Source organism: Halorhabdus utahensis DSM 12940, assembly GCF_000023945.1.
GTDB classification, from domain to species: domain Archaea; phylum Halobacteriota; class Halobacteria; order Halobacteriales; family Haloarculaceae; genus Halorhabdus; species Halorhabdus utahensis.
The window spans coordinates 2092822-2150492 of record NC_013158.1; the positions used below are offsets into that span (position 1 = coordinate 2092822).

The 57671-nt window shown below is 62.5% G+C and carries 51 protein-coding genes, 1 other RNA gene and 1 pseudogene (2 of these 53 only partly in view); 22 read left to right on the forward strand and 31 right to left on the reverse strand.

Annotated elements, in window-relative coordinates:
- Window positions 1-379: the 3' portion of a hypothetical protein gene (locus HUTA_RS10100; RefSeq protein WP_015789800.1), read on the forward strand. The gene continues 350 nt to the left of window position 1, outside the view; only the last 379 of its 729 coding nucleotides appear in the window; the start codon falls outside the window, past its left edge; the stop codon is at window positions 377-379.
- A gap of 363 nt (window positions 380-742) precedes the next feature.
- Here the strand turns inward: HUTA_RS10100 and HUTA_RS10105 are convergent, their stop codons facing one another.
- On the reverse strand, window positions 743-1129 hold the full coding sequence (locus HUTA_RS10105; protein WP_015789802.1) for a hypothetical protein: 387 nt from the start codon (window positions 1127-1129) through the stop codon (window positions 743-745).
- Between the two features lie 228 nt (window positions 1130-1357).
- Between HUTA_RS10105 and HUTA_RS15920 the strand changes: the two genes are divergently transcribed.
- Window positions 1358-2098: a hypothetical protein gene (locus HUTA_RS15920; protein ID WP_015789803.1), complete on the forward strand. Its 741-nt coding sequence runs from the start codon at window positions 1358-1360 to the stop codon at window positions 2096-2098.
- Window positions 2099-2137: 39 nt separating this feature from the next.
- Here the strand turns inward: HUTA_RS15920 and HUTA_RS10115 are convergent, their stop codons facing one another.
- The 4 genes from HUTA_RS10115 to HUTA_RS10135 form a co-directional block, all read right to left on the reverse strand.
- Window positions 2138-3145: a hypothetical protein gene (locus tag HUTA_RS10115; RefSeq protein WP_015789804.1), complete on the reverse strand. Its 1008-nt coding sequence runs from the start codon at window positions 3143-3145 to the stop codon at window positions 2138-2140.
- Window positions 3146-3423: 278 nt separating this feature from the next.
- Window positions 3424-4578 (reverse strand): hypothetical protein, encoded by a 1155-nt coding sequence (locus tag HUTA_RS10125; RefSeq protein WP_015789805.1) that lies wholly within the window; start codon window positions 4576-4578, stop codon window positions 3424-3426.
- Between the two features lie 108 nt (window positions 4579-4686).
- Window positions 4687-5937 carry a MarR family winged helix-turn-helix transcriptional regulator gene (locus HUTA_RS10130; protein WP_015789806.1) on the reverse strand — a complete coding sequence of 417 codons (1251 nt, stop codon included), beginning with the start codon at window positions 5935-5937 and terminating at the stop codon, window positions 4687-4689.
- Between the two features lie 363 nt (window positions 5938-6300).
- The gene (locus HUTA_RS10135) at window positions 6301-6498 is read right to left on the reverse strand and encodes a ribbon-helix-helix domain-containing protein (protein ID WP_015789807.1); all 198 of its coding nucleotides are present in this window, start codon (window positions 6496-6498) and stop codon (window positions 6301-6303) included.
- 147 nt (window positions 6499-6645) lie between these two features.
- Between HUTA_RS10135 and HUTA_RS10140 the strand changes: the two genes are divergently transcribed.
- A complete protein-coding gene (locus tag HUTA_RS10140; protein WP_015789808.1) occupies window positions 6646-6840 on the forward strand; it encodes a hypothetical protein in 195 nt (64 codons plus the stop codon).
- A gap of 147 nt (window positions 6841-6987) precedes the next feature.
- On the forward strand, window positions 6988-8736 hold the full coding sequence (locus HUTA_RS10145; protein ID WP_015789809.1) for a glutamate--tRNA ligase: 1749 nt from the start codon (window positions 6988-6990) through the stop codon (window positions 8734-8736).
- Between the two features lie 186 nt (window positions 8737-8922).
- On the opposite strand, the gene HUTA_RS10150 is transcribed toward HUTA_RS10145, so the two are convergent.
- The 5 genes from HUTA_RS10150 to HUTA_RS10170 form a co-directional block, all read right to left on the reverse strand.
- A complete protein-coding gene (locus tag HUTA_RS10150; protein ID WP_015789810.1) occupies window positions 8923-9420 on the reverse strand; it encodes a hypothetical protein in 498 nt (165 codons plus the stop codon).
- A complete protein-coding gene (locus HUTA_RS10155) occupies window positions 9421-10362 on the reverse strand; it encodes a hypothetical protein (protein WP_015789811.1) in 942 nt (313 codons plus the stop codon). It lies immediately after the preceding gene.
- Window positions 10363-10614 (reverse strand): hypothetical protein, encoded by a 252-nt coding sequence (locus tag HUTA_RS10160; protein WP_015789812.1) that lies wholly within the window; start codon window positions 10612-10614, stop codon window positions 10363-10365.
- Between the two features lie 189 nt (window positions 10615-10803).
- Entirely contained in the window at window positions 10804-11331 is a 528-nt protein-coding gene (gene msrA, locus HUTA_RS10165) for a peptide-methionine (S)-S-oxide reductase MsrA (protein ID WP_015789813.1), read from the reverse strand.
- 103 nt (window positions 11332-11434) lie between these two features.
- Complete coding sequence (locus tag HUTA_RS10170) at window positions 11435-12487, reverse strand: NAD(P)/FAD-dependent oxidoreductase (RefSeq protein ID WP_015789814.1); 1053 nt, start codon at window positions 12485-12487, stop codon at window positions 11435-11437.
- A 222-nt stretch (window positions 12488-12709) separates the two neighbouring features.
- On the opposite strand from HUTA_RS10170, the gene HUTA_RS10175 reads away from it, so the two are divergent.
- A complete protein-coding gene (locus HUTA_RS10175) occupies window positions 12710-14428 on the forward strand; it encodes a BCCT family transporter (protein ID WP_015789815.1) in 1719 nt (572 codons plus the stop codon).
- Window positions 14429-14451: 23 nt separating this feature from the next.
- Here the strand turns inward: HUTA_RS10175 and HUTA_RS10180 are convergent, their stop codons facing one another.
- The gene (locus HUTA_RS10180) at window positions 14452-15987 is read right to left on the reverse strand and encodes a PAS domain-containing sensor histidine kinase (protein ID WP_015789816.1); all 1536 of its coding nucleotides are present in this window, start codon (window positions 15985-15987) and stop codon (window positions 14452-14454) included.
- 225 nt (window positions 15988-16212) lie between these two features.
- On the opposite strand from HUTA_RS10180, the gene HUTA_RS10185 reads away from it, so the two are divergent.
- The 3 genes and pseudogenes from HUTA_RS10185 to HUTA_RS10190 all read left to right on the forward strand — a co-directional run bounded on the left by HUTA_RS10185 (window position 16213) and on the right by HUTA_RS10190 (window position 28715).
- A complete protein-coding gene (locus tag HUTA_RS10185; protein WP_169304894.1) occupies window positions 16213-18174 on the forward strand; it encodes a helix-turn-helix domain-containing protein in 1962 nt (653 codons plus the stop codon).
- A 539-nt stretch (window positions 18175-18713) separates the two neighbouring features.
- A pseudogene (locus HUTA_RS16130) lies at window positions 18714-18791 on the forward strand (surface glycoprotein); the annotation flags it as partial.
- 2793 nt (window positions 18792-21584) lie between these two features.
- Entirely contained in the window at window positions 21585-28715 is a 7131-nt protein-coding gene (locus HUTA_RS10190; RefSeq protein ID WP_049941309.1) for a GLUG motif-containing protein, read from the forward strand.
- Window positions 28716-28873: 158 nt separating this feature from the next.
- Here HUTA_RS10190 and HUTA_RS10195 read toward each other — a convergent pair whose 3' ends face one another.
- The 4 genes from HUTA_RS10195 to HUTA_RS10210 are packed head-to-tail and all read right to left on the reverse strand — an operon-like array spanning window position 28874 to window position 31352.
- Entirely contained in the window at window positions 28874-29554 is a 681-nt protein-coding gene (locus tag HUTA_RS10195; protein WP_015789819.1) for a DUF1641 domain-containing protein, read from the reverse strand.
- 10 nt (window positions 29555-29564) lie between these two features.
- Entirely contained in the window at window positions 29565-30704 is a 1140-nt protein-coding gene (locus HUTA_RS10200) for an NAD(P)/FAD-dependent oxidoreductase (protein WP_015789820.1), read from the reverse strand.
- Window positions 30701-30940: a sulfurtransferase TusA family protein gene (locus tag HUTA_RS10205; protein WP_015789821.1), complete on the reverse strand. Its 240-nt coding sequence runs from the start codon at window positions 30938-30940 to the stop codon at window positions 30701-30703. Before HUTA_RS10205 ends, HUTA_RS10200 begins: the two co-directional genes overlap by 4 nt.
- A gap of 10 nt (window positions 30941-30950) precedes the next feature.
- Window positions 30951-31352 (reverse strand): hypothetical protein, encoded by a 402-nt coding sequence (locus tag HUTA_RS10210; protein WP_015789822.1) that lies wholly within the window; start codon window positions 31350-31352, stop codon window positions 30951-30953.
- 181 nt (window positions 31353-31533) lie between these two features.
- Here HUTA_RS10210 and HUTA_RS10215 point away from each other — a divergent pair, with 181 nt between their 5' ends.
- Both HUTA_RS10215 and HUTA_RS10220 read left to right on the forward strand, forming a co-directional pair.
- Window positions 31534-32109: a magnesium transporter gene (locus tag HUTA_RS10215; RefSeq protein ID WP_015789823.1), complete on the forward strand. Its 576-nt coding sequence runs from the start codon at window positions 31534-31536 to the stop codon at window positions 32107-32109.
- 44 nt (window positions 32110-32153) lie between these two features.
- Entirely contained in the window at window positions 32154-32672 is a 519-nt protein-coding gene (locus tag HUTA_RS10220) for a magnesium transporter (RefSeq protein ID WP_049941450.1), read from the forward strand.
- 13 nt (window positions 32673-32685) lie between these two features.
- Here the strand turns inward: HUTA_RS10220 and HUTA_RS10225 are convergent, their stop codons facing one another.
- Window positions 32686-33306, reverse strand: a complete 621-nt coding sequence (locus HUTA_RS10225; RefSeq protein ID WP_015789825.1) for an HAD family hydrolase — start codon at window positions 33304-33306, stop codon at window positions 32686-32688.
- Window positions 33307-33453: 147 nt separating this feature from the next.
- Here HUTA_RS10225 and HUTA_RS10230 point away from each other — a divergent pair, with 147 nt between their 5' ends.
- Both HUTA_RS10230 and HUTA_RS15620 read left to right on the forward strand, forming a co-directional pair.
- A complete protein-coding gene (locus tag HUTA_RS10230; protein WP_143920365.1) occupies window positions 33454-34065 on the forward strand; it encodes a hypothetical protein in 612 nt (203 codons plus the stop codon).
- A gap of 30 nt (window positions 34066-34095) precedes the next feature.
- Window positions 34096-34254, forward strand: a complete 159-nt coding sequence (locus tag HUTA_RS15620) for a hypothetical protein (RefSeq protein WP_015789827.1) — start codon at window positions 34096-34098, stop codon at window positions 34252-34254.
- 181 nt (window positions 34255-34435) lie between these two features.
- Here HUTA_RS15620 and HUTA_RS10235 read toward each other — a convergent pair whose 3' ends face one another.
- The 6 genes from HUTA_RS10235 to HUTA_RS10260 all read right to left on the reverse strand — a co-directional run bounded on the left by HUTA_RS10235 (window position 34436) and on the right by HUTA_RS10260 (window position 39882).
- Complete coding sequence (locus HUTA_RS10235) at window positions 34436-34861, reverse strand: RNA-binding domain-containing protein (protein WP_015789828.1); 426 nt, start codon at window positions 34859-34861, stop codon at window positions 34436-34438.
- Window positions 34858-35454: an AAA family ATPase gene (locus tag HUTA_RS10240; RefSeq protein WP_015789829.1), complete on the reverse strand. Its 597-nt coding sequence runs from the start codon at window positions 35452-35454 to the stop codon at window positions 34858-34860. The genes HUTA_RS10235 and HUTA_RS10240 overlap by 4 nt, the downstream gene beginning before the upstream one ends.
- A 599-nt stretch (window positions 35455-36053) precedes the next feature.
- Complete coding sequence (locus tag HUTA_RS10245; protein ID WP_015789830.1) at window positions 36054-36287, reverse strand: hypothetical protein; 234 nt, start codon at window positions 36285-36287, stop codon at window positions 36054-36056.
- Between the two features lie 83 nt (window positions 36288-36370).
- The gene (locus HUTA_RS10250; protein WP_015789831.1) at window positions 36371-37081 is read right to left on the reverse strand and encodes a DUF47 domain-containing protein; all 711 of its coding nucleotides are present in this window, start codon (window positions 37079-37081) and stop codon (window positions 36371-36373) included.
- 125 nt (window positions 37082-37206) lie between these two features.
- The gene (locus HUTA_RS10255) at window positions 37207-38439 is read right to left on the reverse strand and encodes a hypothetical protein (protein WP_015789832.1); all 1233 of its coding nucleotides are present in this window, start codon (window positions 38437-38439) and stop codon (window positions 37207-37209) included.
- Between the two features lie 579 nt (window positions 38440-39018).
- On the reverse strand, window positions 39019-39882 hold the full coding sequence (locus tag HUTA_RS10260) for a sulfurtransferase (protein ID WP_049941311.1): 864 nt from the start codon (window positions 39880-39882) through the stop codon (window positions 39019-39021).
- A gap of 265 nt (window positions 39883-40147) precedes the next feature.
- Here HUTA_RS10260 and HUTA_RS10265 point away from each other — a divergent pair, with 265 nt between their 5' ends.
- Window positions 40148-40924 carry a sulfurtransferase gene (locus HUTA_RS10265; RefSeq protein ID WP_015789834.1) on the forward strand — a complete coding sequence of 259 codons (777 nt, stop codon included), beginning with the start codon at window positions 40148-40150 and terminating at the stop codon, window positions 40922-40924.
- Between the two features lie 31 nt (window positions 40925-40955).
- Here the strand turns inward: HUTA_RS10265 and HUTA_RS10270 are convergent, their stop codons facing one another.
- Window positions 40956-41966, reverse strand: a complete 1011-nt coding sequence (locus HUTA_RS10270; protein WP_015789835.1) for an AI-2E family transporter — start codon at window positions 41964-41966, stop codon at window positions 40956-40958.
- Between the two features lie 264 nt (window positions 41967-42230).
- Here HUTA_RS10270 and HUTA_RS10275 point away from each other — a divergent pair, with 264 nt between their 5' ends.
- The 7 genes from HUTA_RS10275 (at window position 42231) to HUTA_RS10305 (ending at window position 49579) form a co-directional block, all read left to right on the forward strand.
- Entirely contained in the window at window positions 42231-42791 is a 561-nt protein-coding gene (locus HUTA_RS10275; protein ID WP_015789836.1) for an NADH-quinone oxidoreductase subunit NuoE family protein, read from the forward strand.
- 12 nt (window positions 42792-42803) lie between these two features.
- Complete coding sequence (locus HUTA_RS10280) at window positions 42804-44708, forward strand: NADH-quinone oxidoreductase subunit NuoF (RefSeq protein ID WP_015789837.1); 1905 nt, start codon at window positions 42804-42806, stop codon at window positions 44706-44708.
- Window positions 44709-44712: 4 nt separating this feature from the next.
- Window positions 44713-46542, forward strand: a complete 1830-nt coding sequence (locus HUTA_RS10285; RefSeq protein ID WP_015789838.1) for a 2Fe-2S iron-sulfur cluster-binding protein — start codon at window positions 44713-44715, stop codon at window positions 46540-46542.
- On the forward strand, window positions 46539-47114 hold the full coding sequence (locus tag HUTA_RS10290; RefSeq protein WP_015789839.1) for an NADH-quinone oxidoreductase subunit B family protein: 576 nt from the start codon (window positions 46539-46541) through the stop codon (window positions 47112-47114). Before HUTA_RS10285 ends, HUTA_RS10290 begins: the two co-directional genes overlap by 4 nt.
- Before the next feature lie 10 nt (window positions 47115-47124).
- Window positions 47125-48543, forward strand: coding sequence for a Ni/Fe hydrogenase subunit alpha (locus HUTA_RS10295; protein ID WP_015789840.1), 1419 nt, complete (start codon window positions 47125-47127; stop codon window positions 48541-48543).
- Between the two features lie 69 nt (window positions 48544-48612).
- On the forward strand, window positions 48613-49092 hold the full coding sequence (locus HUTA_RS10300) for a hydrogenase maturation protease (protein WP_015789841.1): 480 nt from the start codon (window positions 48613-48615) through the stop codon (window positions 49090-49092).
- 280 nt (window positions 49093-49372) lie between these two features.
- Window positions 49373-49579 carry a DUF2061 domain-containing protein gene (locus tag HUTA_RS10305; protein ID WP_015789842.1) on the forward strand — a complete coding sequence of 69 codons (207 nt, stop codon included), beginning with the start codon at window positions 49373-49375 and terminating at the stop codon, window positions 49577-49579.
- A gap of 93 nt (window positions 49580-49672) precedes the next feature.
- On the opposite strand, the gene HUTA_RS10310 is transcribed toward HUTA_RS10305, so the two are convergent.
- Both HUTA_RS10310 and HUTA_RS10315 read right to left on the reverse strand, forming a co-directional pair.
- Complete coding sequence (locus tag HUTA_RS10310; RefSeq protein ID WP_015789843.1) at window positions 49673-50209, reverse strand: Rrf2 family transcriptional regulator; 537 nt, start codon at window positions 50207-50209, stop codon at window positions 49673-49675.
- A gap of 92 nt (window positions 50210-50301) precedes the next feature.
- Complete coding sequence (locus tag HUTA_RS10315) at window positions 50302-51312, reverse strand: NAD-dependent epimerase/dehydratase family protein (protein WP_015789844.1); 1011 nt, start codon at window positions 51310-51312, stop codon at window positions 50302-50304.
- Between the two features lie 127 nt (window positions 51313-51439).
- Between HUTA_RS10315 and HUTA_RS10320 the strand changes: the two genes are divergently transcribed.
- Both HUTA_RS10320 and HUTA_RS10325 read left to right on the forward strand, forming a co-directional pair.
- Window positions 51440-51724, forward strand: a complete 285-nt coding sequence (locus tag HUTA_RS10320) for a glutathione S-transferase N-terminal domain-containing protein (protein WP_015789845.1) — start codon at window positions 51440-51442, stop codon at window positions 51722-51724.
- 1 nt (window position 51725) lies between these two features.
- Window positions 51726-52241: a redoxin domain-containing protein gene (locus HUTA_RS10325; RefSeq protein WP_015789846.1), complete on the forward strand. Its 516-nt coding sequence runs from the start codon at window positions 51726-51728 to the stop codon at window positions 52239-52241.
- 41 nt (window positions 52242-52282) lie between these two features.
- On the opposite strand, the gene HUTA_RS15625 is transcribed toward HUTA_RS10325, so the two are convergent.
- From HUTA_RS15625 to thsA, 6 genes are all read right to left on the reverse strand, one after another.
- Complete coding sequence (locus HUTA_RS15625) at window positions 52283-52441, reverse strand: DUF7559 family protein (protein WP_015789847.1); 159 nt, start codon at window positions 52439-52441, stop codon at window positions 52283-52285.
- A gap of 91 nt (window positions 52442-52532) precedes the next feature.
- An RNA gene (gene rnpB, locus HUTA_RS14845) (RNase P RNA component) lies at window positions 52533-52933 on the reverse strand.
- Between the two features lie 66 nt (window positions 52934-52999).
- Complete coding sequence (gene pdo / locus HUTA_RS10330) at window positions 53000-53641, reverse strand: protein disulfide oxidoreductase (protein WP_015789848.1); 642 nt, start codon at window positions 53639-53641, stop codon at window positions 53000-53002.
- 111 nt (window positions 53642-53752) lie between these two features.
- The gene (locus HUTA_RS10335) at window positions 53753-56116 is read right to left on the reverse strand and encodes a glycoside hydrolase family 2 TIM barrel-domain containing protein (RefSeq protein WP_015789849.1); all 2364 of its coding nucleotides are present in this window, start codon (window positions 56114-56116) and stop codon (window positions 53753-53755) included.
- 106 nt (window positions 56117-56222) lie between these two features.
- Window positions 56223-56540 (reverse strand): hypothetical protein, encoded by a 318-nt coding sequence (locus HUTA_RS10340; protein WP_015789850.1) that lies wholly within the window; start codon window positions 56538-56540, stop codon window positions 56223-56225.
- A 114-nt stretch (window positions 56541-56654) separates the two neighbouring features.
- A protein-coding gene (gene thsA / locus HUTA_RS10345) for a thermosome subunit alpha (protein WP_015789851.1) crosses the window boundary here: on the reverse strand, window positions 56655-57671 show its 3' portion. The gene runs 624 nt beyond the window's last position; the window shows 1017 of its 1641 coding nt (coding positions 625-1641); its start codon lies off the right edge, out of view; the stop codon is at window positions 56655-56657.

Here is a 57671-nt window from a genome sequence, read left to right on the forward strand (position 1 = left end):
TGCCATCGGACTTGGATTAGCTGGCCATGTCTTCGGAGGCGTATCGTTGTTACTCGTGAGTGGACTTCTTCCGCTGCTCCTCTTACGGATTCACGAATCCCGGAGAACAGATTCTGGCCGAGATATTCAGATCGCTCAGATGGTTGAGGAAGCCGCTCAAGATGGGGGCCGTATCGTCGTCATTGTTGGAAATGCACATGCAAAACGCCTCCCACAAATTGTTTCCGACGACTTACCCGAGTTGGATATCAGATCACCTGCGCATAAACTACTCTCATGGCCTTCGGCTAAGGAACTCTTCTACCCTTGGATCGTCTCTTTCAGTGCCCAGTATGGTGTCTTTGTGTCAATCTTAGCTTACGTAAGGTTTGCAATATAAGTCTACGTTGCGTTAGGATCTGATGCACATACTGGTATATTGAGACGGTGGCGTTGCCGCAACTATTCATCCGCGAACGAAGCGAGCGGTTCACCAGCGGTCCTTTTCATCGAAGTTTTCGCGCACGTTCGTCCGTTCCAGAAAGCCAGCGTCGGGAGTCGAACCCGGATTTTCGTCCAGGGAGCACGTTCTCGTTTCTTTCTCGTGCGCCGTATCCATACTCGGCACGCCGGCTCGTGGCGGAGCTGTATTCGGCCGCCCTGGTCGGCTTCTTTGGGTGCCGCCGAGTTATGATCGGACCCAGACGCTCATAAACCACGTGTTAGATTGTCCGAACCCGGCCGTTCGACGGGTTTCGAGCGCTCACCGGAGCCAACCTAGGACGAGTCCACAGACGAACCCCACGGCGACGAGCACCAGGGATCGCCGTCGATCGATTGGCCGGACGAACCGCGCTCCGCGGTCGGTCACTTCGAGGGCACCCGCCGGTCGTGCGGAGAGCCCGCCACCGAGTCCGCCGCCTTCGGTGTCATCGTCGTCGCCGCTGGTGCCGCCACCGCCGCCGACGCCGTCCGCACCGCCGCCACCGCCCCCGCCACCCCCACCGAGGCCGTACTCGACGCGCGTCATCGGCACGACTGTCCGATTGCCGCACTCGATGGGCGTACTGTAGACCGTCTCGGCGGTCGTACCCGCTTCGATGGCTTCGCTCAAGGACACAAACTCTTCGGGGAAATCCACGTCAGTCACCCGCGTTCGTGAGCGCTTTCGTGCGCTTCGGGGCTATACCCCGCTGTGATCTCTCCCCGGTCGATCCGTCGCCGTAGTCGCGACCCGCCTCTCGACGAGGCTGTTCTCCAGTCATCGACGTGACGTTCGACCGGCGGACGGAAAGCGACGGTCGGTCGTCGAAGCGCACGATGACGGTCTTCGAGGAGAACGCGGTTTATTGACGTCCGAACCTGACAGAGAAAGTATATGTCAGGCGCGACCGGGACCAGCAGTATCGGTCTCCTGTGCAAGCGAAACAAGCCAGTGTTCACGGAGGTCGCCGGACGTCTCCGCAATGCGGGCTACCGGGTCAGGTTCTTCCATCCACAGTCCGGACTCAGTCCACGCCAGGCTGCCGACCTCTCGTTGATCGTCAACAAGAAGACACTCCCGGTCGCCCTGCCGGCCCTCTGGCGTGCTCGACGAAGCGGGACGCCGCTGTGGAACAACCTCCAGGCGACGATCGTCCTCAGTTCACGGCTGGTCGGGCTTCGAGCAGCGTCGAAGATGGGACTACACACACCCGACATCAGTTTCGAGAAGCCCACGGGCGAGTACGTCGCGAAGGGGGCCTACGTCTGGGGCAGCGACCCCGCACTCAACGGTGTGGGGGACTTCTATCAGGAACTGATCCCGACGGAGCCGGTCGATTACAAGTATTACGCTGTCAACGATGGGGACCGAACGCACGTCGAGGGGCGACGCGTCACCTCGAAGCTGTACGGTCGGAAACGATTCCTCAGTCGAGTGCAGCCTGCGCCGACCATCACCGCCGCGCTTCGGACATTCATCGACCGGTTCGATCTCCGCGGTATCGGTGTCGATTTCGTCAAAGGCGAGGCTGGCCAGTACTGGGCCGTCGACGTCAACCTCGCCGCAGGATACCGGGATACGGACCTCGAAGCCGCTCTCACCGACTCGATCATCGGGAGTCTGCCGGGGGAATGAGGCGTCGGCTGTCCCCCCGAACGAACGCGTCCAGCGTTCTCAGGACTGGCGCGGGATCAGCGGATCGATCGCGAGCGTCCGCTTTGCGACCGTGAAGATACGGAAGATGTAGGAGATGAACACCATGAAAGGTAGGAGCGTCATCGTGAAGGAAATCCCGATCACGGGGATGATGTGCTCGATGCCGAACGTCCTGCCCGGGAAGGTGTTCCCGTCAAGGGAGACGAGCATCGTGCCCGCGAGGATGAGTGCCGGCACTGCCGCCGCGAGGATCACCTGCGAGAGGGCGATCAGCGACCACTGGAAGTAAAGCGTCTTGATGTACTCCCGTGCCGGTCCGTACAACATGAGTGCCTCCTTCAGTTCATCGAGCAACGCCACCTGCTCGGCCGTCAGATCGTCCTCGTAGTCGTCGACGATGCGCTCGACCTGGAACACCTTCCAGCTGTAATCGAAGTTCAGGGCGGCAAACACCACGTCGAACGTCCCGAATTCGGCGGTTTCCAGTTGCGTTCGGACGTCCTGTGCGTTCGTGACGATACCCTCCGAGAGGTCCGTGAGATCCCGCGCCAAGTCCTCGTTGCCGGCGTCGTCGATGTCCTGCACCAGTTCGGCCCGCTCGGAGGTGGCTTCCAGGATGTCGCTGAGGAATTTCGAGGGCTTCGTCGAACAGGGGGCCCCGATCAGCACCGAGGCGCGATCCCGAAACTCCATCGCCCCGTCCAGGCGCTCGAACTGGTCGCCGAGTGGCCCGTTCTCCTGGGTGAGGATGAGCTGTCCGAACGTGACGACGATGGTCGTCCCGGTCACGATGACGATGATCATCGTCGAGAACAGCCGCTCGGACAGGTCTCCTTCGGTGTCCATCTGGTACACTTCCGGACGGAGGATGAAGGTACTGATCGTGAAGACGAGGAAGAACATGGCAGCGAGGATCCCGGCGACGAGCAGTCGGTTGCCGGACAGCAACAGCCACGACACGATCCGGGTCGTCTGGGAGCGCTCGCGGACCGTGTCGTGCGTGTTGACGGTGTCCTCCGTCGGCATGGCGTTACCCACCCCCGTTCGATCGTCTGCTGGGCTTCGACGCGTCCAGTTCCACGCTCCCGGGCGCGAACGAGGGGCGCCGCGGGCGAATGGGTCCGTGCACGCTCGGTCGGTAGTTGCCACTCTGGATCGGTGGATGATCGGCACTCACCGTCAGTCGATGATCGTCACTCGCCGTCGGTCGACAGTCGGGGTGGCTCACGATCATCTCGGCTCACGTCGGCCAGATAGCGGTGGTTTCGGGACAGTACGGACGGACGCGACCGCCGAAGGGTTCATCACGACTGTTTCGGCCCCTCGTGAGCGTCCGCATCGCGGCCATCGTACTGGATGCTGACAGTCGCATCGCCATCGACGGAGAGTGCCTCGAGGTTTCCCCGGAACCAGTACGCCTCGACGGTGTCCTCGACGACGCCCTGGACGGCCGGGTGCACGCCATAGCCGTCGCTGATCCGTGCGTCGTGGTGGCCCGCCGTGACGACTGCGTCGGCCTCGAAGGCGTAGGCACTCGGCTCGCCGGACTCCCCGGCCGCGAACACGATGCTGTGAGGGAGGTCCACGTCTGTGTTCGCCCGCCAGCGGTTCGATGGGCGGCCGAACCCACCCGCCGCCGCCTTCGCCGAAGTCGGGACGCCGTCGGGGATCGAGAGGTCGGGGTCGTCGGACACCGCCGGACTCACGTCGACGGTGGACCCGCACGTCCGCTGGATGGGGCCCCGGTAGCCGCCGCTCTCGAAGCTGATCCGACCGGGGGCGTCGTTCGCGCCGGCGACGATGGCGTTGGGGTAGGGGCCGTCGGCGAAGTGTGAGTCCCTGATCGTCACGGTGCCGCCGTTCCAGACCCAGACCGGCCGGCCGTTTGTTTCGAGGTACTCGTCATCGTCGTGGCCGTAGTCCGTCCCGTCGGTGTAGGCGACGCAGTTCTCGATCAGATCCGCGCCACCCCCGCAGCGAAACGTCGCGACGCCGTTGTTCTTCCCGAAACAGCGATCGAAGTGCACGCTGCCCGCCCCGGCGGCGGTGTTCGAACAGTGAAACCCGTTGTTCGGGAACCCCTGGACGTTACACCGGTGCAAGCGGACGTCCGCCTCGTTGCCGTGGTGCAGAAAGACCCCGCCGGGGCCGTGGACGCACCCCGACCCCTCTCTGGTTGCGCCGTCGCCCATGTAGACGTTCTCGACGAGGACGTCACCGGGATCGCCGTCGATCCAGAGCAGGAACCGACCGCCCCGGTAGCACCCCTCGAACCCGACGTTTCGGATCACAGAGTTCGATCCGGTGACGCGGAGGCAGACGCTGTCACCGGTCGAGAGGTCGATCAGTTTGTTTGCGAACGTTTCCCCACGATCGACGTGGATCTCCTGGCCCCTGGCAGGGATGACGCCGTACTCCTCGCTGCCGTTGGTCTCCGATGCTGACGGTTCGATTGCCATGTTTCCACGAGCGTGTTCAGGATGATAAACGACCCAACCGAGAGAACAGGCGAATCCGTGAACGCCGTCGGATCGAGGGTTCTCGAATGGCAATACGGCTCCCCGACCCTACGTGGGCGGGACGTGTTCGTGAACCACCGATTTCGCGCGGTCGAGCGATACGTGTCCACCGCCGGAGAGGGTCTCGAAGACGCCCAGGTTCCGGAGCAGGGCCTCGGTCTCGTCGCGGGGGAGTGTGAGATCGCGCTGGACGTGGTAGATCGCCGTCGCCGCGTCAAGCGCTTCGATGACTGCCTCGCGGTCGAGGTCGTTGCGGTCGCAGAGTTCCGCGGCCATGGAGACATCGTCTGCGTCGGCTTCCTCTTCATCGGACCCGTCCTCGTCAGTATCTTCATCGCGCTCCTTTTCGTCTTCGTCGCGGTCGCTCGTCCGATCCCCGGAGACGCAGTCGGCACAGGGATCGAAGTCCGGCACGGTCTCCCCATCCACGACAGTGACGTCGGTCGCCGACGCGAGTCGGGGGCAGTCCGCCCGCCTGTGGTATGTCTCGGTCGGTGAGTTCGAGATCGCGACGAGTCCGTCCGCGAGGTCCGTCGAGACGCACGTCCCGCACGGGCGATGGTGGGGGACGACCGAGCGGTCCTTCTCGACGAAGTCCTTCGCTCGCCGCAACTGCGGACAGTCCGGGCGGACGTGAAACACCTGTGAGGGGCTGCCGCCACCGGTCGCAACGTACACCGTCCCCGCCACGTCGGTGGTCTCCTCTACCGTGTCGTCTTCGGATCGATCGACCGGATTGTCTTCGGATCGGTCGATCGTGTCGTCCTCGTCCGCCGATCCCTCGTCGGTGGCCGACTCCTCGGAGACGACCGGCGAGTACAGCTTCCGCCGGCCGTCCGTGGGGTCAGGGACGGTCTCGATGAGGCCGGCCCCGGCGAGTTTCGGCAGCCAGGACCGCACACTCTGGATCGTGGCGTCGACCTGGTCCGCGATGTCACCCGACGCCCTGGGGCCACCCAGCGTCCGGAGTGCGTCGAGCGTCTCACGCTCGCCGTCCGTGAGCTCTTGCCCGGCGACGCTGGGGTATCCGTCCTCCGATGGGTCGGGATCAGTTTCGTGATCCGACTCATTGGGTTCACTTTGCTTCTCGAGCTCCCTGATTCGGGCTTCGAGGGTCCCCGTGGGATCGGTGGCTTTCTGCCTGATCGGGTCGAAGTCCGACGGGAGTCCGAGCGTCAGGGTGAGACGGAGCGTGCCGTCGTCAGTGGTCCGATCATCCACTGTGGCGTCGATCCCCATCCGTTCGATCGGTTCGAGGATGTCGGCGATCTGCCGGTGTCGCTCGGCGAGATCACTCATGACTCGCCTCCGGTTCGTTCGACGTCCACACCCAGCGCTCCGTGGCCGGTCAGTCCCCGGAAGGGGTCTGTCCCGCTGCTCCTGTTCGTCGTCACATCTCTCGGTTGGTCCACCTGGCGCGTGTCCCCGCTGGCCGTGCCGGTCGCGCTCGCACTGCCCGCTCCCCCAGCCACGCGTCGAAACGAAACGCCCCTGCCGTCCCATGCCAGGGTCGGCCGGTCGCCGCTTTCCCGCCGGGGCTGCTGACTGTTCGTCGGACGATTCCTCGGGTCGGACGTGGAGTATTGCATCTTGGATGCCTCGTGTTCTCTCCGCCGCCGAGTTGACCACAGCCGCCCGGAACGGTCCACTCGGCCGACGGCGTCAGTCGGCCGGATCTCCGTCCGTCGAACCGGAGATTGTCCCGAACAGCACGCTATCGTCGATATCGTCGATATCCTGCAGCCCGAGTCTGACTAGCCGGTTGATCACTTCGGATTCGGGTAATCCGGTTCTGTCGGCGATCTCGTCGACATCGGCGGCAAGCGAATCTTGACACTGGAATGTGAGTCTGTCTGTCATACGTATTCAACATATTAGATAATGTACTGGTGCATGATAAACATGTTCTACTGTTCTACTGATGCAGTAAATAGATGTGTCTAAGTACCGCCTCTCTAATGCTCCGATGACCCAGAGTTTTTGTGCACCTGCAACCTTCCGTTGGGTATGGAGCGAACTGAAAAAATCAGCACAAGTGTCACGGAGGACGAGAAGAGCCGTTTTCGCGTCCTCGCTGCGGAACGGGACATGACCATGGCCGAGTTGCTCCGAGAACTCGTTTATGAGGAGATCAAGGGGGACGACGAGCGGACATTGGGGCCAGAGGAGAATCCGAATCCAGAGGCGAAAACGACCGATTGAGAAGGCTCCGCTCACTCCGCAATCGCCGTCCTTGGCGGGATTTCAGCGATCTCAGTCGGGGGCCTGCTGTACTCCTTGCCATCGCGTGAGCCTCGGCTAACATCGAACCCGACGACGTTTTGACGACCGCCCTGCAATCGTCTGCCAATGGACGAAGACCTTCGCGAGCGCGTCGAGGCGGCCGCCGAGGCCGACGCACTGTTCAACGCGCTCAAACACGACAGCGACGCCCAGGTCGGAGCGATCATGGGGCCGTTGATGGGCGAGAACCCCGAGTTCCGGGAGTACGGCGACGAGATCCCGGGCGTCCTCGCGCCGGTCGTCGAACGCGTCAACGGGCTTTCGACCGAGGAAAAACGCGAGCGACTCGCCGAACTCGCGCCCGAACGGGTCGAAGAACTCGACGCCGATGAGGACGAAGACGAGCAGGCACTGCCGGACCTGCCCAACGTCGAGGACTACGACGAGGTTCGGATGCGCGTCGCGCCGAATCCAAACGGTCCCTGGCACGTCGGCCACGCCCGGATGGCCGCAGTCGTGGGCTCGTACAAGGACCGCTACGACGGCTACTTCGTCTGCCGGTTCGACGACACCGATCCCGAGACCAAACGCCCGGATCTGGACGCTTACGACGAGATCCTCGACGCGATCGAGTACCTCGGGTTCACGCCGAATCGCGTGCTCAAGGCCAGCGACCGACTGGAGACCTACTACGCCTACGCGCGGGACCTCATCGATCTCGGCGGGGCCTACACCTGCTCGTGTCCAGGCGAGACGTTCTCCGAGTTGAAGAACAGCGGCGAGGCCTGCCCGCACCGCGAGAAGGACGCCGCGACCGTCCACGAGGAGTTCGACGCGATGGTCGACGGCGAGTACGATCCCGGCGAGATGGTGCTTCGGGTGAAGACCGACATCGAGCACAAGAACCCCGCGCTGCGGGACTGGGTCGCCTTCCGCCTCATCGACACCCCGCATCCACGGCCGGAAGCCGAGGACTATCGCTGTTGGCCCATGCTCGATTTCCAGAGCGGGATCGACGACCACCTCACCGGGATCACGCACATCATCCGCGGGATCGACCTCCAGGACTCCGCCAAGCGCCAGGGGTTTGTCTACGACTACTTCGACTGGGAGTACCCCGAGGTCATCCACTGGGGCCACGTCCAGGTCGAGGAATACGACGTCCCGATGAGCACCTCGACCATCAAGGAACTGATCGAGGCCGGCGACCTTGAGGGCTGGGACGACCCACGGGCCCCGACGATCGCCAGCCTCCGGCGACGGGGCATTCGCGGCGGGGCCATCGTCGACGCGATGACCGAACTCGGCACCTCGACCAGCAACGTCGACCTGGCGATGTCGTCGATCTACGCGGCCAACCGCGAACGCATCGACGACGACGCCGACCGGGCCTTCTTCGTCCGGGACGGCGTCGAGATGGACCTCTCGGGTGGGCCCGAGCGCGGCCAGCCGCCGATCCACCCCGACTACGAGGAGCGCGGCAAGCGAACCATCCCGGTCGGTGGGGCGGTCCTGGTCGAGGAAGAGGACCTGCCGCCGGAGGGCGATCGCGTCTGGCTGAAGGGATACGGTTGCGTCCGCCGGACGGGCGAGCGGGCGTTCGAATACACCGACGACGACATCGACGTGGTCCGGGAGGGGAATGTCGACGTGATCCACTGGGTGCCGGCGACGACGAGTGTCCCCGCCCGACTGCGGACGATGGAGGGGGATGTCACCGGACACGTCGAACCCGGCTTGCTCACCCACGGGGCCGACGAGATGGTCCAGTTCGTCCGGATCGGCTTTGCGCGTCTCGACGCGGTTCCCGAGGCGAGTGATCCGATGGATGTCGGCGAGGACGACGAACTTCTCGCGTACTTCGCGCATCCGTAAATCTCGGATTTGCGGGCGAGCCATGCCCAGGAGTTTAGGACCTAACTACAGATAAGACGAGCTGTCGTGGATCTTCGACGCAGATTTCAGCTATCGATTACTGTCAGTTGCTCGCGTTTGTCGGCCAAGATAGAATTTATGCTTCAAGCTCACACGGAATTATGTTGCTATCGATGGTAGAAAATGCTAGCTATTATAGCTCGAAATATATCGGTTCAGAATGATATCGGTCACGTATAGCGCAATGAAACCAACGGAAATGAAGAAGAGCACTTCCGGAAGTACCCTATTCTTAGAAAAGCGCTCGAACAGGAAGTGCATACTCACAAGCAGTAATGCGCCCCATACAAGAAGGAGTAGCATCGAGGCACTCTGTTGGCTAATCTGTCGGTCGCCACCTGACTGATTGTTCCCTCCGTCACGGGGATCTTCCCACTCCTCGGATGCATTTTCTCGCTCATCTGCCTCCGTATCATCGGTATTGGTGGATTCATCAGATGCTAGATGACGGAGATGGTTGAACAATGTAGCGCCAACTACTGAGGCGCCGAGTGCCAACCCAAAGAACAAGTTTGAGCCGTCCTCTGACGCAATGAGAAGGAAAACATAATTAACACCAGGAAGGAACGCCGCAATCTCGATATCTTCATTTAGCGCCTGTACCGCGTCACCTAGAACCGACATCTATAGCGTTTCGTACCAGACACGGAGGTTTGACTGTCCATTTTCGTGTTCTGGTTTGATTTTCACCGAATTATGGTGCTGATTAATGTACTCTGCAGCTTTTTCCACGGTTTCCTCCGCTTGCTGTCCCTTCCCACGGATATCGATATAGTTCAATGGGGCTATATATTCATCAATATCAAGCGACTTGCCTATCATCGCATGGTATGCTTCCTTGTACGACATCCCAGACTTCACGAACACGACAAAAGGCTTGTCAACGACAAGTTCTTCAAATGCGTTCGCATAATCCCCATCAGACCAACCGCCGAATTCAACTTGATCCTGATAGAGCCGCTGGAATAAACGGTCGGGATCAAAGTACCCAGACGAGCACAGACTCGCAGTATTGTATGCTTCTGGCCGGGAATAGCCACGTTTTTCGTGCGCTTTCGCTGCCTCTCGTTTTCGTTTCCTCACTTCCCACTGTTCCATCGGGTTGTTGTCCTCGGCGATGCGTAGCGCCATGCCTTGAATGAGCGGCTGACGAAAGCGGGGTGGGACTTTGCCCCTGTAGAAACTCACGATCTCGTCGACAAACTCTTTGCCCTCTTTTCCTTTGACAGCTTCAGCGATGCCAGATGCGGGAGCCAGCGGAAACCCCTGTGCCTCTTCCAGTACACTATCCATAGAGTCGCTCATCGCAACACGCTTTTCATAATCGATGCTTGCCGGATCAATAACCAACCGGACGACTCCTTTGACTTCTCTGATTTCTGCCTCGGCATCTCCTTCAACGGGTCCTGCATATGGAGATTCATATTCGTCACTGTGGATGAGTTCGGCCAACGAACCGCGACAAGGAAGCGAATCTGTTTGACTCCTGTTGAGTTTTGCAGCCCCGTCTTTGGCGGTGGCAAAAGAGTCTTTGAGTAGCTTCAGAAAGGGATCGTCTTCTTGCATCTACTCGCGAGGGTCTTCCCAGTCGGACGAGTCTGTAAGGTAGTTCACAATATCCGAAATATCGTCGCGAATTGGTTCAACGGAACCATGCGCCAGGTAACCCACCTCTTCAGCTTTGATTTTCTCACCCGAGGGAGAAGTTGCAATTTGACCCGTCTCAATGTCAACAATATATCCGTCCTCGATTTCTTTCCCCAGCATCGGCAGAAATTCTTCCAACCGATCCGGATCAATTGCGAATTCTGTAGTCATGGGTGGTGAGCAGCCTTCGTCAATCAGCGTGTTAGTTACACACACCAATACGTCAAGGGGTCATAAACATGTTGTTATGGATATCATCTGGTGGTACTCACTATATTGCGGATTATTCGATGGGGCCGATGCTTTACCGTCACCTGGCCGCCCCGCAGCCCCTACGTATCGCGGCCGCTGCTACTGTAACTACGATTCAGCTACCAGTTCCTCGAACCGTTCACGGATTTTTTCGACCTTCGGCGCGGCGTGCATCTGACAGTAGGCGTCAGTCGGGTTCTTCTCGAAGTAGTCCTGGTGTTTCTCCTCGGCGCGGTAGAACGTCTCCAACTCGGTGAGTTCCGTCACGACCTCGTCGTCGTACTCGGCGTCGAGCGCGTCGATGTAGGCGGCGGCCGTCTCGCGCTGGGCCTCGTCGTGATAGAGGACGATCGAGCGGTACTGCGTGCCTACGTCGGGACCCTGTCGATTCAACTGGGTCGGGTCGTGCGTGGCGAAGAACACCTCCAGCAACTCGTCGTAAGTGATCACGTCGGGATCGTATTCGACCTGCACCACCTCGGCGTGGCCGGTGTCGCCCGAACAGACCGCCCGGTAGCTGGGGTCCTCGGCGTGCCCGCCGGCGTACCCGGACGTCACCGAGGCGACGCCGTCGAGTTCCTTCATCGCGGCCTCGGTACACCAGAAACACCCGCCGCCGAACGTCGCAGATTCCATACCATCTGGTAGGGTCGCGAGGCGTATCAGGGTGACGAGCGCGGCGAAAGCCGCGGAGACCGAGCGCGGCGAAAGCCGTGGAAAATATCGACTCGGATCGGCTTCAGTCGTCGGTCTCGGCGACGCTTGTTTCGGTGGCTTCGGCCTCTGCCTGCTCTTCGAGATAGTCGTCGGCGTCCAGGGCGGCCTGACTCCCCATCCCCGCGGCTGTGACGGCCTGCTGGTAGTGGTAGTCGACGACGTCGCCTGCCCCGAAGATGCCGGGGACGTCCGTTTTCGTCTGACCGCCGCCGTGGCCGCCCACGGTCCGGATGTACCCCGTCTCGTCGAGTTCGACGTCGGTGTCCTCCAGATAGCCGGTGTTGGGCGTGTGGCCGATTGCGAGGAAGACCGCGCCGACGTCGTGCTCGAAGTGCTCGACTTCCTCTGCCTGTTCGGAGTCGAGTTTCTCCTTGGGGTGGCCATCGGGATGGCGGATCAACGAGACGCCTTCGATCCCATCTTCGCGGGAGCCGTGGATCTCGGTCGCCTCGGTGTTGCGCATGATCTCGACGTCGCCCGCGTCGACGTGTTCCATGATTCGGTCGACCCAGTAGTCCTCGGCGCGGAACGCCTCGCGGCGGTGGGCGATGTAGACCGTGTCGGCGAACTTCGTCAGGAAGGAAGCCTCCTCCATCGCGGCGTCGCCCCCGCCGATGACGAGCATGTCCTCGTCCCGGAAGAACGCGCCGTCGCAGGTCGCACACGTTGAGACGCCATAGCCCATGAGGTCGCCCTCGCCGGGGATGCCCAGGGTGCGCGCGCTCGCGCCACTGGCGGCGATGAAGGCGTCACAGGTGTAGACCGCCCCGTCGGCGAGTTCGACTCGAAACGGCCGAGAGGAATCGTCGATCGACTCGACGAATCCCGTCTCGACGTCGGCCCCGAATCGCTTGGCCTGTTCCTTCATGCGGTTGATGAGTTCAGTGCCGTTGATCCCCTCCGGGAAGCCGGGGAAGTTCGCGACGTCCGTTGTCAAGGTGAGCTGGCCGCCGGGTTCGTCGCCCTCCAGGACGAGCGGGTCGTTGTTCGCCCGCCCGGCGTAGACCGCGGCCGTCAGCCCGGCGGTGCCCGAGCCGGCGATGATGAGTCGACGGTGTTCGATCTCGTCAGTCATGGTCGTTCGTACCGGTGGCGAGCGTTTGTAGCTTGCGCCGCAGGTCAGTGTCGCGCGTTCGAAGTCACGCCTGTCTCGTTGATCACTGACGCGGCGCTTCGTGCTGGACGGTCACTGCAGTGAGGCATCGAAACGGGCACATCGCCATCTTGGCTCGGCCCGTGTCTGAACAGTATTGATTTATGTCGTAGCGTTGAACTCGCCTCCAGTGGGTGTCAGTCATTGACGGACGACGATGACGAGACGGGGTCGCCCCCCTCGCCTGAACAGCGTCGCTCGACGCACGAGGAGACTCGACATTCGCGGGAGACGACAGTACGGTGGTTCGGCACCGAGTTCGACCCTGTTGTCCTGGTCGGATCGCTTGCAATCATCGTCGTCGGCGTCGTGCTCACGGTCGGGTTCGGCGACCAGGCGTCGGTGGCCTATCGCGCGACGTTCGCCTTCGTGAACGAATCCTTCGGCTGGTTGTATGTCCTTGCGGTCAACGTGTTTCTTGTCGCACTCGTCGCGATCGGGTTGAGCGACTACGGGACGATCAGACTCGGTGGTCCCGACGCCGAGCCGGAGTTTTCCACGCTGGGATGGGTGGCGATGCTGTTCAGCTCCGGGATGGGCGTTGGCCTGCTGTTTTTCGGTGTCGCTGAACCGATCAGTCACTTCGTCTCCGGTGGCGGCTCGTTTTTCGACGTCCCACCGAACACCCCCGAGGCAGGCCGGGCCGCCACGGCCCTCACGATGTTTCACTGGGGGCTGCACCCCTGGGGAATCTACGGCATCGTCGGGCTTGCACTCGGGTATTTCTCCTACAATCGCGGCCTCCCGTTGAGCTTTCGCTCCATCTTCTATCCACTGGTCGGCGAGCGGATTCACGGCTGGGCGGGGCGACTCATCGACCTCGCGGCAGTCGTCGCGACCGTCGTCGGGCTCGCGACGGCCACCGGACTGGCGGCGCTCCAGATCACCGCCGGGGTCGACTTTCTCACGACGACCTATCTGGGGACGGCACTCGCGACCGATGTGTGGACCGCGGCGACCATCGCGACGGCACTCATCGGCGTGACAGTCGTCTCGACGTGGCTGGGTCTCGAGAACGGCATCAGGCGTCTCTCGAAGCTGAACGTCGTGCTGATGGTCGCGTTGCTCGTCGTGGTGTTGCTCGTCGGGGACACAGTCCACCTCTTCGACGTGTTTCTCGAAGGGGTCGGGACCTACCTCGGCAACTTCGTGGAATTGAGTCTCTATACCGAGGCCTTCGCGGGCGAGGCGGCGGGATGGCAACACGCGTATACGATATTCTACTGGGGATTCTGGACCGTCTGGTCGCCGTTCGTCGGCCTGTTCATCGCTCGCATTTCCAGGGGGCGGACGATCCGGGAGTTCGTCGGTGGCGTCTTGGTCGTGCCAGTCCTGTTTTCGCTGGGCTGGATGGCTGTCTTCAACGGTTCGGCGTTGTTCGTCGAGCTCTCAGTCGCCGAGGGGGCGATTAGCGGCCCCCTGCAGGAACACGGCCCCGCAGTCGCGCTGTTCGAGATGTTTTCCGTCTACCCGCTTGCGTTCCTGACGGCCGCGATCGCAACGTTCAACCTCATGACATTCCTGGTCACCTCGGCCGACTCCGGCTCACTGGTGGCGAGCTATCTGACGACGAGCGGGACACGGGAACCGACGACGGGTCAGCGTGTCCTGTGGCCGCTCGTCATCGGCGCGACCGCGATTGTGCTCCTGTTCGGCAACGGACTGCGTGCACTCAAGACAGCGGTCATCGCGGCTGGACTGCCGTTCAGCCTCGTGATCCTCCTCATGGTCTACTCGCTGACCGTCGGGTTGCGGCGTGACACACAGCACGACCGGCCTGGCGATGCCGACCGCCCCCAGCGAGGCGAGTCCGACGGACAGGACTCGTCGCGGACTGCCGAGGACCGATCAGGGGATGAGTAAGACCGCCGGCAGTTGGGACGCTCTCAGTGGTCGGACTCGTATAGCGGTAACGCCACCACAAAGACGGCCCCGGTGGGCTCGTTGTCCTCGGATTCCTGCCGATTGCTTACGGACGGCTCCTGACCCTCTCCATCGTCGGCGATCCGGACGTCCCCGCCGTAACTCTCGACGAGCGTTTCGACCAGATACAGGCCGATGCCAGTCCCGCCCGAGAGGCCTTTCGTCCCCTTGCCGAAGATTTCGTCCTTCAGGACATCCGCGATGCCGGGCCCATCGTCTGCCACTCGAACCGCGACGGTTTGGTCTCGGACCGTCACCGAAACAGTGACCGTCGGCGTCGCGGAATCGTTGTGTTCGACGGCGTTGACGAGCAGGTTCCGGAAGACCGACGAAAGCATGCCGTTCGCCCGGACGGTCACGGACGGCAACTCACCGCGGATCCGAAAGTCGGCCTCCGGATACGCACCGCGCTGTGTGTTCACCTCGTTCGAGAGGACCTCTCGCAGGTCGATTGGTTCCATGTCCAACTCGTCTCCGGCCCCCAGCGATTCGATGAATTCGCGAGCAACCTTCGTCAGCTCGATGATGTGGCGACTCGAAGAGAGGATCTGTTCGAGGGCCTCAGCGCCCGCCTCGTCGACGTGGCCCTCAAGCTCTGTTGCCCACATGTGAAGCACGTTCATGTCGTTGCGGATGTCGTGTCGGACGACGCGATTGAGCGCTTCGAGTTGCTCGGTGCGGCGGGCGAGTTTCAGCTGGTTGCGCTTCTGTTCGTCGATGTCGAGGTGGATCCCCACTGACCGAAGCGGTGTCCCGTCATCGTCCTCCTCGACCACCGTGCCCATGGTTCGCACCCACTTCCAGTCACCGGATTTCGTCTCCATCCGGTAATCACACTGATAGAAGTCCGTGTCCGTGTCGATATGTTCCGCGAGCGCCTCGTCGTGGCGCTGCTTGCCGTCCGGATGGACGAGCTGTTCCCAATCGTCCAACTGATCGCCCATCTCTGCCGGTGAATAGCCCAGCATGTTCGCCAGCAGTTCGTCGCGCAATACCTCGTCGGCCTCCATGTCCCAGTCCCAGATTCCGAGTTTTGCCCCTTTAACGGCCAACTTCATTCGCTCTTCCGTGGCACTGAAATCCGCGTCAGTGTCTCCACCAGTGTTTGAGACGGATCCTGCGCCGCTGGCCGTGTCGATTTCGGTGAACTGGCAGTGCGCGTTCTCGAATCTCCCATTATGGTCACGTTCGACGCGGATATCGAGCATCACCGTCACGGGATGGCCATCTGCATGTCGGATGTCCAATTCGATCGGGCTCGATCGCTCCCCAGCAACGAATCGATCGAACGCCGTCCGGAAGTTGTCCCTGTCGCCCGAGTGGACGTACTCTCCAAACTGCTCACCACAGACGTTCGCTGCCTCGTATCCCAAGACAGTGACCCATGCCTCGTTGACCGCGCTGATGTGTCCGTTCCGAGTCAGTCGCTGATACGGATACGGGAGAGCTGAGGGGTCGACACTCACCGGCTGTGCCGACTGTTGGGAGGGGTCACTCACGAATTCTCACCGTCTACTACACTCTGGAGCAGCCTGATACAAGAAGGTGCCCCACAGTGGGCCCGAACAGGTGTTGCTGTGTCTCACGACCGAGTCTGACCGGGATATTTACAACCTACTACCTTCATGCGAAGGTAAACGGATGACCTCCTCAGCACAGGACTGGGCCGCCCGTGGAAAGCGACAATGGCCAGCAGGGAGTGCTACAGCAGCGGCTGGTGCACAATGAGCGGGAATGATGCGCCCGTAGTGAGTGGGGACGCCATCCACACGCTGTTAGTCGACGATAGCGACCGATGGGCCTCGGTCGCTGCGAAGCGAATCGAACGCGAGACAGACGCGGTCAGTGTCTCGGTCGCGAACGATGCCAACGAGGCGCTCGTACATCTCGCGGAGGCCGACCGAGTCGACTGTCTGCTCGTGGACTACATGATGCCGGGCATCACCGGCCTGGAGTTGCTCGAACGCGTTCGCGAGGATCGTCCCGATATTCCGTTCATCCTCATCACCAGCGAGGGAAACGAGGACGTGGCTGCCCGGGCGATCGACGCCGGTGTGACCGATTACGTCGTCAAAGAGCCGGCAACCGATCAAACCCCACTCCTCGCCGAGAAAATCGAGTCAGTTGTGCGCCAGCATCGCTTACAATGCCAACTTGAAGAAAGCGAACGGCGCTATCGATCCGTCGTCGAGGAGAGCCGTGACGCGATCTGTCTGCTCGAAGACGGTCGCGTGCAGTTTTGTAACGAGCACTTTGCCGAACTCACGGGTAGCGACTGTGCGTCCTGGATCGGCGAGGAGCTCGTCGAAGACGCAATTCACCCGGACGACCGGACCGCAGTGCGTGAGGCATTCGCGAACTGGGACGACGGGAGCGCCGAGCCGGAACTGCAAGAAGCGCGCCTTCGTCGTTCCGACGGATCGGTTCGGGCCTGTGAGTTCACTGGCCGGCGGATCACCGACGAGGGTGAGCCGACACTGCTCGTCTCGATCCGGGACGTCAGCGAGCGACGACGCCACGAGCGTGAGCTACAGTGGGAGCGAGACCTCAATCGAACGGTCCAGGAAGCGCTGGTCGAATCGCGGACGCGAGACACATTGGAAGAAGACGTCGTTACCCATTTACACGAGTACGGGTATCCGGTCGCGTGGGTTGCCGAACGGGGGGCCGGTGGACTGTCCCCGCGAGCCGTCGCCGGGGATCAGGCATTCGTCGACGCCATCTCCTCGACGGCAGAAGCCGACGAGGTGCAGGGCGAACCCGCCACGTGGGCTGCCCAGTCGGGAGAGCCACAGTTCGTCCAAGATGTCGCTGAGTTGTTTCCCTCGGCGTGGCGAGAAGTCGTCACAGACGACGGGTATCGGTCCGGCGGGGCGGTTCCGCTCGAACACAACGACGTCCCCTACGGCGTATTGGCGGTCTATCATGACGAGCCGGACCATTTCGGCGAGACCGAGCGCCGGTTGCTCACGGAGCTCGGGGATACCGTCGCGTTCGGGATCCACAGCCTCGCGACGGAGAATAGCCTCGCTGCAGACCGGACTGTCACGGCCCGGTTTCGCGTCGGCGACGACGCGTACTATCTCGCGGCACTCGCGATAGACGGGGCCTTTCGGGACTGCAAGCGGGTCACCGTCCAGGGGACTGTCCCGGACGACGAGGACGGGATCGTCCAGTATCTCCGTATCGCAGGCGCGACGGACGCGATCCAGGACGTGCTGGCTGCTCACCCCGATGTGACAGCAGTCCACGGGATCGACATTGAGCCACGCAGACTCCAGGTGACGGTCAGCGGTCCCAGTCCGGAAGCCCATCTCGCGACGCGCGGCGTCGTCGTCGATACCACGACCCTCGACCCCAACGGGGCCGTCGTCGAGGCACAGCTCCAGTCCCGGGAGACCGTCACGCCGACACTCGAGCGGTTAGAAGCGGCGTTCGACGACGTCTCCATACTCGCGATCGGTAACGAGGACACGGTGAGTGACACCGGCGGCCAGCTGCGAGCGGCCCGACTCACCGACAAGCAACGCCAGGCTCTCCGCGCGGCGTACCATCACGGGTACTTCGAACAGCCTCGCGGGGCCACCGCGGCGGAGATCGCCGAGACCCTGGGCGTTGCCCACTCGACGTTCCTCCAGCACCTCCACCGCGCCCAGCAGAAAGTCTTCGAAGCGCGCTTCGAGTGAACCACCGTGGGTGCCATGGGCCACGCTCCACGGTCGAGAACGCCCATCCTCATTCTCACAAATGATTCTGTACTGTCGCGCCAGCACGAGGCAAGCTGCCAGGACTAATTTCGAAAAGATCGTCGCTATCGGGCCGACTAGATGCCTTCATGTGAAGGTAGTAAGTGCGAGATAGCATACCGGGCAGCGACCGCTTCTATCGGCAGATATTGCGTGTTTCGGGATGGCGCGATATTGTAGATACCCCCGTTTCCGGGTGTTTTGCGAATGTATCGATCGGGTCGCGCTCGCATCGTGGGCAGGATACCGTCACACGAAGATATTCTGCTTTTGTGTGTACAAACGAATATTTATGGTATGTTCAGACCTGCGCGGACACGAAGGACGACTCTCTTAACGTTCAATACTGATAACTCAGGCGATGCGAAACGACGATGGAAAGCCCCTCATTCAGGTGCGTCTGGCTCGAATGGAGCCGCGACGAACTGGCGTCGTGATCGCCCGGGGCCTGCCGGGGGTCGATCACGGGAGGTGGGTCGATGAAACTCCGCGCGCTCGCGCTGTCAGTCCTGATGGTCATGTCGGTGGTTGCGGTCGGCGTCTCGTTCGGGCCGGGCGTCGCTACGGCGGCAGGCAATCAGACCGATGTCGCCGTGAGCGACCTGCCGGGGTCGGGGACGAGCAACGATCCCTACCAGATCAGCAGCGCCTCGGAGTTGCAGGCGATAGAGGACGATCTGGGGGCACACTACACGCTTGTCGCCGACGTCAACGCGTCGGACACGAGCGAGTGGAACGACGGGGCTGGCTTCGCCCCGATCGGTGACTCCGGCACGCCGTTCACCGGAACGTTCGACGGCAATGGCTACACGATTGCAGACCTAACGATCAATCGGTCGAGCGAGAACAACGTCGGCCTGTTCGGCTACACTGGAAGCAGCGCGGTGATCGCAAACGTCAGTATCGAAGACATTGACGTCACTGGATACCAATACGTGGGTGGCCTCGTCGGATACAGCTCTGGCACGATGGATTCATCGTACGCGACAGGCAACGTCTCCGCCACCGGAAATACAGTAGGTGGCCTCGTCGGATATGGCGAGGGCACGGTGGGTTCATCGTACGCGACAGGCAACGTCTCCGCCACCGGAAATACAGTGGGTGGCCTTATCGGTACCAACTTCGGCACGGTGGATTCATCGTATGCGACGGGGACTGTCACCGGCCAAGATAGAGTGGGTGGCCTCATCGGGGCCAACCTCGGCACGGTGACCGACGCCTACTGGGACGTGAACACGACCGGCCAGTCCGACACGAACGATGGATATGATGACGCTGGCACCGGCCTCACGACGACCCAGCTCAAGGCCAACACCAGCCTCGATGGCTTCGACTTCACGAACACCTGGGCTGTCAAAACTGGCGGCGAGGTGTCCTACCCCTACCTGCTGAACAACACCCAATCGCCCGCGCCCGGGCTGGAGAGTCTGTTCGCCGGCGGGAACGGCACCGCAGCCAATCCCTACCAGATCGGGGACTGGAACGACCTCGACAGCGTGCGCAACGCGCTCGACGCCAACTTCACGCTCGTCGCCGACCTGAATTCCTCGACCGCAGGTTACGATTCGGTGGCGAGCCCGAGTGCAAACAACGACAAGGGCTTCGAGCCGATAGGATCATCTTCAACTCGCTTCAATGGCACATTTAACGGTAGTGGATACAAACTGGCCGACCTCGTGATCAATCGGCCAGACTCGAGGAATGTCAGTATCTTTGGAGTCGTTGGTTCATCAGGCACGGTTACACTCACAGGAGTCGAAAACGCAAGTGTGACAGGAGGCACTTCTGTGGGAGGACTCGTCGGCTATAATGCGGGAATGGTGAACTTATCCTATACTACTGGGTCAGTCAGGGCTGACGATAGTGGGAATCAGTCTGGCAGTTCTGTTGGGGGACTCGTCGGTAATCTAACAGGTGATATTCGAAATGCATATTCGATGAGTGATGTGACTGGTACTACCACTGTAGGTGGACTTGTAGGTAATATCTCGAAAAATTTTGGTACCAGGACGAAGTACACATATGCTACCGGAAAGGTTAGCAGTACTGTAAATGCGACTGTGCGTGGTCACGCTGGCGGTGTCTTAGAATATGGCCAACAGCAAATAGCCTACTTTGACCAAAAAACGACCGGAGTGACTGAGCGAGTGGGCAATCCGTATCCAAGGCATACTGGTCAGCTCAAAGGATACGAGGGTCATAAAGAATTTTTCCATAAAGAATATGAAACGCAGGATGTTTTTGACTCTCAGAATATTTGGACAATAAATAACTCCGACGGTGTCGTTTCGTATCCGTATCTACAGCAGAACCCCCAGACGGATATACCGGGGAAAGAGAAATTGTATTCGGCAGGAAATGGAACAAGTGGTCAGCCTTACGAAGTAGCTAACTGGACCCATCTCAACGATACACGTCAAAATCCTTCCGCGAACTTTACCCTAACAGCGAACCTATCCAGAGAATCTGGAGGATATCGTAAAGAGGTAACGAATCCATCAGGTGGTTTCACGCCCATCAATGGATTCGGGAGTGGCGCCGGGAGTGAATTTAAAGGTAGGTTCGATGGCGCAGGAAATACGATAACTGATTTAGTTATTAACCGAAACTCAGACTTTGTGGGGTTATTCGGTATATCGTCCGGTACAATCTCTAAAATTTCAATAAAGAACGTCTCTATTAGTGGTGATCGGGGCGTGGGAGGGGTCGTCGGTTTACAGGTTCATCCTGAATTAGGAGGGGCTAGGACAATCAAGAATGTTTCTGTTACAGGTGAGGTTAATGGAACATCGTTCGTAGGAGGAGTGGCAGGACAAATATATTTAGATACTGTCCGTGACACCAATGCATCGGTGAACGTCACAGGAGAAACAGCAGTCGGTGGACTTGTCGGTTCTTCGGCAGCAGGTAAAATAACTGACTCGAATGTGGATGGGAGAGTTACCGGTGGAACGTATGTCGGTGGACTTGTTGGTGCTGTCGGCACTAATGGAAGATTCTTCAATAATAGAGGATCTATCCAGGCCTCGACAACGGATGTTTCGGTAACCGGCAATTCAAGTGTTGGCGGTATGGTTGGAGCGAATGGAGGTACATCTATCCCTGCGGTGTATTATGAGGGGAAAATCAATCATTTACCTCTGAATGGAACTGAGATGCGCGCGTTAGAAGCAAGTGGATCCGTGCAGTCCCCGAGAAACGTAGGTGGTCATAAGATCGGCGGTCTCGTAGGGCAGCTCTATAGAGCTAATGTCACTCGCTCAAGTGCGACAGGAGAGGTCCAGGGTAGACTCAATTCTGGTGACGTGCAGGCGGGCAATGCCACTAAGATTGGTGGTCTCGTCGGTTACATGAGCGGGACGAATGCGGTCCTCAAACGCTCCGTTGCGGTGGGGAACGTCACTGGCTCGTCGAACGTCGGTGGCCTCGTCGGAGCTAACGGCAACGCCTCCGCCTTCAAAAAGGGCGGAACGATCGAAAACGCGACCGCCAGCGGCACGGTCACCCTCGCTGGTGACAGTACCGATCCCGAAAATCTGGGCGGCCTCGTCGGCCAGATCTTCCAGGGCACCGTCACGCAGTCGAATGCCACCGGTAACGTGAACGCTGGCGACGCGACGAACGTCGGTGGCCTCGTCGGCTACAATGACGCGACCGAGCCAAGTACGATCCGGGAGACGTACGCGACGGGCGCAGTGGACGGCGGCAACAACGTCGGCGGTCTCGTCGGCAAGAGCGTCAACGACCTCGTGACCGAAAGCTACGCGATTGGGTCGGTCAACGGGTCGGCATCAGTTGGCGGCCTCGTCGGCAACAACACCGGTTCGATCGCCAAAGTGAACAACTCCTATGCGGCCGGGTCGGTCACCGGGGATTCCGCTGGCGGTCTCGTCGGCACCATTGAGAACGGTGCGTCCGTGACTGACGCCTACTGGGACACCCAGACGACTAATCAGTCCTCTTCAGCCGGCAACGCGACGGGGCTCACGACCAGCCAGCTGAAGGCCAACACCAGCCTCGCGTTCGACTTCGAAACGACGTGGGCTGTCAAAACTGGCGTCGAGAAATCCTACCCCTACCTGCTGAAAAACACGCAATCGCCCGCGCCCGGACTGGAGAGTCTGTTCCCCGGCGGCGATGGCACCGAGGCCAGCCCCTACCAGATCGCAGACTGGAACGACCTCGACAACGTGCGCGACGCGCTCGACGCCAACTACACGCTCGTCGCCGACCTCGACGAGAACACGGCGGGCTACGATTCGGTGGCGAGCGCCTCGGCAAACAACGACAAAGGCTTTGACCCATTCGGTGACAGAGGGGCCAGTTTCAGTGGGACGTTCGACGGACAGGACCACACCATTGCGAACCTGACGATCAATCGGACGGATAGGGACTACGTCGCTCTCTTCGGCCGCACTGGCGGCGGGATGATTGTAAACGTCAGTCTGGAAGACGTCGAGGTCACCGGCAACAGGCAGGTGGGTAGCCTCGTCGGATCCCACGGAGGTGGTGTGGTAAGCGCGTCCTCCGCTACCGGCACTGTCGACGGTTCCACGTCGGTTGGGGGCCTCGTCGGAGACAGTTACGGACGAGTGAGCAACTCGACTGCCGCGGTATCCGTCACTGGTTCTGAGCAGGTGGGTGGCCTCGTCGGTCTGAGTTCAGGCTACTCCACATCCAAGGGAATCGTGAACACGTCGCACGCAACTGGGACTGTCGACGGTACCTCCTATGTAGGTGGGCTTGTCGGACGTAACTACGATGGTGGGGGAGTGCCGACTGTGAAGACATCCTCCGCCACGGGGTCGGTTAACGGCTCCGACTACGTTGGTGGCCTCATCGGAGGAAATAGTGGCGAAACGAAGACCTCGAACGCCAGCGGGACTGTCACCGGAAGCGAAAGCGTCGGCGGTCTCGTCGGTGCGAACGGCGTCGAATCGGATGGAACCTCCGGCGGCAGCATTGAAGCCTCGAATGCCAGCGGGGAGGTAGCCCTCAACGCTAACGTAAGGGCGGGAGACAAGATGGGCGGTCTCGTCGGCCAGCTCTACGGTGGTTCGGTCACTCGTTCCAACGCAACTGGCGACATTAGCGGTGGCTTCCAATTCCAGGGGAAGAATATTGGTGGTCTCGTTGGCTATGCGGATGGCACGACCAGTACCGCGACAATCACTGACTCCTATGCTGTTGGCGATGCCCTCGGAGACAAGCGCGTTGGCGGCCTCGTCGGGACGGCCATACAAACAGAAATCAACCGCACCTATGCGACTGGCGGAGCTACTGGGACGCAATCGAATATTGGCGGACTCGTCGGCAATGCGACTGGAACGAACACTCGCGTATCCAACTCGTACGCTGTTGGCTCGGTCACTGGCAACTCACCAGTCGGCGGTCTCATCGGCACCAGTGAGGACGGTGCGTCCGTGACCGACGCCTACTGGGACCTGAACACGACTGGCCAGGACACCTCGGCCGGCGGCACCGGTCTCACGACGAGCGAACTGAAGGGCAACGAGAGTCTGGCCGGCTTTACCTTCACGAACACGTGGGGTGTCCGAACTGGCGGCGAGGTGTCCTACCCCTACCTGCTGAACACCACCCAATCGCCCGCGCCCGGACTGGAGAGCCTGTTCGCCGGTGGGAGCGGAACCGAAGCCGACCCGTATGAACTCTCCTCACCGGACACGTTGGGGAGTGTCAGTTCGGCACCGAACGCCAGCTACGAACTCACGGCCGACCTGGACATGGCGGGCGTCAGCCACGACCCGATCGGAACGGCCGCGACGCCGTTCAACGGCTCGTTTGACGGCAACGGCTACACGATCGCGAACCTGACCATCGATCGGCCCGGCGAAGACAACGTCGGTCTCTTCGGCCACGTCGCGACCAACGGAACGGTGGCGAACGTCACGATCGAGAACGCGACTGTGACCGGCGACAGCAACGTCGGTGGCCTCGTCGGAGAAACCACCGGGACGATAACGGGCTCCTCGGTGACCGGCCGCATCACCGGCAACGAGAGCGTCGGCGGTCTCGCCGGGGCGAACGGCGTCGAATCGGACGACACCGCAGGTGGCACGATCGAATCCTCGACTGCCAGCGCCACCGTGACTGTCAACGCGAGCGCGACAGCCCCGACGCAGTTCGGCGGCCTCGTCGGCCAGAACTACCAGGGCACGGTCACTACCTCGAACGCCACGGGTGACGTGCAGGCGGGCGACGCCACCAGCGTCGGCGGCCTCGTCGGGTACACCAGCGGAACGGGCGCGAGTGCGGTCGTCAACGTTTCGTATGCGACCGGGAACGTCACCGGCAGCGAGCGCGTCGGCGGGATTGCCGGGACCACGATCAATGCCACGATCACCCAGACGTACGCGACAGGCGGCGTCAACGGCTCAACGGACCTTGGCGGCCTCGTCGGGAACGTCACCGGACGGAACAGTGAGGTAGTCTACGCCTACGCAGTCGGTCCCGTCACCGGGAACAGCAGCGTCGGCGGCCTCGTTGGGACGACGACGGACAATCCCAGGGTCGCGAACTCATACTGGGATGTCGAGACGACCGGCCAGGACAACTCGGCTGGCCTCCGGGAGTTCAGTGGCAGGACCACCGCAGAGATGACGGGACCCTCCGTTCGAGGGTCTCTCGGTCTCTTCGACTTCGATGCAACGTGGGATGTGTTGATATCGAACGGAACAGTCTCCTACCCCTCCCTGCGGGCAAACCCACAGGAACCCGCCCCAGGGAAACGAACACTATACGCCGATGGTAACGGGACAGCAGACAATCCTTACGAGATCGAAAACTGGTATCACCTGGATGCCACCCGGGAGAACCCCCGGGCGAACTACACGCTCGTGGCCGACCTCGACCCGGAGACGGCCGGCTACGACTCGGTGGCTGCTCCCTCGGCCAACGGCGGACACGGGTTCGACCCGATCGGAGCGGATCGCCGTGGATTCGAAGGCGAATTCGACGGCGAGGGTCACACCATCACGAATCTCACGATCGACCGCCCCGGCGAGGACACTGTCGGGCTGTTCGCCATTGTTCCGGCCGGGCAGTACGCCGATGGAACGGTCAAGAACCTTCGGCTCTCGAACGTCGATATTACCGGGGCCAGATCCGTCGGTGGCGTGGCTGGATTCCACGGGCAAGCCGCGAAGACGATCGCGAACGTCTCGGTCTCGGGGACCGTCGACGGCACCGAAAACGTCGGTGGTGTCGTCGGGACGAACCTGGGGCTGGTCGAAAACCTGACCGCGACGGCGACCGTCAACGGCTCGACGAACGTCGGCGGTCTCGCCGGTTCGAACAGGGGTATCGTGACCGAGTCCGACGCGGCCGGGACCGTCAGCGGATCGACGAACGTTGGCGGCCTCGTCGGGGCCAACGAACTCGGCACGGTACGGGACTCGAACGCGATGGGCGACGTTACCGGCGACTCCACCGTCGGCGGACTCCTCGGGACAAATAACGGTGGTCTGGTGACCGGGAGCTATGGCACCGGAAACGTGACCGTATCCGGCGATAACGCCGGTGGCCTCATCGGCTGGAACACCGATTATTCAGACTGGAGTGGTGTGCACAATGCGACGGTCACGAACACCTACGCCACGGGTGACGTTTCTGCCAAAGGCGGGAACGTCGGTGGTCTCCTCGGCAACAACACCGTCACCGATGGTGGCCAGAGCGTGATCAACAACTCCTACGCTGTCGGTGCGGTCTCGGGATACGCGAGTCTCGGCGGTCTCGTCGGGACGAACAACGCGACAGTCGAAAACGCCTACTGGGACACCGAGACGACCGGTCTGTCAGACTCCGACGGCGGTATCGGCCTCACGACGAGCCAACTGAAGGCCAACACCAGTCTCGCGTTCGACTTCGGAACGACGTGGGATGTCGAGACTGGCAGCGAAGTGTCCTATCCTTACCTGCTGAACAACACGCAATCGCCCGCGCCCGGGCTGGAAACGATCGACACAACCTCACCGTCCATCTCGACGTTCAGCGTCACCAACCCGTCCGACCAGGACGTCCAGGTGAGCTTCGACACTTCAGAGCAACTCTCGACGATCGAAGTGACAATCTCGGGTGCTGAGTCGGCCACCCTCATGACGGGTGAATTCAGCGAGACCGACAATAGCGACGGTACCTACACCTACACCGCGACCCACGCAGTCAGTACCGACGGCGACTACACCGCGACATTGACCGCCGCAGCGGATGCCGCCGGCAACGACGGGGCAAGCGGCGAGTCCGGGAACGTGACGATCGACGTGACGCCACCGACGATCGACTCATTCGCTGTCTCGAATCCCTCGGGCCAGGACGTTCAGGTAGCCTTCAACAGCACAGAACAACTCTCGACGGTCGAAGTCTCGATCACTGGTGCCGAAAGCACGACATTGACGAGTGGCGACTTCACGGCAACTGCCAGCGACGGCACCTACACCTACGAAGCCATCCACGCCGGCAATAGCGATGGCACGTACATTGCCACGCTGGAAACGGCGACCGACGACGCCGGCAACGATGGCGCGAGCAACCAGTCCGGCAGTGTCGAGGTCGACACCGCCGACGATGGCGGTTCGGGCGGTGGTCCCGGCGCAGGCGACATGTCTGCCCCGTCGATCTCCGGGTTCGAGGTTACCAACCAGTCGGGACAGAACGTGCACATCACCTTCGTCGCAAACGAACAAGTGTCGACGATTTCGGTGGCGATCACCGGTGCTGAATCGGCCACGCTCGCGACGAGCGACTTCAGCGAGACCGACAATGGCGACGGTACCTACAGTTACACCGCGACTTACGCCGGTAGTACCGACGGCACGTACACTGCAACGTTGACAAGAGCTGAAGACCACGCCGGCAACGACGGTGCGAGCGGTCAGTCCGGCAGCGTGACGGTCGACGTGACTCAGCCGTCGATTTCCGGATTCGAGGTCACCAACCCGTCCGAACAGGCTGTTCGCGTGGCCTTCGACGCAGACGAACAACTCGCCACCGTCGAAGTGACAATCTCGGGTGCTGAGAACACCACGCTCGCGACGAGTGACTTCAGCAAAATCGACAACGGCGACAGCACCTACACCTACGAAGCTACCTACGAAGGCAGTACCGACGGCAATTACACTGCCACACTGAAAACGGCGACTGACGATCTCGGCAACGACGGTGCGAACGCTCAGTCCGAGACGGTCATCGTGGATACGACAGCCCCGTCGATCTCCGGGTTCGCAGCCACGAACCCATCCGGACAGGACGTTCGAGTCACATTCGATGCCGACGAACAGCTATCGACGCTTCAGGTGGCGATCACCGGCCCGGAATCGGCCACGCTCGCGACGAGCGACTTCAGCGAGACCGACAATGGCGACGGTACCTACACCTACGAAGCTACCTACGCCGGCAGCACCGATGGCACGTACACCGCCGCTCTCTCGACCGCTGCTGACGACGCCGACAACGACGGTGCCAGTGGGCAATCCGACACCGTGACGATCGACGTGACTGCACCGTCGATCTCCGGGTTCGCAGCCACCAACCCGTCCGGACAGGATGTCCGGATCGCATTCGACGCGTCCGAGCAACTCTCGACGATCGATGTGTCGATCACCGGTGCGGAGTCGGCCACGCTGACAGAGAGTGACGTCACGGAAACGGCTAACGGTGACGATACCTACACCTACGAAGCTACCTACGCCGGCAGCACCGATGGCACCTACGAAGTCACGCTGGAGACAGCAACCGATGACACAGACAACGACGGCGCGAGTGGTCAGTCCGCTACCGTACAGGTCGATACCGACGAAGACGACGGTGACACCACCACTGATGAAGACGACGGTGACACCACCACTGACGAAGACGACGGTGACACCGCCACTGATGAAGACGACGGTGACACCACTGACGCAGAGCGGAAACCCAGCGGCGAAACCAATCCGGGCGAGACGTGGGTCGAGCCGTCCGAACTGCAGGAGGTCAGAATCGTCGACGTCCGGCTGGAAACGGCACCCGCAAACAGTGTGAAGACGACGAACATCGTCACGCTCGAAAACCCGTTCCAGACTGAGCGGTCTGTCGACGTGCGATTCGTCATCGACGGCGACGTCGTCGGCGAACGCGAGGTCTCGGTGCCGGCTGAACAACGGATCAATGCGACCCAAAGTATGATCGTCGAAGAATCGGGAACCCACGAGGTTGCGGCCAACGTCGCGACGAAAGGCGACGACGGCGGCACCGTCCGGACGTTTGACTTCATGATCGGCACGCTCGAACTCGACGACAACGGCGACGAGATCGCCAGCTCGAGTGCCGACCCGCCAGGACAGCGAGATACAGACGAACTGACGGCTGAGGACGGCACTGACGATGACGGCGGCAGCGGCGTTAGCCCACTTGTCGTGGTCGGTATCATTGTCCTCGTGGCCCTGGTTCTCGTAGGTGTCTACGTCCGGCGACGAAGCGGCTCCTGAACTGACGACCCACCACGGGAATTTCGAGTCAGGCACGAACCATTGCCCGCGGATATCTGTCGAGGAACCGCTCTCTGTTCCGGAGCTGACGGGCGCTGTCTATCCGGTCAGGGAGTCACAGGATAGTCCAAAATCCGTAGCGGCGGTTCTGGGTCGCCCTACGCGGTCGGGTCGTCTCGCGTCTGCTGTCCGAGCGCCCGAGCGAGGGAAATCACGACGCCCAGTCCGGCCTGGACGTCCGGATCCCGAACGGCCTTCACCAGCCCGATCGCGCCGACTCGCTCGGGTTCGTCGCTGCTCGCCTCGCCGAGTGCAGCCAGCACGTCTTCCAGCCCACGGGCGACGTCGTCGTCCGCGGCGGTGTCGGCGACCTCGCCCAGTCTGGTTCCGGTCGAGGCCAGGGACATCACCATCTCGTCGTCCATGGCTGCGCTTGCAAGCGAGGCCAACTCGGCCAGTTCCAGCAGATCGTCGAGCGTCCCCGTCCGCTGGAGCTGTGCGACCGTCTCGACGCCCTCGGCGAGGTCGTCGGCATTTTCGCCGACCGCTTCGCCGAGCTGAACGGTTTCGTCGGTCGCCATGCCGTCGGCGGCCATCGCGAGATTGGTGCCCGTGCCGGCCAGCGATTGGACCATCTCGTCGTCCATCGCCGACGTGGCGACGTCGGCGGCGTCCAGCAGGTCGTTGACCAGCCCGAGGCGTTCGAGCAATCGGGCGACTTCTTCGGGATTGTCTGCAACCAGGGATTCGAGATCCGCAGGCTGGTCGGTGCCAGCTTCGGTCGCGTCGTCCGTCCGCTCGGCTGCGCCATCCGTCGGTTCTGATTCGGAATCGCTCACGCGAACCACCTCACAGGAGTCCCCTGGCGGTCAGCCAGTAGGACTCGTTGTACCCCAGTTTCGCCCAGTGGACGGGTTTCGAGGGTTCGCGCATCGTCGGCTCGCTACCGTAGCCGAACTCGACGAACGTGGCCTCGTCCATCCCCGTCTCGATGAAGCAGACTGTCTTGCCCTCGTAGACCGAGGTTGGCGTCTCCCCGCGAACCCGGCTGGCGATGCGGTCGGCGACGACGCCCGCCTCGTAGTGGGCGACGCTGCCGGCTTTGCTCGTCGGGACGTCGGCGACGTCACCGATGGCGTAGACGTCCTCGGCGTGTTCGGCTTCCAGCGTCGCGCGGTCGACCTCGACCCAGGTATCGCCCAGGCCCGCCTCACTCACGAGATCGCTGGCCGTGTGTGGCGGGATGGCGACGAGGAGATCATACTCCAGTTCGTTGCCCTCCATCGTCTCTAAGACTCCTTCGTCGGGATCGACCGCCTCGGCGTTGAAGAACGTCTCGAGGGTGATGTCCCGCTCGTCGAGTTTGGGCGTCGCCCAGTCGGCGATGGATTCGAGGCCGTGGGCCCGCTGAATGGGATAGGTGTAGGTTATCTCGACGTCCTCCCGGAGCCCGCGCTTGCGCAGCCAGTCGTCGGCCATGAAGACGAACTCCAGGGGGGCCGCCGGACACATGTGTGGCACGCCGATGACCGACAGCACGAGGTGACCTTCCTCGAAGTCGGCGAGTTCGTCCCGGAGGGACTCGGCACCCTCGGGACCGTAGAAGTGATGCCCGCCCTCGGTGAGGCCCGGCACCGCATCGGGATCGAGATTCGCGCCTGTAGCGAGCACCAGGTGGTCGTAGGCGAGTGACTCGCCGCCTTCGAGCGCGACGGCCTTGTCGTCGGTGTCGATCTCCGTCACGCGGTCGACGCGCAGATCGACGCGTCGATCGAGGAGATCCGAAAGCGGTCGTTTGGCCTCCTCGACGGTCTTCTTCCCGAAGGGGACGTAGAGGTAGGCGGGTTTGTAGTGCTGGTGCTCGCCGTCGTTGATCACGGTCACGCTGGCGTCGCCGGCGTCGATCGCCGGCCCGAGTTTCTCGGCGAGGCGGTTCGCCAGGACGGTGCCGCCGGTGCCGCCACCGACGACGACGATGTCTTCGGTCATGTGGTCTCGATGTAGATGGCCCAGTAGTCGTCTTCCGCTTGTACTTCGAGCAACTCGTGGCCGGCCTCCTCGAGCCACTCGGGCACGTCGTTCTTCGAGCCCTCGTCGCTCGTGAGCAACTCGATCGTCGTCCCTGCATCGACCTCTTTGACTTTGCCGATCAGGTCCATCAGCGGACCGGGGCAGGCTGCACCGCGGGAATCGATCTCGACGTCGGGGGTTGGTGTGTCACTCATGATGATCACCTCAGACGAACAGCACCTGTTTGTCGGACGCACGATTCAGGAAGCCGGCGACGCCCAGCGTGTCGTCGAAGATGTCGACGTAATCGTCCAGGTCCGTGTCCATGAGATCCATGATCATCTCACAGGCATAGACCTCCAGCGGACCGATCCCCTTGGCGCGCTCGAGTTGCTCAGTGAACAGCGGTACCTCGTCGCCGCCGCCCTGCAGCATCGCTTCACCGGCCGGGCCGGCGACCTGGAAGTCGCCGCTCTCGACGCGGTCTTTCTCAAACGCCGAAAGACCGTTCATCGTGACGAACACCTGCACCGGTGTGTCTGACGACGCTGCGATCGAACTGATCATACTCACTGCCTGTACACGCTCGAGTTCGCCGGATGCGAGGACAACTGCGTAGCCTGTCATTGTTCGCTCACTATATCATTGGTTCCGGCTCTTTATAGTCTTTCACATTACTTCCAAGATAGTGAGAACGGTGTGTAAAACTCTCACACGGAAGAGGGAGACACCCACGCGATAGGGTGAGACGTTTCGGGAGGGTAGTTTACTCGGTCGTTTTTTGAGGTGGCCGACCGTCTGTCCGGCAATGACCATCCGCGAGGTCGCCGTCAGGGCCTACAGAGAGGGGCTGCCGGCGTTGTCTGCGAGTCTCGTGGGCGGCTTGCTCGCGGGGGTCGTCCTCGGCGGCATGCGGGCGGAACTCACTGCCATCGACGGATTGCTCGTCCTGGTTCCGGCGTTGCTCGCCACCCGGGGGAACGTCTATGGCTCGCTTGGGGCGCGGATCGCGACCGCGCTCCACCAGGGGTTTCTCGAACCGCGATTGGGCGATGCTGACGATCGGTTGCTTCGGGCAGTGGCGGCGGCGATCGGAAACGGCCTGCTCGCCAGTGCCTTCGCGGCAGTCGTCGCGACGGCCGCGCTTGCCTGGCTGGCCCGGCCTGCCGCCGGCCTGCCAGTCCTCCTGACTGTCGCCGTCATCTCCGGGTTGCTCTCCGGCATCGCGCTGGCGACGACTGTCGTTGTCGTCGTCTTTGCGGGCTTCCGGCGCGGATATAACCCCGATACGCTGGTCGGCCCGCTGGTGACGACCGCGGGCGACGTCTTCGGGATGGCCGCCCTGCTGATCGCCGCCAGGCTGGTCATCTGGGGGGTGGGCTAACCGTGGCCCGCACGGCCTGGACGGTGCGGGCGATCACGCGGGCGATGTTACCGGTCTTGCTCGTGTTGACCACGATCGAGATCGGTAGCGGCCTCGTCCTGGAAACCTTCGAGGCCGATCTGCTGGCCTATCCATCCCTCCTGATTCTCGTGCCCGTCACGATCGGGACGGCGGGGAATCTCGGATCGATCCTCGCCGCGCGACTCTCGACGGCGTTTCACCTCGGGACGCTTTCCTTTGCCGTCGACGACGATCGATTGCTAGGCAACGCCGTTGCCACGGTCGCGCTCGCGCTGACGGTCTTCCCGGTGATCGGCGTCGGTGCCTGGGGACTGGGCGTCCTCACCGGCGGCCCCTCGCTCCCGGTGACGACGGTGCTGGCTGTCGCCGTCACCAGCGGCGCGGTGCTGTCGGTGCTGGCCGTCGCGGTGACCGTCGTGGCGACGTACGTCGCCTACCGGCTGGAACTCGACCCCGACGACGTGGTGATCCCCGTCGTCACGAACGTCTGTGACGTGCTGGGGGTGGTGGTGCTGTTCGTCGTCGTCCAGGTGCTCGTCTAGGCCCCGACATCGCTCAGGCCAGCGCCCGCAATGTCGTCCAGAAGTCCGGCACGTCCTCGCCGCGTTCGACCCGGACCGGCGTAAATCCGGCCGCGCGGGCACCTTCGATATCGGCGTCGCTGTCCCCCACCATGACGTACTCCTCGGCGTCGATCGCCTCGCGTGCGCGGTCGAACATCGACGCGTCGGGCTTGTGTGCGCCCACGTCGTAGGAGGCGATCACGGTCTCGAAGTGGTCGAGAAGATCGTGCTGGTCCAGCTTGGCACGCTGAAAATCGGCGACGCCGTCAGTCAACACGCCCAGCGCGTTCGCTTCGCCGAGCGCATCGAGGCTTGCGCGAGCGTCGTCGCTGACCTGCGTGCGCTCACACTCGGCCTCGCGGAGGGCGTCGACCAGCGCATCCGGGTCGGTGTCGGCCTCGATGTCCTCGTGCTCACAGACGGCTACCATTCCGGCCCGGTAGGGGTCGGATTCGAGTGCATCGAAGTGTTCGTCGAAGGTCGCGAAGTACGTCTCGACTGCCTCGCTCGGCTCGGTGACGTAGTCCGCGAGAACGTCCGCGACGACCTCCTCGTACGGTTCTGCGAACGTGAGTAGTGTCCCGTCCAGGTCGAAGTAGATGGCCGTCCCCATGAGAGGATTGGCTGATAATTCTCACCGCTATGTTTCTCTTCTTCGATCTACGGGTCTTCTGACTCAATTTCTGGAAATCCACGCTGTCCGTGATGGGTGAAACGTCATTCACAATGTTTTATATGGGGTATGTGTAAATGGAATATGATGAGTGGGAGCGACGACGAGTTTGATCCCGAAGTAGATCTCCTCCGTCGGTATCACGACATGCTCAATACGCAGATGAATTCCATCAACGAAATCGATAACAAAGCCTCGAATACAGCGAAGTTAATCGGAATTCTCTTTAGTCTCACCCTTACAGCCGTTTCTCTCGGAGTAACGACGGAGATTGTTCAGCTTTCAGATACGTCAATACCGTTTTTCGTGATGCTTGCTCTTTCACTCGTGACGTTTCTTCTTGCCCTTCTGTTAAGTATCACTACCTATCTGAGTAGCACGATCATCCATGGACCCACAGCCTCGGTCGGAAGCTACATGGCGAATTACCAGGTAGAGAGCCAGCAATATATCGATATTATGTTGCGAACCTACAGTAAGGCAGTCCGTGAAAACAAAACGGTGATTTTCAAGAATGCGAGCCGATTCAAGAAAGCGCTTGCCGTGCTGATGGCTGGATTGATCTACCTGCTCACGTCTGGAATCCTCCTTGTCGTTTCTGTTCTCGAAATCGGTTCGATTTTCAGTGGCCGATTCTGGCAGTATTTGGGGCCGCTGGCGGGATTGTCGCGTATTATATCGGCGTCAAAGACTACTTAACAATTGAAGCCGAAAATCTTGTCAAGAACAATGGCAACAGAGAATCAGAAACAGAACGCAAAGCCGAGGGGGGATCTGACGGAAGCTGACGGCGTGATCGAGGGGGAAGACGGTGCCCGGATGGAACTCGAATACATCCAAAAGGGTGGCAGTAAAGCGGAAGATGCAGGCGGCGATGACGAGGAGTGACGACAACAGGAGGGCGACCTTCGGGAGTCGGAAGCCGTCGGATTCACCGAAGACGATCGCTGAAAAATAATATCTGCTGATCACTAGCGTACGTTTTCGAACTTCTCATTGAGCAATCCAGCAGCCGTTCCGGCTGTATGTGGCAATAATCAGTTCTGTACTCGCATGAGTCGACGTAATGTTAGGCGCTCCTGTCGGGATCGATCGGTCGGCCGTCCTGAGTTGGCGGTGCGATGTGGTCGATGAACGACTCCACGTCTGGTTCTTCCACCCGGACGCTGACGTGGATCTCGCCGAGTTCGTCGGGTTCGCCGACCGAGAACGTCACGACGCCCTCGAAGGCCGCCTGTTTCTTCAGGGTGAAGCTGAACCGATCGCCCTGCAGCGTGTCGAAGAACACGCCCCGAGCGGTGTCGAGGATTTCCCGCCGGTGGAGGAGTTCCGAAAAGTGCGCTAGATCGTGGGTCTCAGCGTGGAGTTCGCCGGGTCGCTGCTCGACATCGGCGTTCGGGAAGACGTTCGTGATCGCGTCGGCGACCCGGTCGGTCACCTCGGTGTCGTAGACCGGGGCCGTGATCTCGACGTCGACGCTGTAGACTTCGCTCATGCGTTTCCCTCCGCGAGTTCGATACGCTCGTCGTCGGCCAGCGCCGACGGGCCATCGGTCAATAGTGTCTCAATGCGCTCCTGGAAGTCCGCGAGACTGTCGACGTTCTCGATCGTCACGTCGGCCATCTCCATCGCCTCGCCCATGCCGAAACCGAGTTCGCGCTCGTCGCGGTCTTGCAGGCTCTCGCCCCCGTCCTCGACGCTCGCATCCCGGCCGCGGAGGTCGAGCCGGTCGGCCCGCGTCTCGAATGGGGCCTCGACGCTGACGAGCAGGAACTCCTCGCCGAAGGCCGCCTGGAAGCGTTCGACTTCGACGTCCGACCGGATCCCGTCGACGACGACGTGCTCGCTGTCTTCGAGTCCGTCCTCGATGTGGGGGAGCGACGCCTCGGCGATGGCGGCGGGGCCGTTCTCCGCCCGGAGTGCCTTCGCCACTTCGCCGTGGTGGGTCGCCGGGTCGAGTCCGCGGTCGCGACACGCCCCCCGGATCACGTCGCCCATCGTGACGACCGGCACGTCCAGCTCGCGGGCCACCGCCGCGGCCTCGCTCTTCCCGCTGCCCGGTAGCCCCACGATTCCGAAGACTGTCATTGGGATTGATAGGCCGAGGCCGGCTATAAGAACTATCATCTCCTGCTTCGACGCCAGCGTCGAGTCGACGGTGATCCCGGGCACAAATAAAATCAAACGAATGTAGGGAATTACTAGGGTATAGACCAGCCCCTATCGAAATTCGTGAATTTCTCGCTGGTCACGACATATTGTGACTGGATACCATGACGTATGTGCATCGGTAACAAACCTACATAAACAATTATTACGGTTCCGCTCTCACTGTTGTGTATGGCGACAAGCCAGCAATCCCAGTCGGGGTATCACACCTGTAGCTGTGGTGCGTCCTTCGAAACGACGGAGGACCTTCTCGAACACGCACGAGACGCCCACGGCTTGCACGTATTCTAGGAGTGCTGGCGACCCGCGGTTTTCAGCGAGTTACCGGTGAGCGAACCGCTTCCGATTCGTTTCACCGAGTCTCGACTGTGTATCGTTCATGGGTCCAAACGAGGGCTTACGGGCGTGTTCGAACCGCCGATTCGACGCTCGATTGGGTCTGCTGTCGAGCTCTCTTCGCAGTCGCAACTGAGTGCGTTCTCACGCGGCTCGACGCCGAGCGCGAGTAGTGTCGGCAGTCACGTCGAGAAGCCGTATTCGTCAGCCGCTTCTTCGCTTTCGTCCTCAGCGTTCTCGACTGCCAACCCAAGGATGTACGGCGTCACGATCGCGTCGAGGACGGCGACGCCCAGGACGACCCACCGGATTGTCCCGTCGAGGAAGAAGATCGCGATCGCCGCGAGTGCGAAAGCACCGGAGAGGCCGATCAACCTGCGAACGCGTGCATCCGCCAGCGGGTTGTCGTCGGTCATGCGGCTGGCATCTTTTGTGCCTGAATCATAAAATCCGATGGTCGCGGCCGTTCGTGCCGAAAGTCGGCGTCCGTCTCGGTGCGCTATTCCTCGCTCGGATCGACTTCGGTGACCAGCCCCGGCTCGTCGCTCGCGATGACGATGATCTGATCGGTGACGTCCTCCATCGTGTTGGCGAGGTCGTCGAAGAGAATGGCGAGTTCACGGTACATCAGCGCCTCCGCGGTCCCCTCGTCGGCGAAGGCCGTCCGGATGACATCGTTTTTGATCGAATCGCATCGGCTCTCCATATCCCGGATCGCCTTGATCTCGTCGTAGAGGGTGTCCGAGCCGCTGGTCGTCCCGAGGCCGTGGACGAAGCGCTCGACGACCTCCTCTAGGGTCTCGGTCATGTCGGCGACGTGTTCGGCCATCTCGCGCAGTCCCTGGTAACAGTCGGTGTCAGTCGGCGGCTGCATCATGGCGATCTCGTCGGCGATGCGCTCGGTGACGTTCGCCAGCGAGTCGACCTGCTTGTAGAACTCGATGAGTCCCGACTGGTTGTAGTTGATCCGGGTGTTGAGTAGCCCCATGTCCTCGGGGTCGGAGTTCGTGATCGAACTGATGATCGAGCGGATCATCGTATCCCCCTCGCTCTCCAGTTCGCCGATGCGCTCGACGGTCGCCTCGAAGTCCTCACCGGCCTCGTACTCTTCGAGTAACTGTGGGAGCAACCCGAGACAGTCCTTGAGGGTATCGAGGTACGCGTCCGTCTGCGTTTCGAGCTCTTGCCCGAAGTCGGATTTTCCGGCCATGCGAGAGCCCAGGTTCCCCGAATGGAAAGAGTATTCGTTCCACTTCCGGCACGAAGCTGTCCGATACAGTTGTTTTTCTCTATTTCATAGTGAGAATCGTCGATTTCCGCTCGAACATCTATGGCTCAGTGTTCGTAGATGTAGACGGCTTGTTCCTCGGCATGCGTGCCTGTGAGGACTGTTGTTCCGTCCGTGGTCGCTATCACGTGGCCGAGCTGTCGGGACGGATCGGGCGCTGTATAGTAGGTTCCGTCTGGCTCAGCTGCCCCTGTGTCAGTGTCGAGTTGGTATACCGCTCCCCCCGAGTCACCGAACTGAGCGTTGTACGCCGCGACGAGGACCGTCTCGCCGTCTATCGTGACTGTGTCACCGAAGTACTGGTGTCCACCGCCCCCGGTCGCGGTGTACATCTGCTCGCGTGTCCACTCGCCACCCGCTGAACTGAACACGTACGCTGTATCGTTGATATAATCGCCGATCACTGCCCGTCCACCGTCGACCGACACCGACCAGCCAAAATGATCGGTTCCCGGCGCGCCGGAGAGCGCCGTCTGGTGGTGCCAACCGCCAGCCGACCGTTCGAAAACGTGGACCACGCCCGCCTTGGCGCGGCGGGATTTTGGCCCGCTCTTCGGCGGGGCTCCGATCAGTATCGTCTCGCCGTCTTTGCCGACACGCCTCACAGTCCGTCCATCGTCCAGCGGATCTATCCGGAGTGTCGCCTGTTGGTCCCACGCCCCGTCCTGGCGTTCGAAGACGGTCGCGTGACTGTCACCTGACTCCGTTTTCATGACGGCTGTATCACCGTCTATCGCCATCGAGTCGACGTAGACGGGATCGGTTAGCTCCGTCGTCAGTTGCCAGCCGTCACTGCTCGATCGTTCGAATACGGAGACGGGAATCGGTGGCTGTCCGGAGTACCCGTATTCATTCCCGACCAGGAGTGTCGACCCGTCGGCCGCCACTTGCTTCCCGAATCCACCCCGTTCGTGACCTCGGCCGGTAAGCGTCGTCGTCTGTTCCCAGTCTCCCCCTGCTCGTTCGAAGACGGCAACTGCTCCCACATTTTCGACACTGCCCTGGTCGGCTCCGGGAACGCCGACGAAGACTGTGTCGCCTGTTGTGGCGAGTGCCGCCCCAAAGGACTGGGTCCATTTGGGGCCGCCGAATCTGGCGACCGGCGACCGGGACTTGGCAACAGCAGTGAACGGCTGTGGCGAGACTGTCTCCCAGTCTTCCTCGACAGTGGACTCCGGACCCATTTCGGGTATCACCAGCGAACAACCCCCCATGCCGGCGAGCGCCCCACTCCCGACCAGCCCCAGGACTCCCCGCCGCGTCCGCTCGTCTCCTGCCATGGCCGGATTTCACCGGCCATTGTCATAATTGCTGTCATCTACTCTGACACATCCCGGCTAGAGTGTTGTCCCAGGGATTCCGGATCGACCGCCACAGACGGACGCTTCCACCGAGCAACACTGAGTCCTCGAATCACCCAAAAACGAAGTATCCGTTGCTCTACCTAGCCTGACCGTCTCATCGTCGGCTGCGTCTTGGCACTGGGCAATGGCCCACACCGACGCAGACTGTCGCCGTTCGCTTTTCCGAGCCGCTCCCGTTGGTCGCGACTCGCGTCAGTCGTCTGCCTCGCCTTTCTCCGCGGGTCGGCCGCTGGCCTCCCCGCTCCGATTCGAGGCTTCGTTCGCTCCGCTCATTCAGCCTCGCCTTGTTCCACGGCTCGCGCGAAGCGCTCGCCGTTCCACTTCGAAGCGGCCTCCAGCGCTTCGCTTAGTCGTCCGCTTCGCCCTTCTCCACGGCTCCCTACCGGTCGCCGTTCCGATTCGAGGCTTCGCTCACTGCCTTCACTCAGCCTCGCCCTGCTCGCGGGTCACTCCGTTCCCCGCTCGCGTTTTCCGAGGCGGACTCCCTCGTTTCACTCAGTCGTCCGCCTCGCCTTTCTCTATCGGGGCACCAACCAAATTGCCCCACTCGGTCCAGGAACCGTCGTAGTTGATGGCGTCATCATAGCCCAGCAGCTCGTGCAGGGCGAACCAGGCGACCGAGGAGCGCTCGCCGATCCGGCAGTAGGCGACCGTCGTGGAGTCGCCGTCGATGCCGTAGTCGCTGTAGAGCTCTGCCAGCTCGTCGAAGTCCTTGAACGTGCCGTCGTCGTTCGTGACGGCCGCCCAGGAGATGTTCTGGGCACCCGGGACGTGACCGCCGCGCTGGGCCGTCTCCTGGAGGCCCGGCGGCGCGAGGATGTCGCCGCGGAACTCCTCTGGGCTTCGAACGTCGACCAGCGGCAGGCCACGCTCGATGGCGTTCTCGACGTCCTCGCGATACGCACGGATGGATTCTCGCGGCCCGCTTGCGTCGTACTCGACGGCCGAGAAGTCAGGCTCCTCGCTCGTGGTCGGATAGTCGTTCTCGACCCAGTACTCGCGACCGCCGTCGAGCAGCTTCACGTCGTCGTGGCCGTAGTACTTGAACTGCCAGTAGGTGTAGGCGGCAAACCAGTTGGAGTTGTCACCGTAGAGGACGACCGTCGAGTCCTCGCTGATGCCGTGGGAACCCAGCAGGTCCTCGAAGTCCGCCTTGCTGAGGATGTCCCGCGTCGTCTGATCCTGGAGCTGGCTCTCCCAGTTGAACCCGATCGCGCCGGGGGCGTGGGCCTCGTCGTATGCTTCGGTGTCGACGTCTACTTCCACCAGTCGATGCGCCGGATCGTCACTTTCGAATTCCGAAAGGTTGTCCTCGACCCATTCCGCGGAGACGAGAACGTCGTTTGCGTACTCAGTCATGATGCATCCGATCATATACACGGTACCCATAAAGCCGCTGACGTATCGGCAGGTACGGCCACTCCTCGCCCGTAGTGGCAGGTCTTGCCGTCTGGGGGTCATCGCATGCCCGACCGGCCGACGCTGAACACCGGCCCGCTCGCCGGTCGTCCACGCGACGTCCGCCCGAGCGGCCCGAGACTGCAAATGTCGCCGCTATCTCCGAGCACTGGCAGGTGGGGGTGGCGTCCACACGTTCAAATCACGGGCGAGCGAACGGCAGGTAATGACTGATATCGTCACGACAGCGTGGGTCGCCGATCGGCTGGGGGACGTCCACCTTGTCGACGTCCGGGATGCCTGGGAGTACGAGGGGATCGGGCACCTCCCCGGTGCAGTGTCGATCTCCTTCGACTCGTTCCGGGCCAGCGAGGGCGACGAGGGCATGTTGCCCGGCGAGGACGTCTTCGCCGACCTGCTGTCGGATGCGGGGATCGCACTCGAGGACGACATCGTCGCCTACGACGACACCCACGGCGTCTTCGCCGCGCGGTTTCTCGTGACTGCGGAACTCTATGGTCACGACCCCGACCGGCTACACCTGCTCGACGGGGACTTCAGCGCCTGGCAGCGCGACCACCCGACGACCGACGAGGTGCCCGATGTAACTCCCACCGCGTACGAGGTCGATCGACCGGCCGAGTCGACGCTGGTCGGTCGCGAAGCCGTCGCGGCGGCCATCGACACCGACGCGGTGATCGTCGACACGCGCGAGCGATGGGAGTACGAGGAGGGACACATCCCCGGCGCGGTTCAGGTCGACTGGCGGGACCTCGTCGACGATGAAACTCGCGGGATCAAACCACGCGAGGAGATCGAGGCGATCCTCGAACCGAAGGGGATCACACCCGAGAGCCGGATCGTTCTCTACTGCAATACTGCCAGGCGGATCAGCCACACCTACGTCGTCCTAAAGCACCTGGGGTATCGGGACCTCGCGTTCTACGAGGGGAGCCTCACGGAGTGGGAAGCGGCCGGCGAGCCGATCGAGACGGCCGAGTAGCGACCGCCGTCGATCATGGCGAGGACCTCGATCACGGCTCGGCCGGTTCGACGGCGTCCGGGTGCTGTTCCGATGCCAGTAGTTCCACCGATTCAGCGAGTAGCGCAACCACGACCGGTCCGGCGATGATGCCGATGGCCCCCATCGAGAGGACGCCGCCGGTGAACCCGATGAAGTAGAGGCTTCCCGGCAGATCGGCCGCGACTGCCGAGAGTCGCGGACGGATGAGAACGTCCGGCAACCCGGCGACGAACACGAAGCCGACGACGCCGACGAGAATGGCCGCCGTCACGTTCTCGGCGAGGACTTCCGTGAGCACGAGCACGCCGATCAACACGCTCGGACCGATGATCGGGACGAACTGTAAGACGCCACTCAACACCGCGAGCGTGACCGCAGCGTCGTATCCAAGCAGGAAGAATACCGGTAGGGCGATGACGAAAGTGCCGACGCCGGTCGCCCCCTGCAACACGTACAGCCCGAAGAGCGTGTCACGGAGCCGCTCGTGGAGCGCCTGGACGACGTCGTGGTACTCGGCGGGAACGACCCGTCGGGCTGCCCGCGCCGGCATTCTCGGCTTGAGCAGGAGAGCGTACACCAACAGCACGAACAGGAAGAACTTCAACGCGAGGACGGGCGCGGCACTCGCCGCATCGAGTGCCATCGACCCGGCTGTCTCCCGAACCACGTCCACCACCGTCGTGACGTCGATCGTGTGGCTCATCTCCAGGACGGTGATCGAAAACTCCGGGGGTAGATCCCCGACCATATCGAAGAAGGCGGACCGCCGGACGTAGACCGCGTACCCGAGCGGGGCGAGCACGCCAAGCGCGCCGACGAAGGCGACGGCTGTGCTGAGTCCCGCAGCGACTCGGGGACCGAGACCCCTGGCGGCGAGTCGACGACGGACCGGATACAGGACGTACGCCACCGTGATAGCAAAAAAGACCGTCCAGAACACGCTCCAGAGCGTCAGTATCGCCAGCAGTGATATCGCACCGAACAGCCCGGCTAACACGAGAACGCGGCGAGACGGTGACATACCCCGCTGTTCTGGTGGAACCCGCTTAACCCTTTTCGCGTCCTGGCCGCATCTGGTGGGTTCGCGAATCGTTCACTTAAATTCTTCAATCTAGGAGGATGTTTGCAAATCGATCTTTCATTCCTATTCTGCGTGTACTATCGCATTCAATACACTCGATGGGTACTGAATCACGACCAGTCCATCACATTCTACCATATATGTTTTCATGGAGTGAGAATACGGTACATTCCTTTACAGGTTGTACCGGTAATACTCACCTATATGGCAACGCTAGAACGCGTCAAACAGTCAGTGCGGTCGGCGGGGTCCGACGCCGGGGCTGATTCCGGCGTCATTCCGGCCGACGCCGGGGTCGAGGACGTCTGTGACGACGAGATCGAGACGGTCCGGGAAGTTCTCGTCGACGTCCCGACTGCCAAGGAGGGGGTCATTCCGGCGTTGCAGGACGTCCAGGAGGAGTATGGCTATCTGCCGAAGTTCACGATGGAGCTCATCGCCGAGCACACCGGGACGTCGATCGCACACGTCTACGGGACGGCGTCGTTTTACTCGCAGTTTCATATGGAGCCCCGTGGCGATCACACGATCAAGGTCTGTACGGGCACGGCCTGTCACGTGAAAGGTGCCGACGAAGTCTCGGAGGCCTTCTGTGACGAACTCGACGTCGACCTCCAGGACGTAACCGACGACGGGAAATTCACCGTCGATCACGTCCGGTGTATCGGCGCGTGTAGTCTCGCCGTCGCCGTCATGGTCGGTGACGAGGTCTACGGCGATGTCCAGCCAGACGAAGTCGATCAGGTCATCGAGGAATACCGCTAGGGGAGATCATCTATGTCAACTGTACTCACCGAACCGCGAAGGGTTCGCACGGAAGACGATCTGGCCGACCTGCAAGCCGAAGGGAAACAGTCCCTCTACCCCGACGAGACGAAAGTCCTTGTCGGGATGTCCTCCTGTGGGAAAGCCGCCGGGGCGGACGATGTCTACGGGCTGCTATCCGCTGAACTCGGGCCCAACGACGACGCCACGGTCGAGAAGACCGGCTGTATGGGCTTCTGTGATCGGGAACCGCTTGTCGAGGTCATCCGCCCCGACGGGGTCTCGATCATCTACGAGAACGTCACGCAGGAAGACGCCAGCCAACTCGCCGGGGCCGTCGAAGACGGCGAGTTGCCCGCTGAAGGGGCTCTCGCCGCCCGGAGCCACGCCGAGGACTGCAACCACGATCACGGTGTCCCGCAAATCGACGAGGTTCCGTTCTACGAGTCCCAGCAGCGCGTCGTGCTGGGCAACAGCGGCCTCGTCGATCCCGAGAGTCTCGAAGAATACGTCGCCCGTGACGGCTACTTCGCGCTCTGGGAGTCCCTTTCGGCGGGCTCGCCCGAGGAGGTCATCGAGGAAGTCAAGGAATCGAACCTTCGGGGTCGCGGTGGCGGTGGCTTCCCGACGGGGATGAAGTGGGAGTTCCTCGCCGGCAACGACGCCGATCTGAAGTACCTCATCTGTAATGCCGACGAGGGCGACCCCGGTGCGTACATGGACCGGACGCTCTTAGAGAGCGATCCCTACGCCGTTCTGGAGGGCATGACCATCGCCGGGTACGCCCTGGGTGCCGAGAAGGGGTACATCTACGTCCGCGCCGAGTACCCCCTGGCGATCGAGCGCCTCCAGCACGCCATCGAGCAGGCTCGCGAGGCCGGACTGCTGGGCCAGGATATCTTCGGCGAAGGATTCGATTTCGATCTGGAGATCAAGAAGGGCGCGGGGGCGTTCGTCTGCGGTGAGGAGACCGCGATGATCAACTCCCTGGAAGGCGGCCGCGGGATGCCCAAACCCCGTCCGCCGTACCCCGCCGACGAGGGGCTGTGGGCCGAGCCGACCAACGTCAACAACGTCGAGACGTGGGCGAACGTGCCGGCGATCCTCCGGAACGGCGCGGAGTGGTTCGCCGACATCGGGACCGAGGAGTCCGGCGGGACGAAGGTGTTCTCGGTCACGGGCGACGTCGAGAACACCGGTCTCGTCGAGGTCCCGCTTGGCACCCGACTCGAGGAAGTCGTCTTCGAGATCGGCGGCGGGACCACCGGCGGCGAGTTCAAGGCCGTCCAGACCGGCGGTCCCTCCGGCGGTGTCATTCCCCGGGAGCACGCCGAGACGCCAATCGACTACGAGACGCTGATGGAACTCGGCTCGATGATGGGCTCCGGTGGGATGATCGTCATGGACGAGTCGACCTGTATGGTCGATCAGTCCCGGTTCTTCCTCGAGTTCAGCGTCGACGAGTCCTGCGGGAAGTGCCCACCCTGCCGGTACGGGACCAAGCAGATGCTCGAAATGTTGGAGGGAATTACCAACGGGGCGGCTGATCCCGACGTCATCTCCGAGCTCCGGTCGCTGGGCGATTCCATGGAGGAGATGTCGCTGTGTGGTCTGGGCCAGACGGCGGCCAACCCGGTGATGAGCACGCTGGATTACTTCGAGGACGAGTACCGCAACCACGTCGAAGACGAGGAGTGTCCCGCCGGGGACTGCGAACTCGGCAGTGGCGAACACGCGGGGACGTACAAGATCATCGCCGAGGATTGTATCGGCTGTCAACAGTGTGTCGACGCCTGTCCGATCGACGCGATCTCGGGCGAACCCGGCGAGGTTCACGAGATCGATCCGGCGGCCTGTGTCGGCTGTGGACAGTGTGTCGACCCATGTCCGGTCGACACTATCGAGTTGAGGGGTTGATAGTATGAGCAATGCAACCAACGCGGACGTTGACAGCGTCACGCTGACGATCGACGGTCAGGAGGTACAGGCAGCGGCGGGCGAGACGATCTTAGAGGCAGCCGACCGGGCCGGCATCGACATTCCGACGTTGTGTGCCCACGCCGACCTCGCGAACGTCGGTGCGTGCCGGATGTGTCTGGTCGACATCGACGGCGAACGACGTGAGACGGCCTGTACGACCGCCGTCGACGAGGGGATGGCGGTCGACTTCGACAGCGAGGAACTCTGGGAGAAACGACGGTCCATCCTCGAGTTGCAGTTCACCGAGGAGAACCACTACTGCATGTACTGCGAGATGGAGGGCGACTGCGAACTCGAGGACATGTTCAACCGCGCGGGCCTGGACAAGGACCGCTTCCCACTGGAGTACAAGGACATCGAGCCGGACACCTCAAACGAGTACATCACGATGGATCTCGACCGCTGTATCAGCTGCGGTCGGTGTGTCCGGACCTGCGAGGAAGTCGTCGGCAACGACACGCTGAACTTCGGCAACCGCGGGAAGGACACGACGATCATCGCCGACTCCGGCGTCCCGCTGGGTGAGTCCTCGTGTACGTCCTGTGGTGGGTGTGTGCAGGCCTGTCCGACGGGGTCGCTGTACAGCCCGCTCAGCGCCTACAAGGGCCGCGAACGGGACTGCGAGGTCGAGACGACGACCTGCAGCGAGTGTTCGGTCGGCTGTGAGATGGAGGTCTACACCAACTCCGGGCGGATCGTCAAGATCGAGGGCGTCAAAGGCGGCGCGGACGGCAGCCAGCTGTGTGAGATGGGTCGCTTCGAACTGCTCGATGACCGCCGTGATCGGATCACCGAGCCTGAGATCGACGGCGAGACGGTCGATCTCGACACGGCTATCGAGACGGCCAGTGCGGAACTGGCCGACGCCAACTCCATCAACGCGGTCGCGTCGGATCGGCTTCCCACGGAGACCCTGGACGCGTTCGCCGACGCGATGGACGATCTCGACGCCGACCTGGAGATTCCCGGGGCAGCGCGACGGGCCACGGAGGCGACGATCCGCGAGGAACTGGCCGCCGACGGCCACGAGGATCTGCCGGCCGACTCGGTCGAGGATATCCTCGAGGCCGAGGGGATCGTCGTCTACGACACTTCGATCGTCGACACCCATCCCGTCGCCGCGTCGTACGTCCGCCGCGCGGCCACGGATGGCGCGGAACTCGTCACCGTCGACGGCGACGAAGATCGCCTGAAGCGGTTCAGCGACGAGAGCCTGACGGTCGGCTCGCCGCTCGCCCAGGCCACCGCGGAGGCCGCCGGTGCGGTCGCCGACGGCGGGAGCGCCTCGCCGGTCGCGGGCGTTGCCGAGGCCGCGACCCGCACGCTCGACGCCGAGGACAGCGTCGTCGTGCTCGGCCCCGAGATCGAGGACACCGAGGCACTGGTCGACGCCTACGGGCTTGCGGCGATGACCGAGAGTGAGGTCGTGAGCCTGGATCGGGGTGCCAACCGTGCCGACTTCACGGCCGACGGCATCGACGAAGCGAGCGAGGTCGCGTACCTGCTTGCCGCCGCCGACCGAGGCGAGGATCTCGACCGGGCGATCGAGGTCGCCCGCGGGGCCGACACCGTGATCGTCCAGGCGACCCGTGAGTCCGCCCTGACGCAGATCGCCGACGTCGTGCTCCCGGCCGTCGACTGGTTCGAGCGCGAGGGGACGATCGTCGACGCCGACAACGAGGAGCGAGCGGTCGAGCAGGTGCTCGATCCACGCGGTGAGATCGACGACGACCGTGAAATCATCGCGGAACTCCAGGAGGTGGCAGCATGAGCGCACAGACTGAAGCGGAGGCACAGGATGACGACCGGACGACCGTCGCGACGGTGTGTCTGGGCGGCTGTTCGGGCTGTCACATGGAGTTTCTGAACGTCGATCACGGCCTCGTGGATCTGGTCGAGGAGGTCGACATCGTCGCCAGCCACATGATCGTCGACGAGAAGGGCGTCCCGGAGGCCGACGTCGGCATCGCCGAGGGCGTCGTCACCAACGAGGAGAACGTCGAGGTCGCCGAGGAACTTCGGGAGAACTGTGACACTGTCGTCGCTTGGGGCGACTGTGCCGCACTGCGCGGGATCATGTCCCTGCGCAACTACCAGGATCGCGACGAGATGTTAGAAGAGACGTTCATGGGCGAGGCCGACGACGAGAGCGAGGTACCCTTCGGCGACGACGAGGGCGTCCCGAAACTGCTCGAGGACGCCCGACCGCTCGATGAGTACATCGACGTCGACGTCTACGTGCCTGGGTGCCCACCCGACGCCGAGGTCATGAAGGAGAGCCTCGAAGCGCTGGCTCGCGGGGAGACCCCCGAGATCGAAGGCGACAAACTACAGTACGACTAAAGAGACAACAATGAGCAAGAAGGAAGTCATCGATCCGGTCACGCGCGTCGAGGGGCACGGCAAGATCACGATCCACCTCGACGACGAGGGGAGTGTCGAGGACGCACAGTTTCACGTCACGGAGTTCCGTGGCTTCGAGGAGTTCGTCGAGGGCCGCCCCATCTGGGAGATGCCCGAGATCACGGCCCGCATCTGTGGGATCTGCCCGGTCAGCCACCAGCTGGCCGCGGCGAAGGCCGCCGACGACGTCATGGACGCCGACGTGCCCGAGAGCGCCCACAAGCTCCGGGAACTCATGCACATGGGCCAGGTGCTCCAGAGTCACGCACTGAGTTTCTTCTATCTCTCCAGCCCCGATCTGGTGCTCGGCTACGACGCCGATCCCGCCGATCGGAACATCGAGGGCGTCTTAGCGGAGAACCCACAGCTGGCCGAACGCGGGATCGACCTGCGCAGCTTCGGCCAGAACGTCATCGCCGCGCTGGGCGAGAAGAAGGTCCACCCCGACTTCGCGGTGGCCGGCGGCGTCTCGAACACGCTCGACCGGGAAGACGGCGAGGACCTGCTCGAAGAGAGTCAGCCACTCGCCGGATACGTCCGGGAGACGATCGACCTCCTCAAGGACATCTTCGAGGAGATGGACGACGACACCCTGGACTACGCCACCTACCCGACGGGCTATATGGGCCTCGTGACTGAGGAGGGTGGCCTCGAACACTACGACGGGGACATCCGGCTGGTCGACGAGAGTGGTGACCAACTCGAAGAGATCGACGACGGCGCGTATCGGGATATCATCGCCGAGCGCTCCAAGGAGTGGAGCTATCTCAAGTTCCCCTACTACAAGGACCGCGGCTTCGAGGACGGCCAGTACCGCGTCGGCCCGCTCGCACGCCTGAACGCCGTCGACGACGTGCGGACCCCACAGGCCCACGAGGAGTGGGTCGAGTTCATGGATGCGGCCGAGGGGGCAGTCCACGAACGCTCGACGTACTACCACTGGGCGCGGCTCATCGAGATGCTGTACTGCGTCGAGCGCATCCAGGAGTTGCTCGAAGACGACGATGTCTACGACGGGATCACGAACATTCCGACCAAGCCGAAGGCGGGCACGGGCGTCGGCGTCATCGAGGCCCCGCGCGGGACGCTCATCCACGAGTACACCATCGACGACGGCGGCAAAGTCGAGAACGCCAACTTCATCGTCGCCACGACGCACAACAACGGCGCGATGAACAAGGGCGTCACCTCCGCCGCCGAGACGTTCATCGACGGCCCCGAGATCCCGGAGGGCATCCTCAACAAGATGGAGAGCGTCATCCGGTGTTATGACCCCTGCCTGTCGTGTTCGACCCACGCCATCGGCGAGATGCCCCTGGAACTCGAACTCGAACAGGACGGCGAGACGGTCGCCTCGATGAGTCGCTGAGAACGGCGGACACCACGACACGACACCGCACCACGGCACGACACCTACACATCACACCGCATCCCCATCATGAACGCACTCTTACTCGGCCTGGGCAACGACATCAAGCGCGACGACGTGGTCGGTCTGGACGTCACGGAAGCGCTCGGCGAGCGCTTTGGCGACCGGCTGGATGTCGAGACCTACACCTCCGGTCGACTCATGCTCATCCAGGAACTCAGCGGGTACGACCACGTCTTCCTCGTCGACGCGATCAAGACCGACGGCGGGACGCCCGGCGATTACTACGAGTTCTCCCCGAGCGAGGTCGAGCCGGGCGATGACTCGGGCGGACTGGCGACCCACAACGTCGGGCTGGGGACACTCCAGACGTTGGGCGAGGCGATGGGCCAGTCGATGCCCGAGATCACCATCTTCGCCATCGAGGTCGAGAACCCCTTCGAGTACGGCGAGGGGATGACCGACGCCGTCGAGGCGGCCGTGCCGGACCTCATCGAGGAAATCGGTGACGACATCGAGACGGCACTCGCGGCAACCGCGGCGGCGTAATTCGTTCGGGGGTTCCTCTTTCTGGTCCTGCTGTGCCTGTCGCCGTGTGCGTTTGTCACGACACTCGTCAGTGGGGCGTCACCCCGCGTAGCGAGGGTGTCTCTCCGCCGGTTCCGAGTTCGCCCCCCGATAGTGACGTTCTCACCGGACACGGCAAATCTAATTAGATGTAATTAGATATTTGGGGGTGGCGTCCGCAGGCCCACCTACGAATGCAACACTCGTTGCCCCGCCGCCCGGATACTGGTCCCCGGACCGGCAGACGGATCGGAGGTGAGGGATGGACAAACATCGTCGTTCGATCGTAAAGGCGGCGTCCTACCGGGTGTTCGCCACGTCACTGGTGTTTCTCGTTGCCTTCGTCTACACCGGCCAGCTCGGCTCCTCGGCGAAGATCGGACTCACGGCCGCGGTCGGGAAGACCGTCCTCTATTACGTCTGGGAGCGCCTCTGGGCGAACATTCAGTGGGGCGTCACCGAGGGCTGAGAATCGCGTCTCGCCGGGTAGCTTCGGTGAGTACATCTGATCCGATGCTGGTGGCGCGTCATCGACAGCTCATGGATGACAATCGCCGTCGAATCACAGGGCTTCGTCGACGAAGGGCGCTTCCATCTTGCCGATCTCGAGGATGACTTCGTCGCCGGTGCCGAGGATCTCGAGTACCTCGCCGACCACGACGAGGTCGAACTCCGGCGTCGGGCCGACGGCGAGGGCGTCGCCGATGTCGATGCCGTCGAGGATGTCCTGGAAGTGGACCCGGGCACGACAATCGGTTGGGTGGTGGACGTTCGTGAGCGTGACCTCGTCGACAGTCACGTCGACGCGCTCGAAGTTCTGGGCGACGACGACCTTTTCGCCGTCGGCGTCCTGATCGCGTTCCAGCGCCTGGAAGGCCTTCTCCGTCGGTTGATAGCCGCCACGTGGCCCCGGAACGCTGTCGACCAGCCCGAGCGCTGACAGCTTTCGCATCTGGTTTTTGACCGACCCTTCCGTTCGGTTTACCTGCTCGGCGATCCGGGCGCTTTTGACCGGCGAGTCGGACTCGGCGTACTCGTTGACCAGCGTCGTCAGTGCGCTCTGGTGTGGAGGAGAGAGATCCAGCGTGTTCGAATCCATCAGTGATGAGTAATAATGACAGACAGCTATTTATAGGGTTCGACACGCCATATTCGTCGCTTCTCTCACAGGAAACCGCCGCCCGACGGGTTTCACTCGAAGTCGGCGACGAAGTCGTCGGTCGACTCCCGCCAGGCGGCGACGAGGTCGTCCTCGAAGGCGTCACCCTCGCCGACCTCGATCCCGTCGTGTTCGTCCAGCCATGCGACGGTCCGTTCGACGCCGTCCTCGAAGGAAACCGTGTACTCGAAGTCCAGATCGCGTTTGGCCTTGCTGTTGTCGAAGACGGTGCTGTACTGGAAGTGATCCCGGAGCATCTCCGTGCGCTCCGGTGCGACGTCCCGGAGCTCGTCGGTCGGGATGTGGACGAGGTCGGGTTCCGGTGCGTCGAGTGCGGCCGCGACCCGGCGGTGGTACTGGTTCCAGGTGATGACCTCCTCGCTGGTGACGTGATAGGTCTCGCCGTAGGCCGTCTCGTTGCCGACGGCGTTGACGTACGCGGCGGCGACGTCGTCACGGTGACACGAGCCCCACAGCGAGGTCCCGTCACCGTGGACGACGATGGGTTTGCCCTGCCGGATTCGTTCGATGTAGTAGGTGTCGCCGCCGAAGGTGTGGAAAATACTCCCGCCCTCGCCGTAGGTGCTCCACGGGCGGATGATCGTCACGTCGAAGGCACCCTCGGCCTCTGCCTCACGGAAGCGATCTTCGGCGGCGGCCTTGCCCTCGGCGTAGTCGCTGACCGGCGGCTCGCGGGCGGCGTCCTCAGTGACCGGATTACGCTCGGGCGGCCGGTGATAGACGTCGACCGTACTGGTGAAGATGCACTGCTCGATCTCCCCGGCGAAGGCCCGGATGTCGCTTTTGGCGTCCTCCACGCTGAAACACATCATGTCGATCACGACGTCCACGTCGACGTCCGCGACTGTGGATTCGAACGCATCGTGATCGAAGCGATCTCCGTGGATCTCTGCGACTGCCTCGGGGATGTCGATGTCAGTCTCCCCGCGGTTGAAGATGGTCACGTCGTGGCCCGCCTCGACGAGTTGTCGCGTGATGCCGGTCGAGATGACGCCAGTACCGCCGATAATCAGTACGTCCATAACTCGGGTCCGGGCGGGAGCTACATGACGGTTTGGCCTCGCTCGGCGGTCGCGTCGGGCCCGTCCTCGAAAACTGCAGCCAGCACAGTGTTTACCCGTTGTTCGCCCCAAGCCAGCATAGAACGCCATGAGCGAGTCCACAACCGACGCGTCCGAGGAAGGCGACGCGACCATCACCCTGTATCGACTCCAGGCCTGCCCGTTCTGTGAGCGCGTTGCGCGGACGCTCTCGGAATACGACCTCGACTATCAGTCACGCTTCGTCGAGCCGCTGCACTCCGAGCGCAACGCCGTCAAGCGGGTCAGCGGCCAGCGTGCGGTCCCGGTGATCATCGACGAACGCACCGGCGTGACGATGAGCGAGAGCGAGCGCATCGTCCAGTACCTCGATCGGACCTACGGGGAGGCCTGACATGGAGTTGCCCTTCGACGTCGTCGACCTCGGCCCGGCCGAGCATCCTCAGTCCGGCGAAGCGGCCCCGGACTTCGAGCGCCCGCTGGTCACCGATGAGTACTGGGAGGACGTCGCGCTGTCAGATCTCACGGCCGACGGTCCCGTCCTGCTCGTCTTCTTTCCGATGGACGGGAGTTTCCCGGCGACGTACATCTGGAACGAGATCACCGAGCGCGGGTGGGGCAGCGGCGACGACCTGACCGTCGTCGGGCTCTCGATCTCCTCGCCCTACGAGCACAAGGACTTCATCGCGGAGGCGGCCCTGCCCTATCGGCTGTTCAGCGACCCACAGAATGGTGTTGCCGAGACCTACGGGATCGTCCACGATCTCGACGGGATGGCGGGCGTCAGCGAGCCCCGCCCGGCCGCGTTCCTCATCGACGGAGACCGGACTGTCGAATACGCGTGGGTCGCGGCGGAATGGCCGGAGTTCCCGGACTACGACGCGATCGCGGCGGCGATCGGCGATCTCTGAGCGGCGAGCGACACACAGACGGTGACCGCTCGTTTTCGCCGTCAGACCTCGATCTTGCGGAGTGGTTCCGTCTCCCCGCAGTAGGGACACTGGAAGTCCGCGACGGTGACGTCCTCAGGCATGTCGTAGGTGTAGTGGAGTTCGACCATGTCGAGTTCGCAGTCGTCGTTCTCGCAGGCGACTTCGAGTGTTTCGGGCATACGCGTCGGTAGCGGTGGCTCCCGGATAAGCGAGTGGGTCACGGCAGCGATCAATCCTGGTCAGCCTCGCCACTCCTGAGGTAGAAACGGTGGCTGCGGGGAGTAAGCCCCCTTCTGTTGTCGGCATTCGGCTACGCGTCCGCGTCGTGTCCAGGCTACCAGTCACGCGGACTTGCACCGGCGAGGATTCGCCGTTCCAGCCGTTCTCGCCCGTCGACGCGCCCTCGGTGGGTTGGGCTTCCCGTCGTTTGTTCGCCCGGCCGACCGGCCGCCTTGCGGCGGGGATCGACCGCACTTTGTCACTCAGGGGTCACACACCTCATCGGTCGGGGCGAGTGGTCTCGTTTCTGTTCCAGCGCCGGCGGTCTCCCGCCCCGGGCTTGCGCCCGGTCGCCTGCCCGGACGGTGGGGGGACTTTCCTCATGCCCGTAAGCAGCGTTCCGACGCTGTCGGAACGCACGTCCCGGGCACGGGAGCCGGGCTCCCGCTGCCACTCGAGGATAGGCCGGCAGGGGGATTAAGGGGTTCGATCGGTCGACCGCCCGTTGGTTGGGTGGCCTAGAGGGCTCCCTTGACTTCCTGGAGGAACTGCTGGGGCGGGAGCGCACCCGTGAACTCGCCGTCGGTCCCGTTGACGTTGATCTGAGGGACGCCCCGGACGCCGAACTCCTGGGAGAGCTCCATGAACTCCTGGGATTCGACCGAGTTGGCGGTGATGTTCTCGTTGGCCACGGCGAAGTTGTGGGCCGTCTGGACTGCCTTCGGGCAGTGCGGGCAGGTCGGCGTCACGAAGACGGTGATCTCGACCGGGTCGTCGATTTCGGCGATCTCTTCGAGGACGCTCTCGTCGATATCCGGCTCGCCGGTCGAGACCGTGATCATGTCCTGGAGGAACGAACTGAACTCCTGACCCGATGGGATCCCGAAGTACCGGACGCCATCGATATCCTCACGGGTGATGACCGTCACGGGGCCGCCCTCGTAGCGATCAGCGCCGAGGTCGCTCGCCAGCGGGTCGTCCATGTCGTGGACGCCCATCTCGACCGCGTCACTGAGATTGGCAACGTCCTCGACCAGTGCCACCGTCTCTTCACAGTACTCACAATCGTCCTGGGTGAAGACGTGGATGTCGATCGGCTCGTCCATGTCTTCGAGTAGCTCCGAGACTTCCGCTCTATCGTCGTCGTCGAGTATTGACATCGTACCTTCGCTAGCAGCTACAGCGCAATTATATTTTGCGATATACACAATACCACGCAATCAATATGGACAGACCGGACGGTTTCGGATCAGTCCGGAAGACAGGAACGCTCACTCCGGGGCCTGAACCGGGATCGTCACCTCGTCGCCCTCGAGGCCCTCGACGTCGGCCGTGATCGTCACCTCGCCGGGCGAACGATCAGCCTGGACGATCGCCAGCGCCGTTCCGTGGTAGGCCGACCGCCGGGAGTCGGTGTAGGACTCGTTGCTCGCCAGGTCGCCGTTGTCGACGCCGGCGAGGTCGCCAGCGCCGCTGACGGAGCATTCGATCTCGTGGTCGGCCCGCGGCACGACGACGCCGTCGTCGTCGACGATCCGCGCGTCGGCGTACACCAGATCCTGCCCGTCGGCCGTGATGGCCTCGCGGTCGGGATCGAGTTCGACCCGGGCCGGATCGCCCGCCGTCTGGAGTTCGTGAGTCGCGACGACCTCGCCGTCGGTCTCCGCCACGGCCCGCAACGTCCCCGACTCGTAGGGGACGTACCACTCGATCATGTGGTCGGGGTTGTCCGCGAGGTGCTGGACGCCGAGGCGCTCGTCGTTCTGATAGAGCGTCACCGTCTCGGCGTTGGTGAACGTCACGACGTGGACGAACCCGCGGGAGTCCTCGCGGTCGGGGAACGTCCAGTGACCGGCGAGCGCCGGCCAGGACCACGCCGGTCGGGCCGGCGCGCGCTCGCGAGCAGGATCGAACGCCGCGATCTCGACCATCGGTTCGTCGCTCCAGACGCTCCGATGGAAGGCGGCCGGGGGCTTGGGCACGCCGCAGGTGTCGATCAAGCCGGTCGGCCAGCCCTTGCTCGGCCACTCGCGCGCCTCTCCGAGATAGTCGAAGCCGCTCCAGATGAACTGCCCCACAACGTCGTCGCGCTCGGCGACGTCGAACCACGGGTTCGGCGGGACGAACGCCAGCGGATCGTCGCCCGACCCACGGAAGAACGGCCGGCACTCCGAACCGACGATCGGCACGTCGACGCCCCGCTCGCGGAGGTCGTCGTAGTGGTGTTCCATGTAGTTGCCCGAGAAGAGATCGACCCGCTCGGCGACCGCCTCGGCGTTCTTGAGGATCCCCTCGTGGCCGTCGCCCCAGGCCGGGCTGCCGTAGGTCGCCGGCCGCGTCGGATCGAGGTCGTTGGCTGCCTCGACCAGCATTTCCAGATCGTCGAGCATCTCCGCCTCGCCGTGGTCGTAGCTTTCGTTGCCGACGCTCCAGGCGATCACCGACGGGTGGTTGCGGTCCCGGCGGATCATCGCTGCGAGGTCCTCGCGCCACCACTCCTCGAAGAATTTCCCGGTCTTCTCGTGACGCCACTTGTCGAACGCTTCGTCGATGACTAGAAAGCCCATCCGGTCACAGAGTTCCAGTAGCTCGGGCTGGGGCGGATTGTGGGCGGTCCGGATGGCGTTCGCCCCCATCGCTGCCAGAGTTTCGAGTCGGCGTTCGAGCGCGCGCTCGGGCACGGCGGCCCCGAGCGCACCGGCGCTGTGATGGAGGTTGACTCCCTTGAGGTTCATCGACTCGCCGTTGAGCAACACCCCCTCGTCGGCCGAGAACGTGACCGTCCGGATGCCGAACTGCGTCACGTAGTCGTCGACCGGTTCGCCCGTCGTCTCCGCCGTCCCGTCCGGGTCCTGGCGGTGGACGACGCTTCGGACGTGATACCGTTCGGGCGTCTCCGGCGACCACAACGCGGGCTCCGCGACGGCGAGTTCCTGCTCGAACGTGTGTTGCTGTCCGGCGGCGAATCGCTGCTCGGTCGCGGCCTCGGCGACGACCTCGCCCGCCGGGTCGTAGACCGTCGTCGAGAGCGTACAGACGGCCGCCTCCTCGGCGTCGTTGGCCACCTCGGTGTGGACGTCTACCCTGGCACGACGCTCCGTCACGGCCGGCGTGCGGACGTCTGTGCCCCACGGGACCACGTGCAGCGCAGATGTCTCGATCAGGTGGACGTGTCGATAGATACCCGACCCGGAGTACCACCGGCAGTTCGGCAGGTCGGTATTGTCGACCCGGACGGCGAGTGTCTCGCTACCCTCGACCCCGCTGACGTCGTGATTGAAACTCGTGTATCCGTTCGGCCGGTTGCCGACGTGCTCGCCCTTGAGATAGACGTCGCTGTCGCGATAGACGCCGTCAAAGCGAAGGTAGACGGTCTCGCCTTCGACGTCGCTCGGCAACTCGCGGCGGTACCACCCGACGCCACCGGGCAGGAACGCCTGCGCGCTGCCGGCCGGACTCTCCGGATCGAACGGTCCCTCGATGCTCCAGTCGTGAGGGGCCTCGACGGGACGCCAGTCGTCGTCCGCGAAGTCCGGGTCGGCTGCCCCCTCGGCGTCCCCATGGTGAAATCGCCAGCCCGTTTCGAGGCGGCGGGTCCGTCGATGCTGCTCGGTCGGTCCCGTGAAGGCAGTCATACCGTCCGGGTACGAAAACGATCGGGTTAAGCGTGGTGACGGTTCTCGGGGCAAAACTGTCGATCAACGGGCGAGAAAACGTGCCTACCGTTTCGAAAGCGCTCAGTCAGACCTTCGACGCCTGTCGCTGCTGCCAGACTCCGAGGAGTCGGAGGATGATGTCGAAGAACAGTCCCAGCAGGATGAACGAGAAGCCCCACACACCGAACATCCCTGCCATGATGTTCTGCAACGGTGCCTCGTACACTCCTGGCGCTGCCCCCGGACCCTGAAGAACCGCTGCTCCGATCACCATCAACAGCGCGCCGAAGATGGCGATCGTGAGCGAGACGTGACTGCTGATCCAGTACCAGACGGCCAGCAATACCATCCGGATCCCACTCGCTTCTTGCCTGGCCGAGTTGAGTGCCCGAATCTCTACCATAGTTCAAACAAACGTAATCGAGTATTTGTATCTTGTGGAGTCCGGCCGAGCCACTCCCACAGAAACGGTCGAAACCGCAGGTCGACGACAGAACCGAGTGGTGTCTCGACGGCGCTACATTCCGGGTGCGCCGCCGTCGTCGTCGCCGCTCGTCGAGAGATCGCCGGCGGAGACGACGTCGTCGATCCGGAGGATCGTCCGTGCCGCCTCGATCGCTGCGTCGAACGCCGTCGCCTTCACACGGCGGGGTTCGACGATTCCCTCGGCGGCTGCGTCGATGAGTTCGCCGCTCTCGGCATCGATTCCGGCGCTCACCTCGCCGTCGGTGTGGCGCGCGCGGAGGTCGACGAGCGCGTCGATCGGGGAGTGGCCGGCGTTCTCCGCGAGCGTCCGCGGCGAGATGTCGAGCGCGTCGGCGAAGGCCTCGACGGCGAGTTGCTCGCGCCCGCTGACCCCGTCGGCCGCGTCCTCGAGTGCGAGTGCGAGTTCGATCTCGACCGCTCCGGCCCCCGGCAGGATCTCGCCGTCCTCGATGGCCGCCGCGAGCACGTCGAGGCTGTCCTCGAGTGCGCGTTCGACCTCGTCGACGACGTGTTCGGTCCCGCCCCGGAGGACGATCGTCCCGGCCACGCTGTCGACGTCGGTGAAGGACGTGATCCGCTCGGGTCGGGCGTCACCGCGCCACAGCGGCATCCGAACCCGTTCCTGGCCGACTTCCCCGGCCCGTCCTAGATCCTCGGGTGTCGCGGCTTCGAGGTCCGAAATCCGCGACGCACCGGTCGCCTCGGCGAGTCGCCGTCGGTCCTCGTCGTCGACACGGCGCAGTGCCAGGATGTCCGCCTCAGCAAGCAGTTTCTGGGCCGGATCGTCGATCCCGCCCTCCGTGATCAGGACGTCCGCCCCGGTTTCGAGGATGGCCTCGACGTCCTCCTGGATGGCCGCCTGCTCTTGATCGAGGTACTCGGTCACCTCCTCGAAGTCCGAGACGCGGGTCTCGGTCGCGGTCTCGAGTTCCGGGACTTCGATCTCTCCCTCGTACACCAGTACGTCGGCCTCGGCGAGGTCCGTCGGCATCGCGTCGTGTGGCGGGTTCTTGCTGACGGTGACCCCTTCGATCAGCCGCGAATCGGC

Bases quoted from the DNA above. Each gene is read 5' to 3' on its own strand.
- HUTA_RS15920 (WP_015789803.1), top strand. From the start codon at position 1,358: ATGTCAGGCGCGACCGGGACCAGCAGTATCGGTCTCCTGTGCAAGCGA.
- HUTA_RS10115 (WP_015789804.1), bottom strand. From the start codon at position 3,145: ATGCCGACGGAGGACACCGTCAACACGCACGACACGGTCCGCGAGCGC.
- HUTA_RS10125 (WP_015789805.1), bottom strand. From the start codon at position 4,578: ATGGCAATCGAACCGTCAGCATCGGAGACCAACGGCAGCGAGGAGTAC.
- HUTA_RS10130 (WP_015789806.1), bottom strand. From the start codon at position 5,937: ATGAGTGATCTCGCCGAGCGACACCGGCAGATCGCCGACATCCTCGAA.
- HUTA_RS10135 (WP_015789807.1), bottom strand. From the start codon at position 6,498: ATGACAGACAGACTCACATTCCAGTGTCAAGATTCGCTTGCCGCCGAT.
- HUTA_RS10140 (WP_015789808.1), top strand. From the start codon at position 6,646: ATGGAGCGAACTGAAAAAATCAGCACAAGTGTCACGGAGGACGAGAAG.
- HUTA_RS10145 (WP_015789809.1), top strand. From the start codon at position 6,988: ATGGACGAAGACCTTCGCGAGCGCGTCGAGGCGGCCGCCGAGGCCGAC.
- HUTA_RS10150 (WP_015789810.1), bottom strand. From the start codon at position 9,420: ATGTCGGTTCTAGGTGACGCGGTACAGGCGCTAAATGAAGATATCGAG.
- HUTA_RS10155 (WP_015789811.1), bottom strand. From the start codon at position 10,362: ATGCAAGAAGACGATCCCTTTCTGAAGCTACTCAAAGACTCTTTTGCC.
- HUTA_RS10160 (WP_015789812.1), bottom strand. From the start codon at position 10,614: ATGACTACAGAATTCGCAATTGATCCGGATCGGTTGGAAGAATTTCTG.
- msrA (WP_015789813.1), bottom strand. From the start codon at position 11,331: ATGGAATCTGCGACGTTCGGCGGCGGGTGTTTCTGGTGTACCGAGGCC.
- HUTA_RS10170 (WP_015789814.1), bottom strand. From the start codon at position 12,487: ATGACTGACGAGATCGAACACCGTCGACTCATCATCGCCGGCTCGGGC.
- HUTA_RS10185 (WP_169304894.1), top strand. From the start codon at position 16,213: ATGAGCGGGAATGATGCGCCCGTAGTGAGTGGGGACGCCATCCACACG.
- HUTA_RS10190 (WP_049941309.1), top strand. From the start codon at position 21,585: ATGAGCGGGACGAATGCGGTCCTCAAACGCTCCGTTGCGGTGGGGAAC.
- HUTA_RS10200 (WP_015789820.1), bottom strand. From the start codon at position 30,704: ATGACCGAAGACATCGTCGTCGTCGGTGGCGGCACCGGCGGCACCGTC.
- HUTA_RS10205 (WP_015789821.1), bottom strand. From the start codon at position 30,940: ATGAGTGACACACCAACCCCCGACGTCGAGATCGATTCCCGCGGTGCA.
- HUTA_RS10210 (WP_015789822.1), bottom strand. From the start codon at position 31,352: ATGACAGGCTACGCAGTTGTCCTCGCATCCGGCGAACTCGAGCGTGTA.
- HUTA_RS10215 (WP_015789823.1), top strand. From the start codon at position 31,534: ATGACCATCCGCGAGGTCGCCGTCAGGGCCTACAGAGAGGGGCTGCCG.
- HUTA_RS10220 (WP_049941450.1), top strand. From the start codon at position 32,154: ATGTTACCGGTCTTGCTCGTGTTGACCACGATCGAGATCGGTAGCGGC.
- HUTA_RS10225 (WP_015789825.1), bottom strand. From the start codon at position 33,306: ATGGGGACGGCCATCTACTTCGACCTGGACGGGACACTACTCACGTTC.
- HUTA_RS10230 (WP_143920365.1), top strand. From the start codon at position 33,454: ATGAGTGGGAGCGACGACGAGTTTGATCCCGAAGTAGATCTCCTCCGT.
- HUTA_RS15620 (WP_015789827.1), top strand. From the start codon at position 34,096: ATGGCAACAGAGAATCAGAAACAGAACGCAAAGCCGAGGGGGGATCTG.
- HUTA_RS10235 (WP_015789828.1), bottom strand. From the start codon at position 34,861: ATGAGCGAAGTCTACAGCGTCGACGTCGAGATCACGGCCCCGGTCTAC.
- HUTA_RS10240 (WP_015789829.1), bottom strand. From the start codon at position 35,454: ATGACAGTCTTCGGAATCGTGGGGCTACCGGGCAGCGGGAAGAGCGAG.
- HUTA_RS10245 (WP_015789830.1), bottom strand. From the start codon at position 36,287: ATGACCGACGACAACCCGCTGGCGGATGCACGCGTTCGCAGGTTGATC.
- HUTA_RS10250 (WP_015789831.1), bottom strand. From the start codon at position 37,081: ATGGCCGGAAAATCCGACTTCGGGCAAGAGCTCGAAACGCAGACGGAC.
- HUTA_RS10255 (WP_015789832.1), bottom strand. From the start codon at position 38,439: ATGGCAGGAGACGAGCGGACGCGGCGGGGAGTCCTGGGGCTGGTCGGG.
- HUTA_RS10260 (WP_049941311.1), bottom strand. From the start codon at position 39,882: ATGACTGAGTACGCAAACGACGTTCTCGTCTCCGCGGAATGGGTCGAG.
- HUTA_RS10265 (WP_015789834.1), top strand. From the start codon at position 40,148: ATGACTGATATCGTCACGACAGCGTGGGTCGCCGATCGGCTGGGGGAC.
- HUTA_RS10270 (WP_015789835.1), bottom strand. From the start codon at position 41,966: ATGTCACCGTCTCGCCGCGTTCTCGTGTTAGCCGGGCTGTTCGGTGCG.
- HUTA_RS10275 (WP_015789836.1), top strand. From the start codon at position 42,231: ATGGCAACGCTAGAACGCGTCAAACAGTCAGTGCGGTCGGCGGGGTCC.
- HUTA_RS10280 (WP_015789837.1), top strand. From the start codon at position 42,804: ATGTCAACTGTACTCACCGAACCGCGAAGGGTTCGCACGGAAGACGAT.
- HUTA_RS10285 (WP_015789838.1), top strand. From the start codon at position 44,713: ATGAGCAATGCAACCAACGCGGACGTTGACAGCGTCACGCTGACGATC.
- HUTA_RS10290 (WP_015789839.1), top strand. From the start codon at position 46,539: ATGAGCGCACAGACTGAAGCGGAGGCACAGGATGACGACCGGACGACC.
- HUTA_RS10295 (WP_015789840.1), top strand. From the start codon at position 47,125: ATGAGCAAGAAGGAAGTCATCGATCCGGTCACGCGCGTCGAGGGGCAC.
- HUTA_RS10300 (WP_015789841.1), top strand. From the start codon at position 48,613: ATGAACGCACTCTTACTCGGCCTGGGCAACGACATCAAGCGCGACGAC.
- HUTA_RS10305 (WP_015789842.1), top strand. From the start codon at position 49,373: ATGGACAAACATCGTCGTTCGATCGTAAAGGCGGCGTCCTACCGGGTG.
- HUTA_RS10310 (WP_015789843.1), bottom strand. From the start codon at position 50,209: ATGGATTCGAACACGCTGGATCTCTCTCCTCCACACCAGAGCGCACTG.
- HUTA_RS10315 (WP_015789844.1), bottom strand. From the start codon at position 51,312: ATGGACGTACTGATTATCGGCGGTACTGGCGTCATCTCGACCGGCATC.
- HUTA_RS10320 (WP_015789845.1), top strand. From the start codon at position 51,440: ATGAGCGAGTCCACAACCGACGCGTCCGAGGAAGGCGACGCGACCATC.
- HUTA_RS10325 (WP_015789846.1), top strand. From the start codon at position 51,726: ATGGAGTTGCCCTTCGACGTCGTCGACCTCGGCCCGGCCGAGCATCCT.
- HUTA_RS15625 (WP_015789847.1), bottom strand. From the start codon at position 52,441: ATGCCCGAAACACTCGAAGTCGCCTGCGAGAACGACGACTGCGAACTC.
- pdo (WP_015789848.1), bottom strand. From the start codon at position 53,641: ATGTCAATACTCGACGACGACGATAGAGCGGAAGTCTCGGAGCTACTC.
- HUTA_RS10335 (WP_015789849.1), bottom strand. From the start codon at position 56,116: ATGACTGCCTTCACGGGACCGACCGAGCAGCATCGACGGACCCGCCGC.
- HUTA_RS10340 (WP_015789850.1), bottom strand. From the start codon at position 56,540: ATGGTAGAGATTCGGGCACTCAACTCGGCCAGGCAAGAAGCGAGTGGG.